A 57671-nucleotide genomic window follows, 5' to 3' on the forward strand; every position below is an offset into this window, starting at 1 on the left:
ACCAAGCTCGGGCTGATCTCGTTCCTGAAGGAACATCGACGCCTACACTACGCTTCATGAACCGCCGTATACGGAACCGTACGTACGGTGGTGTGGGGGGAGGGCCTAAAATGCCCTCCTACCCGATTCGGTTCATCGTTTTACATGACAATCCCGAGGCGACCTGCCAGATCCTGGATATATTGCCATGCAACACGTCCCGAACGGTTTCCGCGTGTCGTGGACCATTCCAACGCTTCGGCGTGCATCTTGGCCGGATCGTAAGCCAGCTTAAAATAGGCCGCATAGCCGTCGACCATGGCGAGATAATCGTCCTGGCTGCATTTGTGGAAGCCAAGCCAGAGACCGAAACGGTCTGAAAGCGATACTTTTTCCTCAATGGCTTCCGAAGGATTGATTGCCGTCGAGCGCTCATTGTCGATCATGTCACGCGGCATCAGATGACGCCGGTTCGACGTCGCATAGAAGATCACATTGCCGGGGCGACCTTCCACGCCGCCTTCAAGCGCGGCCTTGAGCGATTTGTACGACGTATCGTCATGATCGAAGGAAAGGTCGTCGCAGAATAGGATGAAGCGATAGTCCGTTTCCTTGATGAGGTTCATCAATGTTGGAAGGCTATCGATATCCTCGCGATGAATTTCGATCAGCTTGAGCGGAGTGCGGTCCGGCATTTCTGCGTTCACGCTGGCCTGCGCAGCCTTGACGAGCGAGGATTTGCCCATGCCGCGCGCTCCCCAGAGCAGCACATTATTGGCTGGAAATCCCTTTGCGAAGCGGCGGGTATTGTCTACGAGCTGGTCACGTACCAAATCTACGCCACGGATCAGTGCGATATCCACTCGGTTAACATGGCTGACCGGATCCAGGGTCAGTCGTTCGGGAGCCCAGACAAAGCAGTCTGCGGCATCAAGATCGGGTGTTTTGGCTTCCGGCGGCGCAATGCGTTCCAGAGCGGCGATCAAACGGTCCAGTTTCTGGCTGAGTATGTCTTCGGTCGTCATTTCATGCCCCTGATGATAGGGGTAACGGCTTAACATGTCACAGCGGAGGCGAAAAGTGTGCGACCTTGGCGCAGGCGAGGTCATCGCCGGTTGCATTTGGCGCGCTAACCATTGTAATGCCGATAATAATTTGTCTTCGAGACTTCAGAGGAGTTCCTAATGTTCGTAACACCGGCTTTCGCTCAGGCATCCGGCGGCGCTGTTGGACCAGATATGCTCATGAGCATTCTGCCGTTCATCCTGATCTTCGTGATCATGTACTTCCTTATTATCCGCCCGCAGCGGACCCAGATGAAGAAGCGTCAGGAAATGCTGACCCAGGTTCGTCGCGGCGATACCGTCGTGACCGGCGGCGGCATTGTCGGCAAGGTACAGAAGGTTGTTGACGACAACGAACTTGAAGTCGAAATCGCTGAAGGCGTTCGCATTCGCGTCATGCGCAGCACGCTGATGGATGTTCGCGTGAAGGGCGAACCCGTCGCCGACAACAAGAACAAGTAATTCTTTTTACGACACGCAGGCCCCGGTAAGATTTCCATAACCGGGGCCTGCGCATTATTCGGTGTGCGCTAATATACGATGCGCGTGCCACGACGCCGGAGAGCGGTTCGCAACAGGTGAACTCCGGCATGCTCTATCCAAGCTGATACGGAATTGCTGCTCTATGCTCTATTTTTCACGCTGGAAATCTGCCCTGATCTGGCTCGCGGTTCTCGTGAGTTTCATCATCGCATCCCCTAACTTTTTCTCGCGTGAAACGTTGGCGAAGCTGCCCAATTTCCTGCCGAAGCAGCAGATCGCCCTCGGGCTTGATCTCTCCGGCGGCTCTCGTCTGGTTCTGCAGGTGCAAAACTCCGGACGAGGGGACCTTGAAAGCACAGCCAATATCATGCGGCAGCGCCTGGAGGAGCTTGGTTATGGCAAACCTCTTGTTGAAGCGGAAAACCGCAATCAGATTCGGGTCGAAGTTCCCGGCGTCTATGACGCGCAGCTTCTGAAAGACATTCTCAGCGTTCGCGGCGACTTCTCTTTCCGGGCTGTAGACAGCACCATGTCGCCGGATGACGCCATTCGTGGCACGCCACCGGCTGACAGTGAAATCATTTATTCCTATGACGATCCGCCGGTCGGCTATCTCGTCAAGAAGCAGCCGATTCTGACTGGCGCCAATGTGACTGACGCCAAGGCGACGCTGTCGGACGACGATACTGAGCCTCTCATCACACTGACGTTGGACGATGCAGGCCGCAAAAGCCTTGCCGAAGCAACATCGCATCTGGTTGGTGGTAGCTTTGCTATCGTCGTTGACAACCAGATCGTTTCCGCGCCCGCTGTCGATGAGAAGCTCGACACCAACGAGCTGCAGATTTCAGGTGCTTTCGATCTTCAGGCCGCCAACAACATGGCGGTTGTGCTGCGGTCCGGTGCGCTGCCACAAAACGTAACGGTTCTGGAAGAACGTACGATCGCATCGGCTTTGGGCGAAGACTATGCCAGCGCTGCCGCATTGGCGGCATTGCTTGCGGCACTGCTCGTCGGCCTGTTTATGGTCTTGTCCTACGGAATCCTTGGTGTGATCGCCATGATCGCACTGGCCGTCAACATCATCATCCTGACAGCCATACTTTCGCTGATCGGCGCTTCGATCAGTCTCGCCAGCATTGCCGGTCTGGTGCTCACGATCGGCTTGGCCGTTGACGCCCACATCCTGATTTATGAGCGCGTGCGCGAAGATCGCCGCAAAGGCTATTCTGTTGTTCAGGCGATGGAATCCGGCTTCTATCGCGCTCTTTCGACCATCATCGACGCAAACCTAACCACACTTATTGCAGCGCTTGTTCTGTTCCTGCTCGGATCGGGAACGGTTCATGGCTTCGCGCTGACGGTGGCGGTTGGTATCGGCACCACGCTTTTCACGACGCTTACCTTCACTCGCCTGCTGATCGCGCAGTGGGTGCGCACGGCCAAGCCGAAGGAAGTGCCGAAGCGTCGTCTGAAACTGGTTCCGACTGTAACGCACATTCCGTTCATGCGTCTGCAATTCGTGACGCTCGGCATCTCGGTACTGGCCTGCGCCATCGTGGTCGCATTGTTCGTCAATATCGGCTTCAACTACGGCATTGATTTCCGTGGCGGCTCGATGGTCGAGTTGCAGGCCCGTAGCGGCGACGCCAACCTTGAGGATATCACCGAGCGCCTTACCGAACTCAACATCGAAAGCGCCCGTGTCCTGCCGGCAAAGTCCCCGCGCTCTGCCCTTGTCATTATAGGCAGTCAGGAAGTTGGCGACGATGCCGAACAAACCGTCGCCGTGAAACTGCGTGGAGAGTTCGAGCAGGATTATTCGTTCCAGCGCGTCGAAGTCGTTGGCCCGACAGTTTCGGAACAGCTTTCCCGCGCCGGTATTCTGGCGGTTATTCTGTCACTGATCGGCATCTTTATCTACGTATGGGTTCGGTTCCGCTGGCAACTCGCGCTTGGCGCGGTGCTGTCGACCTTGCACGACGTTATCATCCTTGCGGGCATGTTCATCGTGTTTCGCATGGAGTTCAATCTGTGGAGCGTCGCGGCAATCCTGACGATCATTGGTTACTCGTTGAATGATACGGTCGTGATTTACGACCGCGTGCGCGAGAATCTGCGGGTCTATAAAAGCGCACCATTGCCTGCCATCATCGATGCCTCGATCAACCAGACACTGTCGCGTACCTTGCTGACGTCCTTTGTGACATTTCTGGCGCATATTCCGCTCTATGCCTTCGGTGGCGCGGATATCCGCAGCTTTGCGCTGGCGCTCAGTGTTGGTATTATTGTTGCAAGCTATTCATCGATCTTCATCGCCGCTCCATTGCTGGTTCAGTTCGGCCTCAAGCCGCGCGGGCCGGATGAATCCAGCGATCAAATGGATGATGAACTGGCGCAATCGCTGAATTTGGAAAGCTGAAAATGGCCAAAGGGATAGAGATACGCGAGGCCCATTTTCCGGGCCGTGCTCCCATTGATGCCTATGGCGACGGCGGCTTCCGTTTTGCCGAAATGTCGCATCGCGGCTCCATTCTTTGCCTGCCTTCGGGCATTCACGGCTGGGAACCTACGACACCGCCGATACTGGGCAAAGCCGATCTCAAGATGATCCTTGAGCAGGCATCCGATATTGAAATTCTGCTGGTGGGCACAGGCATGGATCTGCGCCGTATTCCAGAAGACGTGCGCGCTATCCTGCGCGAACACCGCATTTCTTCTGATCCCATGAGTACAGGTGCCGCCGTTCGCACCTATAATGTGCTTCTGGCCGAAGATCGTGCGGTCGCGGCGGCGTTGATTGCTGTAGACTGACATCATGAACGAAAATGAGGCTCATTGCCTGGCGTTGCTACGCGAAGCTGACCGGGATCGCTACCTTTCAGTGCTTTATGCACCGGAGGATCGTCGCGGCGGTTTGGCTGCGTTGTATGCGTTTAATGCGGAAGTTGCGCGTATCCGTGATCTGGTCCACGAACCGCTACCGGGTGAAGTCCGGTTGCAATGGTGGCGCGATCTCATCAACGGCGAGGCGAGGGGTAGTGCAGAAGCGCATCCCGTTGCCGCAGCGCTGATCGGCACCATTGAAAAATATGAACTGCCGCGAACTGCTTTCGACAATTATTGCGAAGTGCGCATCTTCGATCTTTATGATGACCCGATGCCCAGCCGCAATGATCTGGAAGGTTATTGCGGTGAAACCGCATCGGCTATCATTCAGTTAGCCGGCTTTATACTGGACAGAGATGCCGCGCAGGCACAGACGGAAACAACCGGCCATGCTGGCGTGGCGCAGGCAGTGACAGGCCTGCTTCGCCTTATGCCTATTCACCGGCAGCGCGGGCAACTCTATGTTCCCGCTGATATGTTGCAGGCAGTCGGCGTGACGCGCGAGGCATTTATCGCTGGCGAAGACAAGGCTGCTGTCGAGCGCGTGATCAGCATCATGCTGGCTTTCGCGCGTGAACATCTGGCAATTTTCGAGAAGAATAAATCAGAGTTGCCGAAGAGCCTCGCTCCGGCGTTTCTGCCTTTGGCGCTGGCTCCAGCCTATCTGCGAGCAATCGAGCGCCTGGGCGCGCAGGCTGCGGAAAAGGTGGCGGACATTTCTGCCATTCGAAAGCAATGGCTCATGTTTAGAGCCAATTTCTGAGCAGGCAGAGCCGATGGGCTTTAGTTCAATCGAACGAAGCCCATCGCAATATCACTCAGCCGATCCTAGCCCCGAGCCCAGCCATTGACGGCAATCAGCCAGAGCACGTACGGAAAGCGCTTGCTTCTTGGCAACAGTCTTTTCCTTGCCGCGCAGACGCTTGCCTTCCGGCTTTGGAACATCGACCGGCGGGAACAGGCCGAAATTCACATTCATTGGCTGGAACGAACGCTTGCCCGGCTCATCGTCGGCAACGATGTGTCCACCTGTAATATGACCGAGCAGGGCGCCAAATGCAGTTGTTCCCGGCGGTGGCGTCGGCGTTTGCCCCAACTTTTCTGCTGCGGTGAAACGACCTGCCAGCAAGCCGATGGCTGATGATTCGACATAGCCTTCACAGCCTGTCACCTGACCGGCAAAGCGCAATGTTTCGCGTGATTTCAGGCGAAGCGTGCCGTCGAGCAGCACGGGAGAATTCAGGTATGTGTTGCGATGAAGACCACCGAGACGTGCGAATTCCGCATTTTCCAGGCCCGGAATCATCTTGAAGATGCCGGTCTGGGAGCCGTATTTCAGCTTCGTCTGGAAGCCGACCATATTGTAGAGCGTGCCGAGCGCATTGTCCTGGCGGAGCTGCACGACGGCATAAGCCTTTACAGTCGGATTATGGGCATTGGTGAGGCCCATCGGCTTCATCGGGCCATGACGCAAGGTTTCCGGCCCGCGTTCGGCCATCACTTCGATCGGCAGGCAACCATCGAAATAGGGTGTGCCTTCCCATTCCTTGAAGTCGGTCTTGTCGCCTTCGACCAATGCGGCCACGAACGCCTCATACTGTTCCTTGTCCATGGGGCAGTTGATATAGTCCTTTCCGGTGCCGCCGGGGCCAACCTTGTCATAGCGCGACTGGAACCAGCAGACATCCATATTGATCGAATCAAAATGGATGATCGGAGCAATGGCATCAAAGAAGGCCAGAGCATCAGCACCGGTCTGCGCCTGGATGGCTTCAGCCAGTGAAGGCGCGGTCAGAGGTCCGGTGGCAACGATGGTCGTTCCCCATTCCTCTGGCGGAAGACCGGTCACTTCTTCCCGAACAATTGTAATCAGTGGATGGGCTTCAAGCTTGGCAGTGACGGCCTGTGAAAAGCCTTCGCGGTCGACAGCCAATGCGCCACCGGCCGGGACCTGATGGGCATCGGCGCACGCCATGATGAGCGATCCGGCAAGGCGCATTTCGGCGTGAAGAACGCCGACGGCATTGGTTTCGGCATCATCCGAGCGGAAAGAGTTGGAACAGACGAGCTCGGCAAGCTGCTCGGTCTTGTGGGCATCGGTGCCGCGCACGGGACGCATTTCGTGCAATATGACGGGCACGCCCGCCTGCGCGAGCTGCCATGCAGCTTCAGAACCGGCAAGGCCGCCGCCGACGACGTGAACGGGAGAAAGATCGGATGTGTTTAACATGGGCCATTCCCTTATCGCCTTTGCTGAACGCCTTCAATGGAGAAGGCTCGCCAAGGATGGGAATCATGCCGCAAAAAGAAATGGCATCCGTCGCGGGAGGAGGAGCGACGGATGCCATTATGGTAAGACCGGCATTGGGAGGACGAGAACCGGCCTTGTTATCGCAAAACCTGGGAGGAGGATGGCTCTGCGATGAACCAGGTCTGGTGGGAGGAGGATCCAGACTTGGAGAAACTTTAAAGCTCGTTGAATTAGCGAGCCCTGGTCTTTAACGGGCTTTGGTCTGGCGAGCCACGAACGGGATGTCCGCGCGGGAGATGCCAAGATCGTTCAGCTCACGGGTGGAGAGCTGGCTGAGTTCATTGACGGTGTCGCGGTAACGGCGCCAGTTGTTGTAAGAGCGGAGGAGGTTCATCGTGCTATTCCTTCATCGTTGAGGAACTGGAGTTCTGTTCAATTCATCTCGTTTGTTGCCCATGATATAAGCTATTGTTTTCGCAGGTTGCAGACCCGAGTTTGCATAGCTGCTCTGCGGGTTCTGCACGACAGGTTAAATCGATTAGACTGGTTGGGCACAAAATTGCCGCAAAGCGATTTGATGCACTCTTTGCCGGCATCACAGTTTCCTATATGTTCTCAACCGCTTACGGTTGCGACAGCAACAACTGACAGAATGACCAGGAGCTAATTTGTCATTTTCCATTTCTGTTGAACGCCTGATCGAGAGATGGCAGCGGGACGGTCTGATCGATGCGGAAACAGCATCGAAACTGAATGCCGACCTTGAAAAACGCGCTTCGGTCTTCAGCCTCGGTTCTGTTCTAGCCGCGCTTGGCGGGCTGCTTCTCGGCGCAGCCGTTATCATGCTGGTTGCCGCGAACTGGCAGGAAATGCCACGCCTTATGCGCATCGGCCTTATATTCGTTCTGATATGGGTGAGCTATCTCGGTGGGGCCTGGCGGCAGTCTCGTGGTGACAAGTTGTTCCCGGCGACACTCTATATTGTAGGAGCTGCGTCATTTGGAGCAGGGCTGGCGCTTGTAGGGCAAATGTATCATTTGTCCGGCGATATCCACTCTGCCGCAATCTATTGGTCTGGCGGCGTTCTGGTTTCGGCTTTTCTTCTACGTGCGCCGGTACTGGCGGCGTTCGGCGCGGGTGTTGCCTGCTTTTATCTTTCGACCTATGTGTTTGATACCTCGTCCTACGACGATGTGACCTATCGCTGGATTGGCCCGTTGCTTTTGCTGTTCGGCGCTGCGGCGGCCTTGTTCACACGCTCGCGACATGCAGCACATCTGTGGGCCATGTTCTCCATCGGCTGGGCTCTGCTCGTCTATGCGGAACATGAGAGCAATACGGTGCTGGTGCTTATGCTGATCGTGGGAATCGGCCTGATTCTGGCTGACGGTTTTGCCCATGCCACGGTGGAGAGACTGACCCGCTTCGCTCATCCGCTTGCGGCATACGGCTTGGCTCTCGCATTGCTGGCGCTTGTCACGCTTCAGATCAACCAGATGGTCTCCTATTCCAACGTTAGTGCAAGTCTGGACCGCGACATATTATATAGTATCTTCATATTGGCGCTAGCGATCGGGGCGATTGCTGTGGCTGGTCGAAATAATGGCGGCCTGCGCTCCATCGCCTATGCCGCATTTTCGATCCAGGTACTCTATCTGGCTTTTGAGACGGTCGGCACCATGATCGGAACATCCGGGTTTTTCCTGACTGCGGGTATTCTCGTGCTGCTGCTGGCTGCTTTTGTGCGACGCATGGAGAACCGCTTTGGAAAGACGAGCAGCGTGGAGGCCCGACCATGACTATTCGATTCAAATGGCTCTATGTCGGGGCGACCATCACTGCATTGCTGCAAACCGGCATTCTTTATGCAGGCATAGAAAAACGCGCCTCTGTCCTGCGCTCAGGCTCGGAAGTGACGCTGCAGACGGAACCTTTCGACCCGCGCGACCTGATGCGCGGCGATTACGTTGTTCTGGGTTACGAAATTTCCAGTCTGTCCCGAAAGAACATACAAGGTGAGCGTCCTGCCGGTTCGCAAATCGTCTATGTGGCAGTGAAACCCGATGCAGACGGGATAGCACGGTTCTCACGCGCCTCATTCGTTCCGCTTTCAGAACTTGCTGCGGGCGAAGTGCAGATTCGGGGCGAGGCGGCCTATTCCATATTCGATGATCCGGAATCGAATATCCGTCTCAATTTCGGCATTGAACGATATTATGTACCCGAGGGGCAGGGACGCGCGATTGAAGACAGCCAGCGGGAGCGGCGGATTACCGCCATTGTGGCGGTTGATCCGAAGGGAATGCCGGTCATTAAGGCCCTGCAGGAAGACGGAAGGCAGCTCTATCAGGAGCCTCTTTATTGATCCTGTCATCACGCACTGTTTCAAAAGGGTTGGCTGACGCGACAGGATCGCTATATAGAGACGGAAAGGGCAGGAAGAGCTCAGCCTGATCGAACCTTGTAAATCTATGCAGGGCAGGCGGCTTTTTTCCTTTGAACCGGGAAAATTGGATGATATAGAGACGCGCGCTTTCGAGGGGCGGTTCAATATCTGAGACGAATTATGGTGCCTTCTGAGGAATGTACATCGGTTCAGAAGCGGATGTGGCGAAATTGGTAGACGCACCAGATTTAGGTTCTGGCGGGAGACCGTGGGGGTTCGAGTCCCTCCATCCGCACCAACTGCCATAAGGCAAAAGAATTTCTCTCCCGCGACAAGGCAAACAGGCCGGTAACGGCGGGACAATGACAAGAAGTGAAGGTTTGAACATGCAGGTTACCGAAACGCTCAATGAAGGGCTGAAGCGCGAGATCAAAGTCGTGGTTCCGGCCAAGGACCTCGAAGCCAAGCTCGCAGAGCGGCTGGAAACTGCGCGTGACCGCGCCAAGATCAACGGTTTCCGTCCGGGCAAGGTGCCTGCGGCTCACCTCCGCAAGATGTACGGCAAGTCCTTCATGGCGGAAATCGTCAACGAAATCCTCAATGACTCGTCGCGTTCGCTTCTTGCTGAACGTAACGAAAAGTCGGCTACACAGCCTGAAGTCATCATGTCGGAAGACGAAAAAGAGGCCGAACAGGTTCTCGACGGCAAGGCCGATTTCGTTTTTTCGCTTAACTACGAAGTTCTGCCGGCAATCGAAGTCAAGGACTTCTCGAAGATCGCTGTTACCCGTGAAGTCGTCGATATTTCCGATGAGGAAGTTGACGATCAGGTCAAGCGCATCGCTTCGTCGACCCGCACCTTCGAAACCAAGAAGGGCAAGGCCGAAAACGAAGATCGCGTTACGATCGACTATCTGGGCAAGCTCGACGGCGAGCCGTTCGACGGCGGCGCGGACAATGACGCACAGCTCGTTCTCGGTTCCGGCCAGTTCATTCCTGGCTTCGAAGAGCAGCTCGTTGGCGTCAAGGCTGGCGACGAGAAGGTTATCAACGTAACTTTCCCTGCTGAGTACGGCGCTGCCCATCTGGCTGGCAAGGAAGCTACCTTCGACATCAAGGTCAAGGAAGTTGCCAAGCCGAACGAACTGGTCCTCGATGACGAAACTGCAAAGAAGCTCGGCATCGAATCGCTTGAGCGTCTGCGTCAGGTCGTTCGTGAACAGATCGAAAGCCAGTACGGCCAGATCACCCGCCAGAAGGTAAAGCGTCAGATTCTCGACGCTCTGGACGGCGACTATCAGTTTGAAACGCCGCAGAAGCTTGTTGACGCCGAGTTCAACAACATCTGGCAGCAGATCAACTTCGACCTGCAGCAGGCTGGCCGCACGTTCGAAGACGAAGAAACCACTGAAGAAGCCGCTCGCGAAGAATATCGCAAGCTTGCTGAGCGTCGCGTGCGCCTCGGTCTGGTTCTGTCGGAAATCGGCGAAAAGGCTGGCGTTGAGGTTTCTGAAGAAGAACTGCAGCGCGCTGTTTACGATCAGGTTCGTCGCTATCCGGGCCAGGAAAAGGAAATCTACGAATTCCTGCGCAAGACGCCGGATGCCGTTGCCAACCTTCGCGCTCCGATCTTTGAAGAAAAGGTCGTTGACCATCTGCTCGCCAATATCAACGTGACCGACAAGAAGGTTTCGAAGGAAGAGCTGACGGCTGAAGACGAAGATGCAGCTTCGGAAGCAAAGCCTGCCAAGAAGGCTGCAGCGAAGAAGAAGGCCGCTCCTAAGAAGAAGGCTGACGAAGGCAAGTCCGAAGAGGCTTGATCTTTGCTCCCAGCATGAATTCGGAAAGGCCGCGCATAGCGCGGCCTTTTCGTTTTGCGATCATGGAAATGGTGGCTGAAAAGCTTGCATCCGGTGGGGCTTTGCTCTAGCCAATACAACAATCAGTTTCAGCCCAATCACAGTATTGTCGAGCCAGTAATGTCCCTAATCGATACGCGTATACCTGAACCCAAACGCTTTATCTCCGGCGCGACCGGCGACTGGGAAGTCGTCATCGGCATGGAAGTCCATGCGCAGGTCACGTCAGAATCGAAGCTGTTTTCCGGCGCTTCCACCTCGTTCGGCGCAGAGCCTAATTCGAATGTTTCTCTGGTTGATGCTGCCATGCCGGGCATGCTGCCGGTCATCAATCTGGAATGCGTCAAGCAGGCGGTTCGCACGGGCATTGGGCTCAACGCTCAGATTAATTTGAAGTCGGTTTTCGATCGCAAGAATTATTTCTATCCCGATCTGCCGCAGGGCTATCAGATTTCGCAGTTCAAGCAGCCAATCGTTGGCGAAGGCAAGATCATGATTTCGGTCGGCCCGGACAATAAGGGCCAGTTCGAAGACGTGGAAATCGGCATCGAACGCCTGCATCTGGAACAGGATGCAGGCAAGTCCATGCACGACCAACATCCGACCATGTCCTATGTGGACCTGAACCGTTCTGGCGTAGCCTTGATGGAAATCGTGTCGAAGCCGGACTTGCGTTCCTCCGATGAAGCACGCGCTTATCTGACCAAGTTGCGCACGATTGTCCGCTATCTCGGCACGTGCGACGGCAACATGGATGAAGGCTCGATGCGCGCCGACGTGAATGTCTCCGTGCGCCGTCCGGGCGGTGAATTCGGTACACGTTGCGAAATCAAGAACGTCAATTCGATCCGCTTCGTCGGTCAGGCAATTGAATATGAGGCTCGCCGCCAGATTGCCATTCTCGAGGACGGTGGCTCCATCGATCAGGAAACACGCCTGTTCGATCCGGTAAAGGGTGAAACCCGGTCCATGCGCTCCAAGGAAGAAGCGCATGACTATCGCTATTTCCCTGATCCGGACCTTCTGCCACTCGAGTTCGACCAGGCATTCGTGGATGCGCTGGCAGTGGACCTGCCGGAACTGCCGGACGTCAAGAAGCAGCGCCTCGTCGAGAAGCAGGGTATCTCGATCTATGATGCATCGATTCTCGTTACCGAGAAGGCTATTGCTGATTATTATGAAGCCGTTGCTGCCGGTCGTGACGGCAAGGCCGCAGCGAACTGGGTCATCAACGACCTCCTTGGCGCGCTGAACAAGGCTGGCAAGGACATTGAGGAATCACCGGTCAGCCCCGAACAGCTTGGTGCTGTCATCGACCTCATCAAGGAAGGCACGATTTCCGGCAAGATCGCCAAGGATCTTTTCGAGATCGTCTGGAATGAGGGTGGCGATCCGAAGAAACTCGTTGAAGAACGTGGCATGAAGCAGGTCACGGACACCGGTGCCATTGAGAAGGCTGTGGACGACGTCATTGCGGCCAATCCGGAAAAGGTGGAGCAGGCAAAAGCCAAGCCGACACTGGCCGGCTGGTTTGTCGGTCAGGTCATGAGGGCGACCGGCGGTAAAGCCAACCCGCAATCTGTCAATGAACTGGTCAAGGCCAAGCTCGGGATTGAAGAGTGATGTGGGTCAGAAGTGCGACGGAGGCTGATCTCAAGGCAGTGCACGAGCTGCTTGTCTCGACCTGGCACGCGACCTTTGATGACATCCTTGGGCGGGAAACGGTGGATGCCGTTACCGCCCAATGGCACAGCATTGGTGTTCTGAAGGCCAATCTGAAGAAGCCCTATTCTGAATTCATCGTTGCCGATAACGGCAATGGCGGCATTGACGGCATGGCTTTTGCCAGCCAGTCGGAAGAAGGCAAGGCTTCGCTGCATCAGCTTTATGTTCGTCCCGACACACAGGTTCAGGGTATCGGGACGATGCTTCTCGCTGAAATAGAGATGGCTTTTCCCGACGTTCGTACGATGAAGCTTGAAGTGATCGAGAGAAACGCCAAAGCTGTGAACTTCTACGAGCGCAAGGGCTATGCCAAAGTCGGCCGCAATGAAGATTGGGGTGATCCCAATTGCAAGGAGCCGGTGCTGGTGATGGAAAAGTCGCTCGAGAGCTGGAATATGTAAAGCATATCTCCCAAAGTGGAGACCGGTTTGGGGATTAAGACATGTGGGCATGTAGAAGCCTGAAGCGCGTCGCGTTTTGGGCTCATCATACTCTTGTGACAGCGGCAACTTGACCCTTGCCATGGCCGGTCGATAGGGCCATAAGCAAGAAAACCCGGTGGTTTCGGTCACCTGTGGCAATAATGGATCTGGAATAGGTCATGAAGAAATTTATTACGCAAGTTTTCACCTGGTGGAACGGCCAGACGCTCGGCACGCGGTTTCATACGTGGCGCAAGGGCGAGCGCGTCGGTGAAGACGAGTTCGGCAATATCTATTATCAGGGTGGCAAGGACTCCGAAGGTCGCACGCGTCGCTGGGTAATCTTCAATGGCTATGCGGAAGCAAGCGCTATTCCTCCCGGTTGGCATGGCTGGATGCATCATCGCGTCGACACGCCGCCTACCAAGGAAGACTACAAGCCACGTGACTGGCAGAAGCCGCACCTGCAGAACCTGACCGGTTCTCCGCTGGCTTACCGTCCGAAAGGCGCTATTGCTCGTCCGGGTACGGAACCTGCGGAGCGTCCGCGCGTGACCGGCGAATACGATGCCTGGACACCGGGCAACTGATAATCGGTTTTGATTTTTGTCCGGCGCGTTAATCCGCGCCGGATTTCTTATATGTCCGCCTTTTGACGCTATTGCAGAAAAGGTTTGAGGATAGACGGCTTGCTTCATGCCGATGGCTGTATTGCGGCTTGCGACAGGGCAACGAATCGTCACATTTCATGCTTAGGAATTGTTCCTGCTTAATTTAAACCCTTTGGATGCGGATTTCCGTTTTGACGAAGCAATCTCACGGCACGGCTGGCAACGGGAAAAACTCGATCAAAAGGGCTGTTCAAATCGCCCTGATTTCATTGATTGCGACCACCAGCAGCTTTCAGACAGCCATGGCCGAACGCATCACCAATCCGGTTGCTGAGTTCTCGGGTCTCGATAAAATCACCGGACGCATCACGACATTCGATGTCTATATCAATGAGACGGTCCAGTTTGGTGCGCTTCAGGTAACGCCGAAAGTCTGCTATTCGCGCACGGAGAATGAAGCGCCGCGCACGGATGGCTTCGTTGAAGTGGATGAAATCACGCTGGATCGAAAGATTCGCCGTATCTTTACTGGCTGGATGTTTGCCGATAGTCCGGGTCTCAATGCTGTCGAGCATCCGATCTATGACGTCTGGCTGAAGGACTGCAAGCAGAAGTCGGAAGTGCCGCCGCCGGATCAGCGCAACTAGTGTGGTGGATTTGAATCCGAAATTCGTTCGCAACCCCGCTCCAGAGTGATACGAATTTCGGATTCAAATCCACCACACTAGAGCGCATCCCGAAACGTGTGAAACGGTTTTCGGATAAGATGCGCGTTAGAAACGCGCGATTCCGTCGAGTGCGTTTTCCAGCAGTTTTTCATATTTTTTCCGTGGAACTTCCACAGCGCCGAATCTTTCGAGATGTGGCGTGGTGAACTGCGTGTCGAGAAGTACGAAGCCTCGGCTGACCAGATGCTGGACCAGATAGGCGAGGCAGACCTTTGAAGCATCTCGCTTGCGGGTGAACATGCTCTCACCAAAGAAGGCGCGTCCGAGTGTGACGCCATAAAGCCCACCGACGAGCTGTCCGTCATGCCAGGCTTCAACCGTGTGGCAATGTCCGATCTCGAACAATTCCTTATAGGCTTCGCGGATTGGACCGTTGATCCATGTACGCGCGCGTTCGCCGGTTCCGCTGGCACAACCTTCGATCACGCCATCAAAATCGCTGTCGAGCCTTATATCAAAAATGCCCTGGCGAATGGTTTTCTGGAGGCTTTTCGGTAGGTGGAAGCCATCGAGGGGTATGACACCGCGCCTCTCGGGACGAACCCAGAAGACTTCGGGATCGTCGGCTTCTTCAGCCATGGGAAATATTCCCGTGGCATAGGCCCGCAGGAGCAACTCCGGTTCGATTGAATAGTCGTCCGGGGACACTCCTGCGGTCATTTTCGTCAGGCGCTTTCGCCCTTGGTTTTCTTGGCCAGATATTTTTCCAGCCAATGAATGTCGTAATCGCCGTTGGCAATATCCTGATTTGCAATCAGGTCCTGGAAAAGCGGGAGAGTGGTTTTCACGCCATCGACCACGAACTCGTCCAGCGCGCGGCGCAGACGCATCATGCATTCGACGCGATTGCGACCATGCACGATGAGCTTGCCGATAAGGCTGTCATAGTAAGGCGGAATGCGATAGCCGGAATAAACGCCCGAATCCACGCGGATGCCGAGGCCACCCGGCGTATGATAATGCGTGATCAGCCCCGGCGAAGGCGCAAATGTCAGCGGATCTTCAGCGTTGATACGGCATTCAATGGCATGGCCAGAGAAGCGGATATCCTTCTGCTTTACCGACAGGCCGAGACCGGCTGCAACGCGAATCTGCTCGTGAACGAGATCGATGCCCGTGATGGCTTCCGTAATCGGATGTTCCACCTGAAGGCGCGTGTTCATTTCGATGAAATAGAATTCGCCGTCTTCATACAGGAACTCGATCGTTCCCGCACCGCGATAACCCAATTCCGCACAGGCGTTGGCGCAAACCATGCCGATCTTGTCGCGTGCTTCGGCGTTGAGCGCCGGTGAATTGGCTTCTTCCCAAACCTTCTGGTGGCGGCGCTGCAACGAGCAGTCGCGTTCGCCCAGATGGATGGCATTGCCTGCGCCATCGCCCATGACCTGAACTTCGATATGGCGCGGCTTTTCGAGATATTTCTCGATATAGACCGCATCGTCACCAAAGGCTGCACCGGCTTCCGTACGAGCCGTTGCAAGTGCCACCGAAAGATCGTCCTCGGTGCGGGCAACCTTCATGCCGCGTCCGCCACCACCGGCAGAAGCCTTGATGATGACCGGATAACCGATTTCCTTCGCGATGCGTGCAGCTTCGACGTCATCCGTCACGCCGCCGTCCGAGCCCGGAACGACTGGAATGCCAAGGCGCTTTGCAGTGCGTTTGGCTTCAATCTTGTCGCCCATGATGCGGATATGCGAAGCGGTGGGGCCGATGAAGGTGATGCCGTGCGCTTCAAGAATTTCCGCGAACTTGGCGTTCTCCGACAGGAAGCCGTAACCCGGATGGATTGCGTCGGCACCAGTGATCTCGCATGCAGCAACGATCTGATGGATGTTCAGATAGCTGTCGCGCGACGGCGGCGGTCCAATGCAGACGCTTTCGTCTGCCAGACGCACATGCATCGCGTCGGCGTCTGCCGTGGAGTGAACGGCGACGGTCTTGATGCCCAGTTCCTTACAAGCCCTGAGCACGCGAAGAGCGATTTCGCCACGATTGGCTATGAGTATCTTTTGAAACATTGCGCTTTGCTGCCCGTTCATTGAATAAGCCGTAATCTGCTGTCTTATTCGATTACGACGAGCGGCTCACCGAATTCAACCGGCTGAGCGTCTTCGATGAGGATGGCCTTGACCGTACCAGCGCGCGGGGCTGGAATCTGGTTCATGGTCTTCATGGCTTCGATGATGAGAAGCGTCTGACCTTCCTTTACCTGTGCGCCAACTTCGATGAAGTTGCGGGCGCCCGGAGCCGGAGCGAGATAGGCGGTGCCAACCATCGGCGACGGAACGGCGTTCTTCGACAGATCAGCCTTGGTTGGTTCGGCGGCTGCAGCAACTGGCGCAGCTGCAGTAACAACAGGGGCTGCGGCAGGCATAACTGTCGCTGCGGCCTGAACCGTGACCTTGCGCGAAACGCGGATACGCAGATCGCCGTGTTCCACTTCGATGTCGGTAAGGTCAGTTTCGTTGAGGATGTCCGCCAGGTCGCGGATCGTTTCCTTGTCGATGACGGAATTTTTGCTGGACATATCAGGCCCCTTTAACGCTTTGCCCGTTGTTTTCTTCTTCTTTGGCAATTGCCGCAAGCGCGCGCAGACCGAGCAGATATCCTTCCGCGCCAAAGCCGCAAATAACGCCTTTGGCGACTGCGGATACATAGGAGTGATGCCGGAAAGCCTCACGCGCATGAATGTTCGAAAGATGCACTTCCACGACCGTTACCTTGGCCGAGCGGATTGCATCATGAATAGCAACCGAAGTGTGACTATAGGCGGCAGGATTGATGAGGACATAGGCGTTTTTATCGCCAGCCTCCTGAATCCAGGTCACCAGATCGCCTTCGTAATTGGACTGACGGAAATCGACATCAAGTCCGAGTTGTTCAGCCTCACGCTTGCAGTCCGCCTCGATATTATCGAGCGTTGCAACACCGTATATCCCCGGTTCTCGTTTACCGAGAAGGTTGAGATTGGGGCCGTTCAAAACAAAAACCGTTTTTGCCATATCCGTCCGCGACTGATAACGCGTTACCGCGAAATTTCGGTACACTTCGCATTTCATATAGAGGGCTTGGACGCAAGCCGAAACCCTCTAAATCATTGCAGATGTTTTGCCGTACCAGTTTTTCCCGCTATTCTTTGCAAAATAAGCAGGCAATACGGCAATTTCTCTTCTCGCAACATAAACATTGGATGCCACGGCATAAACTGTTTCACAAAAGTGACCAGTCAAGCCATGGCCGACCAGATCAATTTTTCGCTGCAGCGCGCGCTGCCGCGATTCTCTCGACCAGCCCATCAACACCGATCGCGCCGGGAACCAGTTCATCACCGATGATGTAGGATGGCGTTCCGGTAATATTGAGCTGTTGCGCCAGCTGATAGGTCTGCTGGAATGCGCCGGTGATGGCCGGATCCTTCATCTTGTCGCGTAGCTGTGCTTCATCGGCTCCCAGTTTCACTGCATCGGCGATGGCGGAATCTTCCGTTGCACGCTCCTGCGCGCCCAGAAGCACTTCATGGAATTCGGCGTATTTTTCCGGCATCAGCGCTCTGAATGCCTGTGCCACAATATGCGCCTTGGCCGAATCCGGGCCGAGAATCGGGAATTCTTTCATGACGAACCGGACGTTCTTGTCGGTTTTCAGGATCGCTTCCATGTCCGGCAGCGCCCGCTTGCAATAGCCGCAATTGTAATCGAAGAACTCATAGACCGTCACATCGCCGTCTGGATTACCGAAGACTGCATCATGCTTGGGATCATAAAGGGTGCTGCGATTGGCCGTCAGCACCTGCTTGATCTGTTCCTGCGCCGCATGCGCCTGCTTGGTTTCAAGTGCGCTTTGCACTTCCAGCATCAGTTCAGGATTCTGGATGAGATAATTGCGCACGACGTTTTCAATGGCCTGCTGGTTCATCGCCACAGGAGGGGCCACAGGGGCCAAAGCAGCAGGGCTGTCCACGGCGGCCGGAGCCTGTCGGGCTGTGCCTGCATAATAACCTAATGCAAGAGCGGCAATGCCTACAACGCCGCTGGCAACTGTTATGGAAACTGCATTCTTCATTCCAAATTCCAATCTGTCTAGAATACCGGTTTCAGGCGCAAAATGCTGCCTTACTTGCTTTTCTTGGCATTAATGATGTCCTGCGCGCGAAGCCATTCGGGTGAACGGGGCTTCATCTGCTTTTGCGCACGGATGGCGAATATCTGGGCCTGCTGAAGCTTGCCAGAATAATAGTTCATATCGGCCGTTGCGAGGTCGGCGAGCGCCATGTCACCTTGCTGGCCATAAGCCTGCGCGAGATAACCGTAGCCTCCTGGAAACTCCGGATCAGAGGCTATGCCTGCCTTGATCTCCTTGATCGCCGTCGGCATGTTCGCCTTGGCACCGGTGAGCATAAGGGCGCGCCCATAGCTCATGCGCAGCAACGGCGACTTACGCGGATCGAGCGAAACTGCCTTCTGGAAAGCCTTTGCTGCGCCTGCCGCATCATTGGCTTTCAGCAGGACTTCGCCGCGCATTTCCTGGAAATACGGGTTCTTTGGCTGTTCCTTGATAAGTGCATCAAACTTCGGCAGCGCAGCGCGGGCTGAACCATTCAGGAATGTTGTGATGGCATTGCCATAACGGGCAGGGAGCCCGCCAGGATTGCTGCGGAACATGCGCTGTAGTGCGCCCATATTGCCCGAATAGGCGGCAATTTTGGCACGCGCCATATCGTGCCGCATCTGCAATGCCGGAGAATCGGCTTTGTTGAAATACGGGCTCTTTCTCGCAAGTTCTTCCAGATTGGCAATTCGCTCACGCGGGAGAGGGTGGCTGATACGATACTGGTCGATCTGGGTGCCGGTAAGCGACAAGGCTGATGCGAAGCGCTCAAATGTATCGAGCATTCCCTTGGTCGACTGCCCGGTGGCGTTGAGATAGTTCACGGCCAGGCGATCGGCGGTCATTTCTTCGGTGCGCTGATAGTTGAGCACGCTGCGCATGGCAACTTCGCTTGAGCCCATGGCGATGCCTGCGCCTGCGCCCGCTGCATTGCCGCTGCCGCTTGCGGCACCTGCAACACCGGCACCAACACCAAGTAACATACCGATGATTGCCATGTTGCGGGCACGGCTCAACTGCTCACGCAACCGTTCCTGATGCCCACCTGCAAGGTGCCCCGATTCGTGTGCGATCACGCCAATGATTTCATTGGGCGTTTCCGCCTGCATGATCGCGCCTGTATTGATGAAAATACGCCGTCCATCGACAAAGGCGTTGAAGCTTTGCGAATTGACCAGAATAACGCGAACGCCGCGACCACCCAGACCTGCAGCCTTGAGGATCGGCGCAGCGTAGTCGGCGACGAGTGCCTCGATCTCGGCGTCGCGCACGATGGGGACACCACCGCCGCGCGACTGCGCGAATGCGGGCAGGGCACTGGTAACGGCTATGGACATCGCGGCTGCCACCGCAACCGAACGGCGAACCAAACTATGGAAAGAAAATCTTCTGGGTGGGAATGGTGTAGTCATCGTCCCCATCGTGTTGTTCTTCCTTCTTCAAACCGGCACGAATCTTATAGCCTTTGCATTCAATCATCGATAGGCAGGCGAGAGATAATCTCCATCTCGGAATTTGGTCGTATTTTCTCGAAAGGTGCTGTTGCTTTACCAATCCGGCGATTATACGGCGGATGTAGAATGCGAAACTCGCAATTTTCTGGAGGTAAAGTTGGTCACTCTTTCCAGCCGCAGCGCGGTCGAGCCCTTCCATGCCATGGATGTTCTGGCAGAGGCTAATCGTCGTCGCGCAGCCGGCCATCCAATCATTTCCATGGCGGTAGGCCAGCCTGCCGACCCGGCACCGGAAGTCGTTCGACAAGCTGCTGAACGTGCCTTGAAGGATGGTCGCATCGGTTACACCGACGCTTTGGGACTGATTGAACTGAGAGAGGCGATTGCTGCGCATTATGCCGATCATTACGGTGTTTCGGTTTCGCCGGAACGCATTGCGGTCACAACCGGCTCCTCCGCTGCCTTCAATCTGGCCTTTGTGGTCTATTTCGATCCGGGCGACCGGGTTGCTATTACACGCCCGGGCTATCCTGCCTATCGCAATATATTGACGGCACTAGGCCTCGAGGTCGTGGAAATACCGACGGGCAATGGAACGTCGGCGTCATTGACTGCCGAGGCGCTTGCAGCGGCACATGTTGAAAAGCCGTTGAAAGGCGTATTGTTTGCAAGTCCGGCCAATCCGACCGGGGCGGTCATCGACAAGCCGGAACTGAAGGCAATCATCGAAACAGCCCGAGATCTGGGCATCCGGGTCATCTCGGACGAAATCTATCACCGGCTTTCCTATGAGACGGACGACGTCACAGCGTTGGAGATTTCCAATGATGTGACGATCATCAACTCATTTTCCAAATATTACTGCATGACCGGCTGGCGTATTGGCTGGATGGTTTTGCCTGAAAGCGATATCCGCGCAATCGAACGACTGAGCCAGAGCCTTTATATCTCTGCGCCGGAGCTTTCGCAGCGCGCTGCCATCGAAGCCTTCCATGCAACGACAGAACTTGAGCGGGTAAAGGATCGCTATCGCAAGAACAGGCGCATCCTGCTGGACCATCTTCCACGTATAGGTCTCAGCCTGGCCGCACCAATGGACGGTGCATTCTATGCCTATTGTGACGTTTCGCGCTTTACCAACGACAGCATGGAATTTGCCCGCCGGATGATTGCTGAAATCAATATTGCTGCGACGCCGGGACGGGATTTTGACCCGCTGGACGGGCATCGAACGATGCGCTTTTCCTATGCTGGAAAGATTGAGGAAATGGAAGAAGCCGTCCGTCGCCTGGAAGGCTGGTTGCCACAGCAGAAAGCCTGAGCAGGCTCCTTCAAACCATTTACAGTATTAAAAGATAAAGAAAAACCGGCGTTTCCGCCGGTTTTTTCATTTCAATCATGAAACGGGTCTCAGAAGAAACCCTTCTTCTGCCACCAGCCAGCGCGCTTGGGCTTCTGGTCTTCGCTCTCGCTCGAAGTCACAACGGGCTCAGCGCTTTTCTGCGGCTCGGCAATTGTCGTCACTTCTGCTTCGACTGCAACTGTCTCTTCGACTTCAACCGCCGGTTTCGCAGCAGCTCTGCGAGTACGCCGCTTCGGCTTCTCGGTTTCCGCTTCAGGTTCGTCAGCGACCACTACCGGCTCGGCAGGAGCTTCTTCGGCTGCCTTCTTACGGCTACGGGTCTTGCGAGCAGGCTTGGCAGGCTTTTCCTCTGCTTCAGCAGCGACGACGTCCTCAGCCGCTTCCTCAGTCTTCGCAGACTTGCGAGCGCGAGGCTTACGGGCGGGCTTGGCGGGCTTTTCCTCGACTGCTGCTTCGGTAACCGGAACTACAGCTTCAGCGACGTCAGCCGTTTGTTCCACCGCTGCCACTGTTTCGACAACAGCTTCCTTGGCCTTGACCGGCAGAACCGGCGTATAACCGACGAATTCCGGATCAGGAACCTTGCGTGTACGCGGTTCGTCGTCACGACGGTTCTTGCGTCCACCCCGGCGACCGCGGCGACGCTTCTTACGGCGATCTTCTTCGCTCAGCGAAGCATTAGACGATGAATCCTGCGCGTCATCGGCGTCATCATCTTCGTCGGAGGCATCTTCCGAAACGGAATCGGTCTTTGCAGCCTGTTCCGGGTTCTCGCGATCACGACCACCGCGACGGCGACGACGGCGACGGCGCTTGCGATCACCTTCGTCACCACGATCTTCGCGAGCCTGAACGTCTGCCGTCGTTTCTTCTTCGGCTTCGTCCTCATCGACCGGGATTTCCGGATCTTCGATGTCGTCCTCGATATAGGCCATCGGCTGAACCGGAGGCTGGATAATCGGCCGTGTCGACGGCGCGCCCTTGTCGATGACGAAATGCTGGTGGCCGACGCTCTCGTCGGCGTCGATGCTGATCTCTACACCAAAACGCCCTTCCAGATCGGCAAGAAGCTGGCGCTTGTGATTGAGAACATAAAGCGCCGAGGCAGCCGGTGTGCGGACATGAATGTCGAAACCGGAGTGACGCAGCAGATAATCCTCGATGCCGCGAATAATATGCAGCGCCATGGAGGAATCCGAGCGGATATGGCCGGTGCCGCCGCAATGCGGGCAGACCTGCATCGTGCTTTCCAGTACGGATGCACGGATACGCTGGCGTGACATTTCCAGAAGACCGAAATGCGAGATACGGCCCACCTGGATGCGCGCGCGATCATCCTTCAGGCAGTCCTTCATCTTCTTTTCGACAGCGCGATTGTTGCGCTTTTCTTCCATGTCGATGAAGTCGACGACGATCAGACCGGCGAGGTCGCGCAGGCGAAGCTGGCGTGCGACTTCTTCTGCTGCCTCCAGATTGGTCTGCAGCGCCGTGTCCTCAATCGAATGTTCACGCGTTGACCGGCCAGAGTTGACGTCGATGGCAACAAGCGCTTCCGTCTGGTTGATGATCAGGTAGCCACCTGATTTGAGCGTGACCTGTGGCAGCAACATGCGGTCGAGCTGTGCTTCCACGCCGTTGCGCGTGAAGATCGGGACCTGTTCGCGGTAAGGCTGGACGACCTTCGCATGGCTCGGCATGAGCATGCGCATGAAGTCTTTGGCCTCACGGTAGCCGTTTTCACCGGAAACGAGGATTTCCGAGATGTCCTTGTTATAAAGATCACGGATCGACCGCTTGATCAGGCTGCCTTCTTCATAGACGAGGGCGGGCGCCGTCGATTGCAGCGTCAGTGAGCGTACATTTTCCCAAAGACGCATCAGATATTCATAGTCGCGCTTGACTTCCGCCTTGGTGCGGTTTGCGCCAGCCGTACGCAGGATCACGCCCATGCCCTGCGGCACTTCGAGTTCCTTGACGATTTCCTTGAGGCGCTTGCGGTCCTGCGGATTGGTGATCTTGCGCGAAATGCCGCCGCCCCGTGCCGTGTTAGGCATCAGTACCGAATAGCGTCCGGCAAGCGAAAGATAGGTCGTGAGAGCTGCGCCCTTGTTGCCGCGCTCTTCCTTGACCACCTGCACCAGAAGAATCTGGCGACGCTTGATCACTTCCTGAATATTGTACTGGCGACGATTGGTACGGGCAGGCGTCGGAAGCTCTTCAAGTGCATCTTCCGAACCAACAGATTCAACCATGTCCTCTTCATGTTCGATGTCGTCCTCGTCGCCGTTATCGATGGCTTCGGAGATCACATCGCTTTTCTGAGAAAGGGCAATGGCCGGTGTGCCGGGCACGTAATTCTCAAAAGCCGGGCCGACAGGCTCAGCCGCTGGCAATCCCTTGTCGGCGGCATTGGCCTGCGCGTCGCCATTCTGGCCGTCACGACGACCGCGACGACGGTTGCGGCGCGAGCGATCGTTCCGGTCGCTGCGCTCGCTCTTGGCGCGTGGTTCGTCTTCATCGTCTTCCGCGCGTGCGGCTTTGGCTTCCGCTTCGAGCAGCGCAAGACGATCAGCTACCGGGATCTGGTAGTAGTCAGGATGGATTTCCGAGAACGCGAGGAAGCCATGGCGATTGCCGCCATATTCCACGAACGCAGCCTGAAGCGAGGGTTCGACGCGGGTGACACGTGCGAGATAGATATTGCCTTTCAGCTGCTTCTTGTGTTCCGACTCAAAGTCGAATTCTTCAATCTTGTTGCCCCGAGTGACGATAACCCGGGTCTCCTCCGGGTGGGAGGCATCGATAAGCATTTTGTTGGACATTATTGTCTTTCCTGCCGGCGCGAAGACGCAATACGCGTGCGCCGGACGAAACCCTGAGGGCTGTCGTGCTCACTGCGTTGCATCTGCCGAATGGTTCTGGGTTCGTCGGAATAAAAGCTGCTGCCTCCGCGCGCGATGGCCTCGTGGCGATCACGGTCTTCAGGCTTGCAGTGGTCAGTCTTGCTTGACCCATAGCTGTTCCGAACGAAACGACCTCATATATGACCCGAAAAAGCCGGGCCGACCTCATTGCTCTTTTCGAGCGTTGGCGACAGCGCGTAATGATGCGCAGTCGGCCGATAGAAACGGAGGGCGGGGGAGCCACATCTCCGCTGAATTCTGTGACGGTTATCGGGGGCGGCGAATGAATATGCCGCTGTTTTCACTATCATTCCTTGCAGTTCATTTTGAGAACCGGCAAACGATTCTGATAGTTCACCCAAAACCTTTCATTGCTTTTATGGCGTCGTTTGAACGATGACAAGTGCGAATATCATTTGACATTCGCATCGCAATTTTGCCGAAAGCTGAGTATAGGCCCTGTTCAAGGTCGAAATACGGCTGGAAATCCTTCATTAATTATAGTTCTATACGAGTGTTTTAATGGGTATTCGAGCGAGATGGTGCAGGGGCGAGCGTGCCGGTATCGCGGTTTTTGATACCGGTCATTCAATGAGATTTTTGATTGTGGCAGCCGATGCATTTTCGAAGCGCTGAAAACGCTATGACACGATTGTCGAGTTTGCGATGCCTTCTAGCATTGTTTGCTCTCTTGTCGGTTTTGCTGTTACAGGTTGTATCCGTTTCCGCAGCCGATCGCGTGACATCTCCATTATCAGCGCTGACATTCCGGATGGCCGGCGACGATCTGCGAACGCGCATCGTTGTGATGTTTGATCGCGAGCCAAAGCTATCGACCTTGCTTCTCGATAATCCGCATCGCCTTGTCGTCGACCTGCCTGAAACACGGTTTGGTTTTGATGAGAAGAGTCTGGAAGCGCGTGGACTGGTATCGCGGGTTCGTTACGGACTGGTGGGTAAAGGGCGTTCACGCCTCATCCTGACACTAAGCGGCCCGTTCAAGGTCGAGGATCTGCGTGTTCTGAAAAATGAAAGCGCCTCGGGCTATCGCCTTGTGGCTGATATTGTTGCGACTTCGGACCGTGAGTTTGCAGACCAACTGAAGGGCCACGCGGAAATAACAAGTTCCACGGATCGCAGTGAAAAACCCGTTCAGGCATCTACACAGAATGAGGCGGCCCGTTCGTTCACGGTCATGATCGATCCCGGTCACGGCGGCATCGACAGCGGTGCGGAAAGCCTGAGCGGTATCAAGGAAAAAGACCTGACACTGGCTTTCGGACAGGAGCTGCGGGATCGTCTGGCGCAGGACAAGAACATCAAAGTACTGATGACCCGCGACGACGACACTTACCTGCGTCTTTCAGAACGCGTGCGGATCGCCCGCCAGCATGAGGCGGACCTGTTCATATCCATCCATGCCGATACGATTAACCAGCATGATATTCGTGGCGCGACGGTTTATACCATCTCCGACAAGGCGTCGGACTCTGTCGCCCGTGCCATGGCCGAGCGCGAAAACAAGTCTGACACCCTGGCAGGCGCGGCACCAGAGGAGCAGCCTGAGGTCACCGACATTCTTCTCGACCTGACGAGACGCGAAACGCATACGTTCTCGCTCAGCTTCGCTGAAAAGGTGATTCATTCCCTGCAAGGGCAGGTGAATCTCATCAATAACCCGCATCGCTTTGCTGGTTTTCAGGTGCTGCGCGCGCCGGATGTACCCTCCGTTCTGATCGAAATCGGCTATCTGTCCAACGCCGAGGATGAAAAGCTGATCAGCAATCCTGAGTGGCGCAAAAAGCTTGCGGACCGTCTGGCGATTGCGATCAAGGCGTTCGAAACGTTGAAACATCCCGCAAGCATGAGCAAAGGGTAGGGGAATGAAATAAGGAGATTCTCCTTAAATTCGCTCCAGCTTATAAGATGCATGCATGCAACAGTTTTGCGGATTTTCATCGTGCAGACAAAAGTGACCGTGTTAAATTGGTAAAAACACGTAAACCATCTTGCCTTTGACTCATTTGCTGGTCACTAAGCCAGTGGTTGCCATATGGCATAATTGGGTTAAAGGGTTGGCTGTTTGTGCTTTGACCCTTATCATATGAATAATCTGAAGGCAGGATTCCGCATTTATGGTAAGGCTTATCGGATATTTCTTCGGGATCGGAACGGTGCTAATGCTCCTCGTGGCAGGTGGCGTCGCCCTTTACGTCGGAAGTCTCACGAAGGATTTGCCAGATTACGAGGTGCTCGCAAAATACGAGCCGCCCGTAATGACGCGCGTTCACGCTTCGGATGGTAGTCTTATGGCGGAATTTGCGCGAGAACGCCGCATGTATCTGCCGATACAGGCCGTACCCAATCGCGTGAAAGCGGCGTTCGTTTCTGCCGAAGACAAGACCTTCTACGAACATCATGGTCTCGATTTTGCGGGGCTCGCCCGCGCCATGTTAACGAACGTCAAGAATCTGGGCTCCGGTCGTCGTCCGGTTGGCGCATCCACGATTACGCAGCAGGTCGCTAAGAACTTCCTCCTGACGTCGAAGCAGACCTATGATCGCAAGATCAAGGAAGCTATTCTGGCGATGCGCATCGAGCAGGCCTATTCAAAGGACCGTATTCTCGAGCTTTATCTCAACGAAATCTTTTTCGGTCTGGGGTCATACGGTATCGCCAGCGCGGCACTGACCTATTTCGACAAATCGGTTGGCGAACTCTCCATCGCGGAAAGCGCTTATCTTGCGGCTCTGCCAAAAGGCCCGAACAACTATCATCCATTCCGTCAGCCAGAGCGCGCCATCGAGCGCCGCAACTGGGTGATCGACCGGATGAACGAAAACGGCTACATCACTGCGGAAGAAGCAACGGAAGCCAAGAAGCAACCGCTCGGTGTGAAGGAACGTTCAGACGCCCATTATGTGTTTGCATCTGAATATTTCACCGAGGAAGTGCGCCGCCAGATCATCCAGAAATACGGCGTCGATGCGCTTTACGAAGGCGGCCTTTCAGTCCGTACTACGCTGAATCCGACTTTGCAGGTTGAAGCTCGCAAGTCCTTGCAGGCGGCGCTGCTCCGTTATGATGAGGCGCGTGGCTGGCGTGGCCCGATGAAGAATGTCGAGCTCGGCAATGATTGGGGTACGGCATTCGGTGACATGCAGTCTTACGCGGACGTACCGGAATGGCAGCTCGCCATCGTGCTCAATGTGTCCGCCGCTGGCGCAGATATCGGTCTGCAGCCGCCGCTTGAGGCATCAGGCTCGCGCAGCAAGGAGCGCAAGCGCGCATTCATCGCTGCGGACGATATGAAGTGGGCGATGCGCGTCGTAAATATCGGCGGCAAGCGTACCAGTGCGAAATCGCCGGAAGGCGTGCTGAAAGCTGGCGATATTGTTTACGTCTCCAAGGCGGGCGAATCCCGTTTCCGTCTGCAGCAGCCGCCAAAGCTCGAAGGCGCACTGGTTGCCATGGACCCGCATACAGGCCGTGTTCTGGCCATGGTTGGCGGTTTCTCCTATGCGGAATCGGAATTCAACCGCGCAACGCAGGCCTATCGTCAGCCCGGCTCGTCGTTCAAGCCGTTCGTCTATGCTGCGGCTCTCGATAATGGCTATACGCCTGCTTCCGTGGTCCTTGATGGTCCGCTGGAAGTTAATCAGGGCGGCACGTTGGGCGTTTGGGCACCGAAGAATTATTCAGGCAAGTTCTCCGGCCCTTCTACGCTGCGCTACGGTATCGAACAATCGCGTAACGTTATGACTGTGCGTCTCGCGCAGGACATGGGCATGAAGCTGGTGGCTGAATATGCCGAACGCTTCGGTATCTACGACAAGATGCTGCCGGTTCTTTCAATGGCGCTCGGCGCTGGCGAAACCACTGTTCTGCGTATGGTGACAGCCTATTCCATCATGGCGAATGGCGGCCAGAGCATAACCCCGTCGATGATCGACCGCATTCAGGATCGCTACGGCAAGACCGTGTTCAAGCACGATGCCCGCCAGTGTGAGGGCTGCAATGCGCAGGATTGGGCAAATCAGGATGAGCCGACGCTGATCGACAATCGCGATCAGGTGCTCGATCCTATGACCGCCTACCAGATCACTTCGATGATGGAAGGCGTCGTTCAGCGCGGTACAGCGCAGATTTTGAAGAGCCTCGACCGTCCGATGGCCGGCAAGACCGGTACGACCAACGATGAGAAGGACGCCTGGTTCGTCGGCTTTACCCCCGATCTCGTGGTTGGTGTCTTCATGGGCTACGATACGCCGACGCCGCTCGGTCGCGGCAATACCGGTGGTGGTCTGGCAGCGCCTGTGTTCAAGTCCTTCATGGAACAGGCTCTGGTTGGCACGCCGAAAGTGGATTTCCGCGTTCCGGAAGGCATGACGGTCATCGCGATCAACCGCAAGACCGGCATGCGTGCAAATCCCGGCGATCCGAACGTCATCATGGAAGCTTTCAAGCCGGGTACGGGTCCATCGGACAGCTATTCGGTTATCGGCATGGATTCCTTCCGCGAGGGTTCTCCGGTTGCGCCGCAGTCGCCGCAGGCAACACGTGCGATCAACTCGGGTTCCGGCGGACTTTACTGACCGGGAAAGCAGGGCTTTGCCCTTTACACCGCGCCGCGTGCTCACTATGGTCCGCGGCGCTTGGACTGTCTGTCCATGCCTGAAAGTCTGAGCTTCTCAACGACAGGCTCAGCTTCTCAAATAAACAGAATGATATTGAAGGAACGATTTGCCCATGCGCGCGGAAATCGAGACGCTGGTTGACGAAATCCAGCAGGCCATAAGCCTGCTGAGGAGGCATCTTTGACTGGGATCAGGCGATAAAACGTCTCGGCTATCTCAACCAGAGAGCCGAAGATCCTACGCTTTGGAATGATGCCCAGGAAGCCCAGAAGCTGATGCGCGAGCGCCAGCAGCTGGAAGACAGTATCAATGGCATCAACCATCTGACACAGACGCTGAACGACAGCATCGAACTTATCGCCATGGGCGAAGAAGAGGACGACAAGTCGATCATTCAGGACGCGGAAAAAACTATCCGCGAACTGAAGGAAGAGATCGACCGTCGCCAGATCGATATGCTTCTGTCGGGCGAAGCCGACGCGAACGACACCTATGTCGAAGTGCACGCTGGTGCTGGTGGTACGGAAAGCCAGGACTGGGCGTCGATGCTCCTGCGCATGTATACGCGCTGGGCCGAGCGCAACGGCCGCAAGGTCGAAGTGATGGAAGTGCATGAAGGCGAAGAAGCGGGCATCAAGTCTGCAACCATTCTCGTCAAGGGGCACAACTCATACGGCATGATGAAGACCGAATCGGGCGTCCATCGTCTCGTGCGAATATCGCCCTATGATTCCAACGCTCGTCGCCACACGTCCTTTGCCAGCATTTGGGTCTATCCTGTTATCGATGACAATATCGATGTGCAGGTTACGGAAGCGGATGTTCGTATCGATACCTACCGCGCTTCAGGTGCCGGTGGCCAGCACGTCAATACCACCGACTCGGCAGTGCGTATCACGCATATTGCGACCGGGATCGTGGTGCAGTGCCAGGCGGAGCGCTCGCAGCACAAGAACCGCGAAAAGGCATGGTCTATGCTGCGCGCTCGCCTCTATGAAGACGAACTGAAAAAGCGCGAAGCAGCGACGGACGCGGCGAACGCCACCAAGACCGAGATTGGTTGGGGGCACCAGATTCGCTCCTACGTCCTGCAGCCTTATCAGCTCGTCAAGGATCTGCGCACTGGCGTTGAAAGCACCAACCCGCAGGAAGTGCTGGATGGCTCCGTTACGCCATTCATGGAAGCCGCGCTGGCCCACCGTATTCAGGGTGGCGGTGAAATGATCGACGATATCGACTGATCATTCGCAAACATGCGTACAAGAAAGCGAAACCCGGCCAGAGGCCGGGTTTTTTCGTTTCAGGATATCAGAGCAATGGCTCTATCTGTTTGCCTGCCTTGAGGAAATTGACGGGGTTGATCGCCCGACCGTTTTCTCGGACTTCATAGTGGAGATGACTGCCGGTCGAGCGTCCCGAACTTCCAGCCTCGCCGACAATGGTTCCGGCGGCAACCTGTTGACCGTCGCGTACCAGAACGCTGCTCAGATGGGCGAAACGGGTCGAAAATCCATTACCATGATCGATTTCGACCATGTTGCCATAACCGCCGAAACGACCAGCCTTCACGACCTTACCCGCTGCGGTGGACTTCACCGTCTGGCCGTAGGCGGCGCGAAAGTCGATACCGGAGTGAAAGGCAGCCGTACCTAGAAATGGATCGCGGCGCACGCCGAACAGGCTCGTTACGGGCTTGCCCGGGGCCGGGTTGGCCAGGGGCAGTGCGCTCACCCGTTTGCGCACCTGATCAAGCCGATCAAGCGCGCTGTCGAGGTTGCGCAATTGCATGTCGAAATCATTGATGACCATACCGGGTGACGAAACCGGGATAAGCGGCCCACCCATGGCCACAGCCGCATTGGCAGGCGTTTCGATACGCAGCCCGGCGGCGTTCAAAGTGTCGAGAATGCTGTCGGCCTTTTCATAAGCAGCGTCAGCCAGAACGCGCACCTTGCCATTCTGCTCGCTTTCGATGCGATGAAGGTTCTGTGTGATAGTGGCCAATATCTTGTCGGAAGTCTCAAGTGTTGATTCACCCGAAAGTCCGCCCGAAAGACGCAATCCGATGGAACCAGCATCGGCGCGGCGGTCAGGCTTTCCAGCAGGAGATTTTCCAGGAACAGGCCCAGTAATGATTGGATCGACACCCGGAAATTCGCGTCCAGCCAGCGCTTCATCGGGGATAAGCTGGCTATGCTGCTCAAGATCGGGTGCCTTTTCCGTCGGCATTTCCGGCATCGGCTGCAGTTGCGAAGCTCGTTCCAGCAGGGGGGCAAGTTTCCCGTCGCGTGCACTCAGCGTTTGCTGGCGTTGCATCAGTTCGGCAACCTTGTTCTCCATCACCTGCTGATCGAGCATCTGCCGGCTGGTAATGCGGTCAACCTCGGTGCGAAGGGCTGAAATGCGATCTTCGTAAAGCTGCTGGTTGCGGGCATGACGTGCGATACCGGCGCTCATGAGGTCGTCGCGAAGCACCAGATAGGCTGTTGCTCCGAGATACCCCACCGAAAGCGCCAGAAATGCAGCGCCTCCAAGAGCGGCCATCCATGGACGAAATGTGAAATGGCTGATCTTTTCGCCACGCGCAATAATCAGGACGGGCGGTTCCTTGCGCTCCCCGAACACCTTTTTCGTCGATGTTTTCGCCTGATTCCCAGTCATGCCAGCCGCATGCCCCTTCTCGATTCCCTTACTTGATTACAACTTATTAGGGTTAACAGACCTTTACATTCGAGGCTTGCGCGGGCCATGCGATGAGGTTTGTTTTTACCGAAGGGTTTCGAAACGGCTAGATGGAGACCGGCGACAAAGAGCGGTAGAAGGATGGTGTCAGTCCGGCCTCGGCGCGCGCCAGCTCATTGAAGGGTGGTTTGAGCTCGCCACGGAAGTTGGCGCGAACCAGTTCGCGAAATCTCGCTGCCGGATCGATTTTGTTTCGGGCGCAGAAGAAACGGAACCATTTAGCGCCAACAGCGACATGGGTTTTCTCGTCATTGTAGATGACGTCAAGAATTGCTGCGGTCTCACGGTCGCCGGTCTCGATCATCTTCTCGATCAGCGACGGCGTGACATCCAGCCCACGGGCCTCGAGTATAAGCGGCACGACAGCGAGACGAGCTTCCAGATTGTTGCGGGTCTGGTGCGCCGATTGCCAAAGCCCGTCATGAGCAGGCATGTCGCCATAGTCTGCGCCAAGCGACTTGAGACGATCACGCAACAGCGTGAAATGCCGCGCTTCGTCGTCGGCAACTTTCATCCAACCATCGAAGAAACTGCGCGGAATCTGTTTGGCTGCAAAACGGGCAACGATGTCGAGCGCAAGATCGATGGCGTTCAGTTCGATATGGGCGAGCGCGTGCATCAGCGCGATGCGCCCGTGTTCCGTGTGGAGCGACCGCTTTTTCAACATACGAGGAGGTAAGAGCTCCGGCTTTTCGGGGCGTCCGGGACGCTCGGGCAAAGGCGGATCGAGGGGGCTGCGAACCGACAGCGTGCGACCGAACCAGCGAGTAGCGGTTTCTCGCGTCAGCCTGACCTTTTCGTCGAGATCACCGGCGGATATGGCGCGGATGGCATTGCCGCGCAGCGTTTGCTCGTATGAAGGCTTGTTTGACATCGTTCAAAGGGCGCGGGCAGCTTCCAGAACTGCCTCAGCATGGCCGTCGACTTTGACCTTGTTCCAGACACGAGCGATGCGTCCTTCTGCATCGATCAGGAATGTCGTGCGTTCCACGCCCATATATTTGCGGCCATACATGCTCTTCTCGACCCACACGCCATAGGCTTCGAGCGCCACGCGATCTTCGTCGGCTGCGAGATCGACGGTCAGGTCATGTTTCTTACGGAATTTCGCATGCTTCGTCGCACTATCGGGGGAAAGACCGATAACGCGAGTGCCGATCTTGTCGAACTCCGGTTTCAATTGCGAGAAAGCAATCGCTTCCTTGGTGCAGCCGGAAGTATCGTCTTTCGGATAGAAGTAGATAACGACCGGCTTGCCTTTGAGGGACGAAAGGGAGATTTCGCCGCCATCCGACGGCAGAGTGAAATCTGGTGCCGGATCGCCAACTTGGGGATGAGCCATATCTGCGCCTTTCTTTTATGGATTAGGATGGAAACCACCTGTTACAGTCTGAGCTATCGCATTCAGGCAGGGCTTGTGCAACCATTGATGCTGGCGTGATTGTGATGCTGGTTGAGAGGCGCAAGGCTGCCGCTTCAAGCGCGCGGTACAGGTAGAAAGTAATTATAAAACAGGTAATTACGATCACTTAATGAAGTAAGTTCTAAAGGGTCGTGTGGAATGACACTCTTTTTCTGGCTGGGTTGTTGACAGAGAAACCTCAGAAGATCCGCTTCAGCAAGCGGGAGATGAAAAGAATCGAGCGTCTCGCCGCCGATGGCGAGGACGGCTTTTTGCCCGGCCCGGCGCGTTCGAGCCGTTCTATTCTATCGCGCTGTTCCCACGCGATTTTGTCGATCTGCATTCTTCTGGTTCTTGTCGTTGGTGCCGGTTTCGTCATTCTTCGCAGCGGTGTCGACAGCAATCTTCTGCGTGATGAAGCACAGAAAAGCCTGACGCATATTCTCGGCGAAGGTGCTTCCGCTTCCATCGGAAGTGCGGCGCTGTCGCTGGATCAGGATAGCCATGTGGCGCTGGAAGCTCGTGATGTATCTATCTCCGACCCGAAGCAGGGCGTCGAAATCAGCGGAATCAAATCCGTGCGCCTGGGGCTGGCGCCACTGCCCCTTTTGACGGGCAAGGTGCGCGTAGCCCAGCTAGAAGTGGATGGCGTTTCCTTTGAAATGCCGGAAACGAAAGGGCCGGGATTCTGGAAATCTCTGCCCTACGACGAACATGGCATTCTCGATTTTGATGCGGTTTCAGGTGAACTTTTCGCTGCCATGCGTCGCAGTCTGGAGCTTTTGCGCGCCCAGGACACGCATGTCATAGGCATTTTCAACAGTACCGTTGCTTTCAAGGTCGGCGATGAACAGCAGGTTCTGGACATCGAACAAGCCCGCCTCGTCGAAAATGGCGGGAAGATCGGAATTATCGGTAGCGTCGTCTGGAAAGGCAAGAAAATTGCACTGGATGGCAAGATCGACCGTCATTCAGGTGACAACAGTCTTGCCGGCTTTGAACTGAATATCCGCGATATTCCTGTTGCATTGGGGTCTCCGCCAGAAGTTGCGCCGGTCATAAACGGCAATCGTGTCAATCCGGCCCATTTTGAGCTGGAAGCATCAGCCCGCTTGTCGCTGATGGGATCGGCGGCCGATGGTGATAAGCCCGAACGTCTCGCGACAGAACTGGCCGTTGACGGCATAGATATGCAACTCGGCAAAGTGGAGGATGTGCGCGGTGGCATTCGTCTCAATCTCGAACACACGGTGGGAAGCCGTAAAATCGAGATCAAGTCGTCGCGACTGCAACTTGGCGGAATGCAGGCACAGTTCAACGGTGCGTTTGGTCCGGAACCGGACACCGAAAACAACACTGGCGGACCGACATATCGATTCGAGGTTCTGACGACATCGGCGACAAGTATGCCTGCGGAATCGACCGATCCGCCACTGTCCTTCGCAACGCGGATAGCCGGGCGTTACCTGGCGGATCAGCAACGCATCCAGTTTGCCAATCTTGATGTGCAGACGGAAACCGGGGAGCTGTTCGGTCAAGGAAGCATGGGATTCGGCGCCGGTTCGCCGGAAATGATCTTCATGCTGCGCATTCCCAAAATGCCGGTTGCCGATGCCAAGCATCTATGGCCGATCGATGTTGCCGATGGTGCACGCGAATGGGTGTTGAAGAACCTTTTCGGCGGAACCCTGAAGGACAGCCGCATCGATATTTCGCTCGCGGGCGGTCGCTTCAACGGGCCGGGCCTTCCTCCACCGTTAACGGGTGATGAAATCAAGGCCGATTTCAAGGTTTTCGATACGCGCTTCGATGTCGTTGGTGAACTGCCGCCTGTGCGGGATGCCGATGGCGAAATATCGGTCCGTGGAGCCTATACGACCATCAAGCTTCTGGATGGCGTAGCTTACACACCAAACAATCGTAAGGTCGACGTTTCCGACGGTACGCTGATAATCCCCTGGGGGCCGCAACGTCCCGTGATTGCAGAACTGGATCTGGGTGTCTCCGGTGAGGCATCGGCTATTGCTGAAATTGCCGGAAACAAGCCCATCGATGTTCTGAAAAATGTGCCGTTTTTGCCCGGCGATGTGACGGGCGATGTGAAATCGCGCGTAAAGGTGAGTTTTGCCGTTTCCAAAGACCCGCCGCCCGGCACGCTTCGCTGGAACGCTGATATCGGCTTCACCGGTCTGGACATTTCAAAGCCAATAGCGGGATCGTCCGTCAGCGATGCGACAGGCAGTATAAAGGTGGATCAGTCGGCGGCCATTATTACTGCCGATGCGAAGCTGGATGGCGTTCCTGCGAAGGTCAGTATGGTCGAACCGGTAGACCGTTCCGGACCGGTCAAACGCGAGCAGAAGGTCAAGCTGGATATCGACGACAAAACCCGCAACGCGGTCTTTCCGGGTCTTAATTCCATCTTCTCCGGTCCTATGTCGGTTGATCTCGGCATGGAGAATGGCGGCAAGCGCCACGTGTCAGCCGATCTTGGCAAAACACAGATCGATCTCCCCTGGCTCGGCTGGCGCAAGGGCGCAGGCATTCCGGCAAAAGCGACGTTTGACCTGGCCCAGAGCGCGGACGACAAGAGCAAGATGGACATCAGCAATCTTGTCTTTTCAGGCGACGCCTTTGGCGCGAAGGGTGATCTTTCCATTGCAAAGGGTGATTTCCAATCGGCGAATTTCAGCGAGATACGTCTGAACCGAAACGATAATCTTGCAGTCAAGGCGACCAAAAGCGGAGGCGGCTATCGGGTCAATGTGCGTGGCTCGCAGTTCGACGCACGGGCGCTCATCAAGCAGGTCTCCGATCTTGGCGAGAAGGGCGCCGCCGGGGGTAAATCCAACAATCCCCGCGTGGTGGTGAGCGCCCAGCTTGATGAAGTCAGCGGCTTTAACAGTGAAACGCTGCGCAATGTCGCTGTTTCCTATGAAAGCGCGGGCAGCAAAGTTTCGGGCGTTTCGGTCAATGCCGTTACGTCGTCAGGTGAATCCTTTGTTGCCACGAACAACGATCAGGGCGATGCACGCTCCATTTCGTTGCAGTCCAATGATGCGGGGGCGGTTCTTCGTTTCTTCGATTTCTATGACAAGATGCGCGGCGGCAAGATCACGGTTGGTCTCGCGGCACAGGGCAACGGCCCATTGCGTGGCCAGATCGATGCGCGCAACTTTGCGATCATCAACGAACCGCGTCTTGCGAAAATCGTTTCCAGTTCGCCATCGAACGGCGGGACAAGTCTCAGTCAGGCTGTAAAGCGCGATATCGACGTTTCGCGCGTTGATATCGAGCGCGGCTTTTCGCTGATTGAAAAGGGCAATGGCTATCTGAACCTGTCCAAGGGCGTGGTGCGCGGGCCGACTGTCGGCACGACCTTCCAGGGAACGCTTTATGACAAGCAGGGCAACATGTCGATCACCGGAACATTCATGCCCGCCTACGGCGTCAACCGGTTGTTTGGTGAACTGCCCATCGTCGGTGCGTTGCTCGGCAACGGCCGTGATCGCGGCCTGATCGGAATTACCTACAAGCTTGCGGGAAGTGCCAAGCAGCCGCAGGTGATCGTCAATCCAATCTCCGTCATCGCACCGGGCATATTCCGCTCAATCTTCGAATTTTGATACAAAAAAGCCGGGCGCAAGACCCGGCTTTGTTTGTTCAATCGTCGTCCAGCTTATGCAGGACGGATCAGCACGTGACGCTTCTTGCCCAGCGACAGCTTGATGACGCCCTGATCATTCAACGCAGTCGCATCGATGGTCATACGAGGATCGCTGACAGGTTCGTCATTGATGCGCACGGCGCCACCTTCGACATGACGGCGGGCTTCGCCATTGGTGCTGCAAAGTTCGGCCAGAACCATCAATGCCAGCACACCGATGCCGCTGTTCAGCGTCGCCTTGTGAACGCCGACTGTCGGGAGATTTTCCGACAATTCGCCATCCTCAAAGGTCTTGCGAGCCGTTTCTGCGGCTTCCTCGGCTGCGTCACGACCATGAAGCATAGCCGTTACTTCCGTTGCGAGGATTTTCTTCGCTTCATTGATTTCGACGCCTTCAAGTGCGGCCAGCTTGGCGACTTCGTCCAGCGGAAGCGTCGTGTAAAGCTTCAGGAACCGCTCGACATCGGCATCTTCCGTGTTGCGCCAGTACTGCCAGAAGTCATAGGCGCTCAGCATATCCGCGTTCAGCCAGATAGCACCGCCAAGCGACTTGCCCATCTTCTGGCCGGATGCTGTCGTCAGCAGCGGCGAGGTGAGGGCATAAAGCTGGGGGGTTCCCATACGGTGACCGAGATCGATACCGTTGATGATGTTGCCCCACTGATCCGAGCCGCCCATCTGAAGACGCAGATCGTAGCGCTTGCTCAGTTCTACGAAATCGTAGGCCTGCAGGATCATGTAGTTGAATTCGAGGAATGACAGCGACTGCTCACGATCAAGGCGCGTCTTCACCGAATCGAACGAAAGCATGCGGTTGACCGAGAAATGACGGCCTACATCGCGCAGGAATTCCAGATAGTTGATGTTGCGCAGCCAGTCGGCATTATTGACCATAAGGGCATCGGTCGCACCGTCACCGAAGGTAAGGTAGTTGGCGAAGACACGCTTGATACCGGCAATGTTTTCGGCAATCGTATCTTCGGTCATCAGCTTGCGGGCTTCGTCCTTGAAGGACGGATCGCCGACCATGCCGGTGCCGCCGCCCATCAGTGCGACTGGCTTGTGCCCGGTCTGCTGGAGCCAGTGCAGCATCATGATCTGGATCAGGCCGCCTGCATGAAGGCTAGGAGCCGTAGGATCGAAGCCGATATAGGCCGTCACGGTTTCCTTGGCCAACAATTCGTCGAGGCCACTTTCATCGGAAATCTGATGAATGAAGCCACGCTCGGAAAGCGTGCGAAGAAAATCGGATTTGAAACCGGACATTCCTTTTCCCTGACTGATAAGGCGAAGTTGAAACTGGTCGCAAGCGGCTGCTTACATCCCTTTGATAAGTCCGCCTTTAGCACCAATCAACCGCCAATAACAAGGAAACTCCCGAATTGAAGGGTTGCGAACCAGTAATTTGGCTTCAATGATTGGAAGCAGCCGGCGTTGGTTAGTCTCAGTGTTGTGCGGTGTTTGAAAACAGATTGAGCACAATGACACCAGCAATAATCAATCCCATGCCGAACACTGCCGCGAGGTCAAGCTTCTGGCCGAACACCAGCCAGCCGATCAGGGCCACGAGCGTGACACCGATCCCCGACCAGACCGCATAGGCAATACCGACGGGGATGCTCTTCAAGGTCATGGAGAGAAAGTAAAAGGCCAGACCGTAAGCGACGACAACGATCAGGGACGGCCCCAATCGTGTGAAACCATCTGATGCCTTGAGGCTGAGCGTTCCGATGACCTCGGACACGATGGCAATAGCGAGGATAGCATAAACCGGCATGTCACGCTCATGAGATAGATTGGAGAAAACGAATCACTGGATTGCGATGGTAGCATCGCATGAAAAATCCGGCGGGAGACCCGCCGGATGAGACGCTGCAAATCTGGAAAACGACTTGCGAAATTCTTGTAAAGCTTAGGGTCAGGACCTATTAACTTGGTGAAAATGGTGTGAGGCCATCCATTCGGATACGAGGAGAAAAGGCGAAGGAAATGTGGTTCATTTCCGAGCTTTTTCGACAAAGTAGCCGGGTGGATGGACCAAATCCTCTGGACACCGAAATGACTGGCGATCTGCTGCGTCAAGCCGCTTGACCGGGGAAACCACCCCGTTCTTCGCGTCTCTCCTAGCAGCCCTTGTCATTTCAGGTGCCATTTCCATCAAATTAATAAGTCCTGACCCTAACGCAGGCGCTTCGGACGCGCTTCAACCAGTTCGCCAGCCAGACGGCGATCAAGATATTCGGCACAATCCTCAATGAGTTCGTCGCCCTGTCCGGCGAAGAAGTGGTTCGCACCGGGGATCGTGGTCTGGGTGATTGTGATACCCTTCTGGGTCTTCAGCTTGTCCACCAGAGCCTGCACGTCCTTCGGCGGTGCAACCTTGTCCTGATCGCCATGGATGATGAGACCGGACGAAGGGCAGGGTGCCAGGAAGGAGAAATCGTAGGTGTTCGGCTGCGGCGCAACGGAAATAAAGCCTTCGATTTCCGGGCGACGCATCAGCAACTGCATCCCGATCCATGAACCGAACGAATAGCCGGCGACCCAGCATGTCTTGGAGTCAGGGTGAAGCGCCTGCACCCAGTCGAGTGCACTTGCAGCATCCGACAATTCACCTGCGCCATGGTCGAATTCACCCTGGCTGCGGCCTATGCCGCGGAAATTGAAGCGCAGCGTGGTGAAGCCGCGCTGCTGGAACATGTAGAAAAGATCGTAAACGATCTTGTTGTTCATCGTTCCGCCGAACTGCGGATGCGGATGAAGGATAAGCGCGATCGGAGCATTCTTTTCTTTGGAAGGCTGATAGCGACCTTCGAGGCGTCCGGCAGGACCGTTGAAAATAACTTCTGGCATGTGTACTCCGCTCGTAACGGGAAGACCGGACTGGGGCGACGAAACTTGACGTTGTTGGACGCCGCTTCTAGAACCGGTTTGAAATTTCGACAGACTGAAAGCGAGTTTCAGTTCCTATGGGGGCTTAATAGGCTTTTCTTGATTGAAAATTCAAGAAAATTGCGCTTCCAAAGTTTTGTTTAGGAGATAGGTACGGTGAACGGGAGCGGCAAGAGGCTCTATCTGGATTATAATGCCAGTGCTCCGTTGCTTGATGAGGCGCGGGATGCAGTCATCAATGCTCTCGGGATTACTGGCAATCCGTCCTCCGTGCATCGTGAAGGCCGCGCTGCACGTGCTCTCGTTGAAGCGGCACGCCGCAGCGTTGCAGCGCTCGTCAATGCCAGGCCAGACCATGTTTTCTTTACATCTGGAGCAACGGAAGCCGCATCGACGCTGCTGACACCCAATTACATGATGGGGCGTTCACCGGTCCGCTTGTCGCATCTCTATGTGAGTGACACGGAACACCCTTGCATGCTGTCCGGGGGGCAGTTTGCGGCGCAAGATATCAGCGTTCTACCGGTTGATGGAAATGGCATTATACAACTCGATGCCCTGAAAACAGCTCTCGCCAGTCACGACAAAAATCAGGGTTTGCCGCTTGTCGCGATCCAGGCTGCCAACAATGAAACCGGCATCATTCAGCCGATTGCGGAAATTGCCGCTATCGTGAAGGCCGCTGGCGGCATTTATATTGTTGATGCGGTCCAGGCGGCGGGACGCATTAAATTAGATATTTCAGATAATTGTGGCGACTACCTCATCATCTCCTCACACAAGATTGGTGGTCCGAAAGGCGTCGGTGCAATTATCGCCATTTCCGATCTCATGATGCCGCGCGCGCTTGTTCGCGGGGGAGGTCAGGAAAAGGGGCATAGAGCAGGAACGGAAGCTCTGCCGCTTATCGCGGGTTTCGGTGCTGCGGCTGATATTGCAAAGGCGCGACTGGACGATGATGGCTGGTCCCCGGCGATGCGGGACAAGTTGGAAGCCGGACTTGAAGCCATAGCCCCGGATGCGGTGATATACGGAAAGTCGGTTGGCAGATTGCCCAATACGACGTTCTTTTCCCTTGAGGAGCAGAAGGCGGAAACCGTGCAGATCGCCTTTGATCTCGGCGGAATTGCGCTTTCGGCAGGGTCGGCTTGCTCATCTGGAAAAGTCGGCCCCAGCCATGTGCTGTCGGCCATGGGACATGGGGACAGTCTCGGAGCGATCCGCGTGTCGCTTGAGCCAACAGCAACGCCCGATCAAGTCGATGCGTTTCTCGACGTGTTCCGCAAGATTATCGAGCGCCGCGTCAGGAAGGCATGATTGCAACTTAAAAATCGAGGCCGAGTTTCTTCTTCGCAGCGGCGATATAGCCTTCGTAGCGGGTTTTGAACTCTTCCCGCTTGGCAATATCATCTGCGATGTCGTCGGAAGCACTGGCGTTTGAAATATTGAACTTGTCGTGGGCGTCCTGAAAAAATTTCAGTTGCTCGATGGTGCGGCCCTCGTCATTCACCTGCTGTTCGAGAAATTTCACATAGTCCTGCAGATTTTGAGTGCTCATCATGGTCTCCCTTTCCTTTCGCTATCTATGTTCCTACATGCGCAGGGCAAGGGCAGGCATGATTCTGATCGACTGTTCGGTAATTCCAATTCTTTGAAGGAAATCAAGGCATCAAAGCCGGGACGTATCGACTGCAATCGCTGTTTCATAGGACTGTTTCATTAAGTTGATCGTTTTAATCGGCATTTTTAGGGGCAAATTTGAACCCGGTGCTTGAAATTCAGTTTAGAGAGGTTTTAAAGAAGGGCCACGCACACTATATTGAGGCGGTATTGTTCAAGACATATCACCTTGACGTTTGCAACTGTCGGGCCTTGACCCCGACGAGGATGGAGAACGCCAATGCCTGCAGTGCAGGAGACCATTGATCAGGTCCGCGGCCTTGACGTGGACCAGTACAAGTACGGCTTCGAGACGACGATCGAAGCCGAGAAGGCTCCCAAGGGCCTGAACGAAGATATCATTCGCTTCATTTCCGCCAAGAAGAACGAGCCGGAATGGATGCTGGAATGGCGTCTGAAAGCCTATGAACGCTGGCTCACCATGGAAGAGCCGACATGGGCGCGCGTCGACTACCCCAAGATCGATTTCCAGGACGCATATTATTATGCGGCGCCGAAAAACCAGTCCGGCCCGAAATCGCTTGATGAAGTCGATCCGGAGCTGCTGAAGACCTACGAAAAGCTTGGTATTCCGTTGCGCGAGCAGGAAATCCTTGCTGGCGTCCGCAAGCAGGGTGAGCCGAGCGAAATCGATGGCAATCCTTCCGACAATGTCTATGCGTCCGGCCGCGTTGCCGTTGATGCCGTGTTCGACAGTGTGTCGGTGGTTACGACCTTCAAGGACGAACTTGCCAAAGCTGGCGTGATCTTCTGTTCGATTTCGGAAGCGATCCGCGAACATCCTGAACTGGTGCAGAAGTATCTGGCTTCTGTGGTCCCCGTGTCGGACAACTATTACGCGACGTTGAATTCGGCTGTGTTCACGGACGGTTCGTTTGTCTACGTTCCGAAGGGCGTTCGTTGCCCGATGGAGCTTTCGACCTATTTCCGCATCAACGAAAAGAACACCGGCCAGTTCGAACGTACGCTCATCATCGCTGATGAAGGTGCGTATGTTTCCTATCTGGAAGGTTGCACCGCACCACAGCGCGATGAAAATCAGCTGCACGCGGCTGTCGTTGAGCTGATTGCGCTCGAAAACGCCGAAATCAAATATTCGACGGTCCAGAACTGGTTCCCCGGTGACAAGGACGGCAAGGGCGGCATCTACAACTTCGTTACGAAGCGTGGCGATTGCCGTGGCGATAATTCCAAGATTTCGTGGACGCAGGTTGAAACTGGCTCTGCGATCACCTGGAAATATCCGTCCTGCATTCTGCGTGGCGACAATTCGCGCGGCGAGTTCTATTCGATCGCTGTTTCGAACGGTCATCAGCAGATCGACTCGGGCACCAAGATGCTGCACCTCGGCAAGAACACGTCGAGCCGCATCATTTCCAAGGGTATCTCGGCCGGCAAGTCGAACAACACCTATCGCGGACAGGTTTCTGCCCATCGCAAGGCCGAAAATGCCCGTAACTTTACCCAGTGCGATTCGCTTCTGATCGGCAACGATTGCGGCGCGCATACGGTGCCGTATATCGAGGCAAAGAACGCTACGGCGCAGTTCGAGCACGAGGCAACCACCTCCAAGATTTCCGAAGACCAGCTGTTCTACGTGATGCAGCGCGGCATTCCGGAAGAGGAGGCAATCGCTCTCATCGTCAATGGCTTCGTGAAGGAAGTCATTCAGGAACTGCCGATGGAGTTCGCCGTCGAAGCTCAGAAGCTTATCGGCATCTCGCTTGAGGGCAGCGTCGGTTAACCGATCGCCTCTTTCCCAGTGATTTTTCTGGCCAGCCTTTTCCTGGCATTAGAACAAGGTTTACATTCATGCTTGAGATCAAGAACCTCCATGCAAAAATCGCCGACACGGATACCGAGATCATCCGCGGCCTGAACCTCACCGTGAACAAGGGTGAAGTTGCTGCGATCATGGGTCCGAACGGTTCGGGCAAGTCCACGCTTTCCTACATCCTCGCCGGTCGCGAAGATTATGAAGTGACGGAAGGCGACATTCTTTATAATGGTGAGTCGATCCTCGAGCTCGACCCGGCTGAACGCGCCGCCAAGGGCATCTTCCTCGCATTCCAGTATCCGATGGAAATTCCGGGCGTTGCCACGATGGAATTCCTGAAGGTTGCGATGAACAGCCAGCGCAAGGCGCGCGGCGAGCCGGAACTAAAAATCCCGGAATTCATCAAGCGCGTAAAGGACGCTGCCGGCAAGCTTAGCATCGACATGGATATGCTGAAGCGTCCGCTCAATGTCGGTTTTTCGGGCGGCGAGAAGAAGCGTGCTGAAATTCTTCAGATGCAGCTTCTGGAGCCGAGCCTCTGCGTTCTCGACGAAACCGACTCCGGCCTCGACATCGACGCGCTGAAGATCGTTTCGGAAGGCGTAAACGCGCTGCGTTCTCCGGACCGTGCCGTGATCGTCATCACGCACTATCAGCGTCTGCTGGAATACATCGTTCCCGATAGCGTGCACGTGCTTTACAAAGGCCAGGTCATCAAGTCTGGCGACAAGAGCCTCGCACTGCATCTGGAAGAAAACGGTTATGCCGAAGTAATCGGCGAAGCAGCCTGAGGAGGGATGGATCATGAATATCCAGACCGCCCCGGCTGCCAAGCCGCGAACGCCGGCTGAAAGCGCGCTGATCGACAGTTTTGCCGACCGCATGGGCGACCTGCCGGGCAATGGCGATGTTGTCGTTGCACGTGATGCGGCGCTCGAAACACTCAAGGAGAACGGCATTCCGTCCCGCCGCGTCGAAAGCTGGCATTACACGGATTTCCGCACGCTTCTGAAGGGTGTGGCTCCATTCGACACTGCAGCCGGAACGCAGGCGTTGCCTGCGCTCATCGCCGGTTCGTTTGTCGCTGCCGTAAGCAATGGCGTGGCTCTCGCCGCGAAAACGCCTGAAGGCGTGTCGCTGACGCCTGTTCGCGAGGCATTGGCTGACGGTTCACTCGTCACTCAGCTTCGGTCGCGCGGCTTCGACGATACGATCGGCCAGATCAACGCTGCCTATGTCAGCGATGGCTGGATGGTTTCAATAGCCGATGGCACCGAACTGGAAGCGCCATTGGAGCTTCAGAATATCCAGAAGGCCGGACAGGGACACACGCGTTTTCCTGTTCGCATCGGTGCGAACGTCAAGGGCACCATCGTGGAGCGCCAGAACGGTGGCGAGGGCGATGCCTTTTCCACCTCTGTCAACCACGTGACCGTTGGCGACGGTGCTGAAATCCTCTGGATTATCCTGCGTGATTTCGGTCAGGCAACGCAGCTTTCGCAGTTCAATGCGACGATTGGCAAGGGCTCCAAGCTTACGCTCTATATCGTCAATGCGGGCGGCAAGCTGGTTCGTCAGGAAGTGCACGTCAATGTGACGGGTGAGGACTCTGACTTCGAGCTTCGTGGTCTCAATCTTCTGGCCGACGACACGCACACCGATATCACCATGACGGTTGGCCATCTGGTGGAAAATACGCGTTCCACCCAGATCATTCGCAACGTGGTCAAGGACCGTGCGCGTGGCGTTTTCCAGGGCATGATCCGCGTTGCACAGATCGCCCAGAAGACCGACGCCCGCATGGCCTGCAACACGCTGCTGCTTTCGGATGATGGTGAGTTCGATGCCAAGCCCGAACTCGAAATCTTTGCCGATGACGTGGCCTGCGGTCACGGTGCAACGGTTGCCGAATTGTCGAGGGACTATCTGTTTTATCTGATGGCCCGCGGCATTCCGGAAAACGAGGCACGTGGCCTGCTGATCAAGGCATTCATCGCCGAGATTATCGAAGAGCTGGAAGACGAAACGCTGGTTGAGGCACTGGAAGAAGTGCTGTCCAACTGGCTCGCTATACATGCCTGACTGAGTCGGGCCTGATTGACTAAGGTGGAGTGTGCAGGTGCACGCTCTGCCTTTTCCTGCCGAAACGGCAAGAGGAACGATCATGGACCAGAAGAATCCGCTTGTAGCGCGCTATGACGTCGAGGCGATCCGCCGGGACTTTCCGATCCTTTCGAGAGAAGTACACGGCAAGCCGCTCGTCTACCTCGACAATGGTGCATCGGCGCAAAAGCCTCAGAGTGTCATCGACGCTGTGACGCACGCTTATTCCAACGAATATGCCAATGTTCATCGTGGCCTGCATTTTTTGTCGAATGCAGCAACGGATGCCTATGAAAAGTCGCGCGAAACGGTTCGGCGCTTTCTGAATGCCGGTTCGGTGGACGAAATTGTCTTCACGAAGAACGCGACCGAAGCCATCAACACGGTCGCCTATGGTTATGGCATGCCGAATATCGGTGAGGGTGATGAAATCCTCTTGTCGATCATGGAGCATCACTCCAATATCGTGCCATGGCATTTCATTCGTGAACGACAGGGCGCGAAGCTGGTTTTCGCTCCGGTGGACGATGAAGGTATCTTCCACATCGAGGAATTCGAGAAGCGTCTGACGGACCGCACCAAGCTGGTCGCCATCACGCATATGTCGAATGCGCTGGGGACCGTTACGCCGATCAAGAAGATCGTGGAACTTGCCCATGCGCGCGGCATTCCGGTTTTGGTCGATGGCAGTCAGGGTGCTGTGCACCTGCCTGTCGACGTACAGGATCTTGGCTGCGACTGGTATGTCTTTACCGGCCACAAGGTTTACGGACCATCCGGCATCGGCGTCCTCTATGGCCGTTCCGAAATGCTTGAGAAGATGCGTCCTTTCCAGGGCGGCGGCGAGATGATTGAGGAGGTGACGGAAGAAAACGTCACCTACAACCATCCGCCCCATCGCTTCGAAGCGGGCACGCCGCCCATCGTTCAGGCCATTGGTCTTGGCGCTGCGCTTGAATATATGGAAAAGATCGGTCGTCATGCGATCCTCGCTCATGAGGAGGATTTACGTGATTATGCTCATGAGCAGCTTGGCCGGATCAACTCATTGCGTATTTTTGGCAATGCGCCGGACAAGGGAGCAATCATCTCGTTTGCGCTTGAGGGAATTCATGCGCATGACGTATCGATGGTAATCGATCGGGCAGGGGTTGCGGTACGCGCCGGAACACATTGCGCGCAGCCGCTCTTGAAACGCTTCGGCGTCACCTCTACATGCCGTGCATCCTTCGCCCTGTATAATACCCGTGCTGAAGTGGATGCATTGGCGGAAGCCTTGGAAAAGGCAAGGAAGTTTTTCGGATGACCGATATGGAACAGAAAGTTCAGGACAAAGCCGATACCACGCCTGTCGAGGGCGGAGAAAAGGCCGAAGGCAATTCGGTATTTTCCGCTTCTGCCATCCCGCAGGAAGACCTCCTGCGCATGACGGACGACATTATCGCGGCCCTGAAGACGGTTTATGACCCGGAAATTCCGGCCGATATCTACGAGCTTGGCCTCGTCTACAAGATCGACATCGAAGATGATCGCACCGTGAAAATCGAAATGACTCTAACCGCTCCCGGCTGCCCGGTTGCAGGCGAGATGCCGGGCTGGGTTGAGAACGCAGTCAGCGCCGTTGAGGGTGTTTCCATGGTGGAAGTCACGATGACATTCGATCCGCCATGGACGCCGGACCGTATGTCCGAGGAGGCCCAGGTGGCCGTCGGCTGGTATTGAAATCTGACCGAAATAAAAAAATGCGGCTCTTTGGGCCGCATTTTTGATTCCGTAACGGGAAGTGCACTAAAAGCCGGTCGTCTTCGCATAATGCAGGGGCCGCTTCCCGCAACAGGCTTGAAGCAGTCCGACAATGCCTCCCAGCGCCATTGCGGATGAAATAAGGGCTTGTCCGGCGTTGAACGGGAGTGTGCAAATCGCGATCAGCAGCTTCCATAAACGACTGAGAAACTTGAAAGGAACTTGCTTCATCGCCTGTTGCGGGTTTTCGTCGTATCGCAGCGCAAATTCAGTTGCATTATGATCCCGGTTCCTGCGGAAGTGGTAGGAGAGGCTTATCCTGCAACGAGGCACTGTCTCATAGACTATTGCATCCGGAGCCCAGCCTGTTTTCGCACCCAATCTCTTGGCTTTTAGCCAGAGATTCCAGTCTTCCCCCCCAGTCAGCCTCAGTTGCGAATCGAATCGCAAGCCGGTCTTTCGGAAGAAATCGAGCTTGCCCAACCAGCTTCCGGTTGCCACTTTGATGGTATCGCCTCTGTTCTCTTGCCACTTCTTTCGGGCTCTTAGTTCGGCTTTGGTGCTGTTTCTTTCAACACCCGACCAGATCAATCTCTGCCAAAGATTCAATCGCCCTTCTAACGCCTGTGGTCTTACTGGTGATCCGACAATATCGAAATCCAAACGTTGTTGCTCTGCGAACAGTTGTTGCAACCAATCCGGTTTTGCCTGTTCATCATCATCGACAAAAACAAGAAAGTCAGCTCCGATCAGCTTGGCATAATCAAGTGCGCGATTGCGAGCACATGAAATACCGATGTTTGTTTCAAGTGAATAGGTTATGGGGCGCGAGCCGAGCTGAGTTGCGATTTCTTGAAGCCAGATGTCTGAGGTGCTGACCTGATTATTCTCCACAACCAGAAATTCAACATCTACGTTACCTGGGAGGTACAGTTCTGAAAGTGATCGATAAAGATTTATCAGCATTTTTGGGCGATTGCGCGTAACAGTCGCAATAACAATCTTAAATTTTTTCATTTTAAAATCTTCAAATATATAATTTGTTAAAAAAGAAAATTGGAAAATACAGATAAATTAAAAACATATACTAATATAATATTTATTCTTGATGTGATGATGTCAAGAAAAATTAAACTGCCTGTGGGGCAGGGCAGCGATCTCATCAGATACATAAGAAATACGTTAAATGATGCCAGCATATCATGTGTCTGCTGGAAAAGTGGTGCCCCCAGAGAGACTCGAACTCCCGACCCCCTGATTACAAATCAGGTGCTCTACCAACTGAGCTATAAGGGCACTTGCGCCCGATTAGCACAAATGCAGCGCGTGTAAAACGAAAATTCATCGCATGCAGGTCATGGCAACCGGGTTTTTCATGTGATAGCCAATAGCGGGTTGGGGAAACAGTGGCAAACTTGTCAGAGTTGGGCCAGATTCGGGACTGTAAATATGGAAGATAAATCGCTCGCGCTTCATTTTCTGTCATCGGGAACCGAAGAATCACTTGTCGCCCAGAAAGAGCTCGTCGCTCGATATGGCCATGTAGCTGCCGAAGATGCTGATATCATCGTCGCGCTTGGCGGCGATGGAACCATGCTTCAGGCGCTTCGCGATTTTATGAACAGCGGCACGCCGATCTATGGCATGAACCGCGGCTCTGTCGGGTTCCTGATGAATGAGTTCAGCGTGGACGATCTGCCGGAACGTATTCTGGCTGCGCAAATGGAAACCATTCGCCCGCTTGTGATGGTCGCAGAAACGGAATCGGGACAATCTTTCGAGGCTTTGGCCATCAACGAAGTTTCCCTTTTCCGTCAGTCCTATCAGGCCGCCAAGATCAAGATAACGATTGACGGCAAGGTGCGGTTGAACGAACTCGTTTGCGATGGTGTTATGGTCGCGACGCCCGCAGGTTCCACTGCCTATAATCTCTCGGCGCAAGGCCCCATTCTGCCGCTTGAAGCGCCGCTACTGGCGCTGACTCCGGTAAGCCCCTTCCGTCCGCGTCGCTGGGGCGGTGCGCTTCTACCCAAGCACGTGACCGTCCGCATGGATTTGCTGGAAACCGAAAAACGCCCGGTCAATGCGGTCGCTGACAATAACGAAGTCAAGTCGGTGAAGTCTGTAACCGTGCGGGAGGCGCCGAACAGCCAGGTAGCCATTCTCTTTGACCGAAATCATTCCTGGGACGAGCGCATCCTGACAGAGCAGTTCAGGCATTAGTTTTGGCAGATAAGTGGTGCACCGGTTCAGCTAGGCAAATGCTCTTTAGCTTTTGATAATTTGAATAAATTTGTTCAAGTTCCGCATTGATTTCGATTGTTGCAGCACAATCGAAGCAATTTGATACCTTTCGATGGTATTTTAGTTGACTTTTGCACGCTGTGGACGTACGCGATGCTGCAAGAAAACGCATTTTGCGTTGCAGACGCCTTATTCTGCCTTGGTTCCTGCGCCCGATGACGCGGCTGCAATGACAGGATGGGTGGAAATCATTTCCAAACCAGAGAGCTGCGCCTCCATTGACGACATTTGCCGAACTCGGTCTTTCCCCGAAAGTGCTCGCTGCTGTAGAAGCGGCGGGATATTCTGCGCCCACACCTATTCAGGCAGGAGCCATTCCTCCAGCCCTTGAACGCAAAGACGTTCTCGGTATCGCGCAGACGGGAACCGGAAAGACCGCGTCTTTCGTGCTTCCGATGCTCACGCTTCTGGAAAAGGGCCGGGCGCGGGCGCGCATGCCGCGTACGCTCATTCTGGAGCCAACCCGTGAACTCGCAGCGCAGGTCGAGGAAAATTTCGTCAAATACGGTGTGAACCATCGGCTGAACGTGGCCCTTCTGATTGGCGGCGTGTCGTTCGATGAGCAGGAACGCAAGCTGGAACGTGGTGCCGATGTTCTCATCGCAACGCCAGGTCGCCTGCTCGATCATTTCGAACGCGGCAAGCTGCTCCTGACTGGTGTTGAAATTCTCGTCATCGACGAGGCCGACCGTATGCTTGACATGGGTTTCATCCCCGACATCGAGCGCATCTGCAAGCTCATTCCGTTTACGCGTCAGACGCTTTTCTTCTCGGCCACCATGCCGCCGGAAATCACCAAGCTGACCGAACAGTTCCTGCATTCGCCGACGCGCATTGAAGTTGCAAAAGCTTCGTCCACGGCCAAAACCGTGACCCAGCGTCTGGTGAAGTCCAGCAAGAAGGATTGGGACAAGCGCGCGGTTCTGCGCGATCTCATCCGTGCGGAAGGCGACACGCTCAAGAACGCGATCATCTTCTGTAATCGCAAGAAAGATGTATCCGAACTATTCCGCTCGCTGACGCGACACGAGTTCAATGCCGGTGCCTTGCATGGCGATATGGATCAGCGCGCACGCATGACCATGCTGGCGAACTTTAAGGAAGGCAAGCTGCAGTTGCTGGTGGCGTCCGATGTTGCTGCACGCGGTCTCGACATTCCCGATGTGAGCCACGTTTTCAATTTCGACATTCCGATTCATTCGGAAGATTATGTTCATCGCATTGGCCGTACCGGTCGCGCTGGACGTTCCGGCAAGGCATTCACGATCGTGACGCCCTCCGATACGAAGTATCTTGCAGCTATCGAGAATATGATCGGCGAAAAGATCGAATGGCTCGACGGTGATCTGTCGACGCTGCCTGCCGTTGACGAGGCAGACGATCAGCGCAAGGGCAAGAATGCTCGTGGCAAAGGCAAGGATGCCAAGGGCAAGGACAAGCCGAAAGACAAGCCGAAGGCAAAGCCTGCCGAAGTTCTCGATCCTGCCGAACAGCCGCAGCCAGTCATCGAATCCAGCGAGCGCCGCGATGCGATCCGCGCTTCCAATGATGAGCGCCGCGGCAAGCCGCAGCATGAGCAGAAGCGTCGTCGTGATCGTGACGATGACGGCCCGACGCCTGTAGGTTTCGGCAACGATATTCCTGCCTTCATGTTGATTCCAACGGGAATCTGACGGAAGCGGTAGGGAAACGGATCCATCGGCTGCAGGCTAGCGCTTCGCAGCCGATTTCTTTTTTGGCTTGGTTTTCTCGCTCCGCAGGGCTGCATCATAGGCAAGGCGTGCCCAGTGCGTCATCACTTCCGGATCGTCGAACGCTTCGCTTGGCACACTCCAGTAAGGCATGGCAATTGGATCGCCACCCTTACGACCTTCATAGGTCCATTGGGTAGCGCCTGCGTCAATGAAATCGGGGATGGTTACTTCGTCGGCTTTTAAGAGTAACTCGTCGCGGACGACGAGTGCAAAGATCAGGCCTTGGTGATAGATGCCCTTGCCGCCAAACATGCGGCGTATGCTGATGGGGCCGAAGTCCTGCAACAAATCGCGAAGAGCTTCGTCATCCATCGGCGAACACCTTGTCCTGGATCAGGCCGCGCCTTGCATCTGACGAAGGCTCTCCGGCGAGGCGGCTTTGATTTCTACGGATTCGCCGCAACCACAAGCCGATGTCTGGTTTGGATTGTTGAAGACAAAACCCGTGCGCAGCGTCGTCACTTCGAAATCCATCTGGGTGCCGAGCAGGAACAGAACGGCTTCAGGCGCGATGAAAACCTTTGCGTCATCTTTCTCGATCACATCGTCGCCTGCTTTGGCTTCGGTGACGAGATCGATGGTATATTCCATCCCGGCGCAACCGCCTTTTTTTACACCCACCCGGATACCAAGAGCGCCGTCCCGTGATGCGATGATCTCGCGAACGCGATCAGCTGCCTTGTCAGTTAGCGTCATGACTGCGAAACGGCCCATTTTCTCTCTTCCGGTATCGTGCTGGCATATGGACGAAGAATCGTCCAATCATGTCGCAACAGGCTGAGTTTCCTCTGCGTCTGCCACGTTTTCACTATAGTTAGTGTTGTAACATCATTACTGCAATACACCAAATCAGGAGCGTCACTGAAGCGTTCCACAATAAGTTTGCTAGGAAGAGGAGAAGCGAATGTCGAATGACCGGATGAAACCTCTGATGCTGGCTGCTGTGATCGGCATTCTGGGCACGGGGCTGGCAGGCTTTTCGGCTGGAATTGCCCTGGCGCAAAATCCGCCGAAGGCCGCGCCCGAAGAAACACCCAGAAACGTTGAGGAAAAACACGATAAAGCTGCCAAGCCGGTTGAGGAAACGAAACCTTCCGAGCAGACCCAGGATGCAGCCGGAGGCGTAACGGTCCCGGACTATCGTGATGATCGCTCCACACCGCAGGCGCTGATCGAATCCTATTACAATGCAATCAATCGCAAGGAATATACCCGAGCCTATGGCTATTATTCCGAGGAGGGGCGGGAGCCCGACTTCAAGACCTTCGTAAAGGGCTATGAGAACACCAAGAGCGTAAAGGTGGCGCTGCGCAAGACTGATCCGGACCCCGGCGCTGGCCAGATCTACTGGAGCCAGCCGCTGGCCATCGAAGCTGAAACGACAGATGGCAAAAAGGAAGTCTTTACAGGCTGCTACACGATTCATCTCACAAATCCCGGCATGCAGGAGGAACCACCTTTCAAGCCGATGCAGATTATGACGGGGTCGTTGACCAAGTCGCCGCTGGAGCTGGAAAAGAGCGTTCCGGAGACTTGCGAAGCGCCATAAAAAGAATTGGCAGATTGGCTCTTGACCTTACCACGATGGGAAGCCCCATCTTATGGTCAGTCCTATAAGGAGTGACTGAGTTGATGAAGTTTTCCATTCCCAAGATGAAGTGCGGCGGTTGCGCCGATAACATTACCGTCGCGCTGCGCAAGCTTGATGCAACGGCACCAATCGAAATCGATCTCGACAGGAAAGAGGTCGAATTCGGCGGCAATGTTTCGCAGGACGCCGTTCTTTCCGCACTGGCTGCTGCCGGTTATCCGGCATCGAACGCTCAATAATGTGATTTCAGGGGCGCTTGTTTCAAAGTGCTGCGAACGATAGAGCCCATCCCGAAAAGCGTAAACGGTTTCGGGCAGGCCGTGTGTCAAAACAGACACCGAGATGCCGGGAAGCGGAAGCTTTCCGGCGTTTCCATATCCAGATGCTGGTAACAAGAAGCGGGTATCAGTGAGCATAAATGCCGCAAATGCTGTGTTTCATTGACTGGACCCGCGATTTTTGCCACATCAACGGCAAATCTCGTTTATGGTGCTCCAAGTGCGTCCAGAAAAGACGCGCGGGGCTCCAATGGCATGAAACATCGCATTCCGCGACAAGGAAGGGTTTAGGGCTATGGCAGCCGATTTCCAGGATCTTCGCACAAAGATGGTCGACAACCAGATCCGCACGACGGACGTAACCGATCTGGCGGTTATCGATGCTTTCCTGACCGTTCCGCGCGAGGCTTTCGTTCCCGCCGCCCGTCAGGTTCTGGCCTATATCGACGAAGACCAGCTTGTTGAAAGCGAAGGCAAGCAGCCGCGCTACATCATGGAACCTTCGCCTTTCGCCAAACTCGTGCAGCTCGCACGCATCAAGAATACCGACGTGGTTCTCGATGTCGGCTGCGGTACCGGATATTCGGCAGCCATCCTTTCCAAGCTCGCTGGTTCGGTGATCGGTCTGGAAAGTGATTCCGTATTGTCGGCTGCTGCGACGGCCCGTCTCGCTGAATTGGGCTATGACAATGTTGTGATCGTTTCAGGTGAACTGCAGGCAGGCTATCCGTCCGAAGCACCCTATGACGTGATCGTCATTGAGGGCGCCGTCGATTTCATTCCGGACGCACTTCTCGGCCAGTTGAAGGATGGCGGACGCTTGGTCGCCGTCGAGGGCCGCGGGAATGCTGGCGTTGCGCGGATTTACGTTAAAGAAAATGGTGTTGCATCGGGACGCGGTGTGTTCAACACTGCAGTTCGTCCGCTGCCGGGATTCGAGCGCGTTGCGCAGTTCGAATTTTAATTTTAGCGGATGATACAATTCTGCAACGCTGCGGAATTTGTTTGTGCAAGCTCTGGCGGGGGCAATGGAAATAACCGAATTTAGAGGTTATTAGGATTTGCCCGAACCGATCGGTTCGATAGTTGGATTCGTTTGTTCTTAATATGAGGTACCCGGTGTTCAAAACGTGCAAAGGACTGGTAGCGGCCGCAGCATTGTTGTCTGGCACCATTTTAACGGGGCAGGCGGCGTTCTCGGAGACGTTAACCGGCGCTCTCGTGAAGGCCTACAAGAACAATGCTAACCTGAACTACTCCCGCGCTGGCGTCCGCGTTACGGATGAAGGCGTGGCCATTGCCAAATCCGGTTATCGTCCGCAGATTACCGGTTCTTATAACGTAGGGCATGGCAAGACACCTTCAAGTCAGGGATATCGTACGACGGGTACGTTTGGCATCGAGCTGAACCAGATGCTGTTCGATGGGTTTCAAACCAAGAACAATGTCGCCGCCGCAGAAACGCAGGTCTTCGCCCAGCGTGAAAACCTCCGCAACGAAGAGCAAAACCGACTCTACGAGGCGGTAACCGCTTATATGGATGTCTACCAGTCTCGCCAGATCGCGGTTCTGCGAGAGCGCAACCTTGCAGCCCTGAACGAACAGGTTCGCGCTGCTCGCGCTCGCCTCGATGTGGGCGAGGGTACGCGTACGGACGTTGCACAAGCAGACGCCAGCCGTTCGACCGCAGTTGCTGCGCTGAATTCTGCTCGCGCTGACGTCAAATCGGCAGAAGCAACCTATGTGCAGGTGATCGGCGTTCAGCCGGACAAGCTTGCAACTGCAGCGGCGGCAAAGAACCTGCCAAGCTCGCCTAATCAGGCCTTCTCTATTGCGACGGCCGGGCATCCAGGCATTCTCGCCACGCAGTACGCCGTCAATGCCGCTGGATATAATGTGAAGGCCAAGGAAGGCGCTTTGCTTCCGTCCGTCGGTCTCACAGCAAGCGCCAGCCGCCTCGATACTTATTCCGGTGAAGGCGGTTCGCAGACAGACGGCAACTCGGCTTCCATCGGCGTTGGCGTCAGTATTCCGATCTATACTGGTGGTCGCACGTCGGCTCAGGTTCGTCAGTCCAAGGAACAGCTCGGTCAGGCCCGCATCGAAGTCGACGTCGTCCGCGATCAGGTTCGTCAGGCAATCGGATCGGCTTGGTCGCAGCTCGAAGCTGCCCGCGCGTCGGTCAAGGCAAATCGCGATGGTATTTCCGCTGCACAGCTTGCTCTCGATGGCGTCATCGAAGAGCGCAAGGTTGGACAGCGCACGACACTCGACGTCTTGAATGCACAGAATGATCTCATCACGGCGCAGATCGCTCTGGTCGAATCCGAACGCAACGTCGTTGTTGCCAGCTACGCTCTTCTGAATGCCACCGGTCGCATGACCGCCAGCCAGATGGGCTTGCAGGTTGCCGAGTACAAGCCGGAAGAACATTACAAGGCCGTCAAGGACAAGTGGTTCGGCCTCCGCACGCCGGACGGTCGTTGATTATTCGCCGTTGTATGAAACTTGAAAAGGCACCTTCGGGTGCCTTTTGTTTTGCCGTCGTTTCGATATTTGCTGGCACTATCAATTCTTAACAAATCCATAAAGCTGTGAGTTTGAACCGTTGCGCCTTGGCCGGGGATTCTCAAACGGGGGGTCGTCCGCTACCCTTAATCCATTGATTCTCTGTCTTTTGCAGACAATGTCGCAATACAGGAAAGCGGATAGTAGCCATGGCACAGACATCCAGCGCAGCACGTGAACCGTCGATGGAAGAGATTCTCGCTTCCATCCGCAGGATCATTGAAGATAGCGATGTCACCCGGCAGCCAGCACCGGTCGCGGCGGCATCTCCAGTTCGTGGAGAGGTTGCGGAATTCCGTCGCCCAGTCACCGGGCAGCCCGTTGCCCAGCCTGAAAAGCCAGCAATGATGCGCAATGTGTTCCAGGAAGAGCCGATATTGCGCGGCCCCATCAGCGAGCCGTCACAGGTAGCGCCTGAACCGGAAATCGAAGCCGATGACGAGGACGAAGTCATCCTGGATGCCGGGAACGATGATCATTCCCACGCCAAGGCTACTTCACTCCTGGAGCAGTCAGATGAGGCGGATATATCGCTGGATGAAATCGACCTTTCGGTCGAAGCCGGGATTGCCGAAGCAGTTGACGAACTGCTCGAACCTGAACTTGATGCAGAAATGGAACTGGAACCCGCTGCCGCCGAGCCGGAGGCTTCGGTTCAGCCCGAGACCATAGCGCCGATTGCGGAGCCCGTTGCAAAGATGCAGCCTGCTGCCCATATGTTGTCCCAGATCGCCGAACGTCAGGTCGCAGCAGCATTTCAGGACTTGAATCACGCAGTTCGGGCCGAACCGCGCCGTTCGTTTGACGATATAGCAGCGGAACTTCTGCGCCCGATGTTGCAGGACTGGCTCGACAATAATCTGCCGACGCTTGTTGAGCGACTTGTTCGGGAAGAAATCGAGCGCGTGGTTCGCGGCGAACGATAAGCGGCATAAGCCGATCTGTTGAAGTGTTACCCGTCTGTGCAACAGGCGGGTTTTCACTTTTAAAGTGGCCGCAGGGGGCACAATCACTTTTAAAGTGATTTGTCTGCTGTTAGTTGCTATTGAGCCTTCAATCCATTCATCGCGCATAAAGACCGGATAATTCCATGCTTGAGAAGACCTATGACGCCGCGGCGATAGAGCCGAAAATTGCTGAACGCTGGGAAGAAGCGGGTGCATTCAAGGCGGGTGCGGGCGCGAAGCCGGGAGCTGATCCGTTCGCTGTGGTCATTCCGCCGCCGAACGTTACCGGATCGCTGCATATGGGCCACGCGCTCAACAACACGATCCAGGACATCATGGTTCGCTTCGAGCGCATGCGCGGCAAGAACGTGCTGTGGCAGCCGGGCATGGACCATGCGGGCATTGCAACGCAGATGGTTGTCGAGCGCCAGCTGGCTGAACGGCAGGAACCAAACCGTCATGCCATGGGCCGTGAGAAGTTCATCGAACGGATCTGGCAGTGGAAGGCTGAATCCGGCGGCATGATTTCCAACCAGCTCCGCCGTCTTGGTGCCTCGTGCGACTGGTCGCGCGAGCGCTTCACCATGGACGAAGGGCTGTCGCGCGCGGTTCTGGAAGTTTTCGTTTCGCTCTACAAGCAGAATCTCATCTATCGCGACAAGCGCCTGGTTAACTGGGACCCGAAGCTGCTGACGGCGATTTCCGACATTGAGGTGGAGTCGCGTGAAACGAAAGGCCATCTCTGGCATTTCCGTTATCCGCTTGAAAATGTCCCGTTCGATCCGGAAAACCCGCATACCTATATCGTCGTTGCGACGACCCGTCCGGAAACCATGCTGGGCGATACAGGTGTTGCGGTCAATCCGAAGGATGAACGCTACCACGCTCTGGTTGGAAATGACGTCGTGCTGCCGCTTGTCGGTCGTCATATTCCGATTGTTGCCGACGATTATGCTGATCCGGAAGCCGGTTCCGGCGCCGTCAAGATCACGCCTGCGCATGACTTCAACGATTTCGAGGTCGGCAAGCGCAATGATCTGCGCGCCATCAATATTCTGACGCCTGCGGCGGCAGTTACCCTCAAGGACAATAATGATTTCCTCGAAGGTCTCCAGCTGACGCCGGAGCTCAAGGCGCTTATCGCCGAGCTGGACGGTCAGGATCGCTTTGCTGTTCGCAAGCGCATCGTCGAATTGATGGACGAACGCGGCTACTTGGAAAAGATCGAGGATCATACGCATGCCGTTCCGCATGGTGATCGCGGCGGCGTTCCGATCGAACCTTATCTAACCGACCAGTGGTATGTAAACGCTGCCGAACTTGCCAAGCCTGCAATGGCGGCTGTTCGCAACGGCA

General features: G+C 55.4%; 51 protein-coding genes and 2 tRNA genes (1 of these 53 running past the window's edge). 32 read left to right on the forward strand and 21 right to left on the reverse strand.

The annotated features are described in order from the left end of the window. Positions 1 to 140: 140 nt before the first annotated feature. Entirely contained in the window at positions 141 to 1004 is an 864-nt protein-coding gene (locus F9K91_RS06910; RefSeq protein ID WP_151557996.1) for an ATP-binding protein, read from the reverse strand. 159 nt (positions 1005 to 1163) lie between these two features. Between F9K91_RS06910 and yajC the strand changes: the two genes are divergently transcribed. From yajC to F9K91_RS06930, 4 genes are all read left to right on the forward strand, one after another. Continuing rightward, entirely contained in the window at positions 1164 to 1505 is a 342-nt protein-coding gene (yajC, locus tag F9K91_RS06915; protein WP_010661250.1) for a preprotein translocase subunit YajC, read from the forward strand. A gap of 163 nt (positions 1506 to 1668) precedes the next feature. Then, positions 1669 to 3948 (forward strand): protein translocase subunit SecDF, encoded by a 2280-nt coding sequence (gene secDF / locus F9K91_RS06920; protein WP_235912806.1) that lies wholly within the window; start codon positions 1669 to 1671, stop codon positions 3946 to 3948. 2 nt (positions 3949 to 3950) lie between these two features. Next, positions 3951 to 4340 carry an Mth938-like domain-containing protein gene (locus F9K91_RS06925; protein WP_151557994.1) on the forward strand — a complete coding sequence of 130 codons (390 nt, stop codon included), beginning with the start codon at positions 3951 to 3953 and terminating at the stop codon, positions 4338 to 4340. Between the two features lie 4 nt (positions 4341 to 4344). Then, positions 4345 to 5178 (forward strand): phytoene/squalene synthase family protein, encoded by an 834-nt coding sequence (locus F9K91_RS06930; RefSeq protein ID WP_151557992.1) that lies wholly within the window; start codon positions 4345 to 4347, stop codon positions 5176 to 5178. 51 nt (positions 5179 to 5229) lie between these two features. Here the strand turns inward: F9K91_RS06930 and trmFO are convergent, their stop codons facing one another. Both trmFO and F9K91_RS06945 read right to left on the reverse strand, forming a co-directional pair. Further along, positions 5230 to 6645, reverse strand: coding sequence for a methylenetetrahydrofolate--tRNA-(uracil(54)-C(5))-methyltransferase (FADH(2)-oxidizing) TrmFO (trmFO, locus tag F9K91_RS06935; protein WP_151557990.1), 1416 nt, complete (start codon positions 6643 to 6645; stop codon positions 5230 to 5232). Positions 6646 to 6913: 268 nt separating this feature from the next. Further along, entirely contained in the window at positions 6914 to 7060 is a 147-nt protein-coding gene (locus F9K91_RS06945; RefSeq protein WP_006466676.1) for a DUF1127 domain-containing protein, read from the reverse strand. A 274-nt stretch (positions 7061 to 7334) separates the two neighbouring features. On the opposite strand from F9K91_RS06945, the gene F9K91_RS06950 reads away from it, so the two are divergent. The 8 genes from F9K91_RS06950 to F9K91_RS06985 all read left to right on the forward strand — a co-directional run bounded on the left by F9K91_RS06950 (position 7335) and on the right by F9K91_RS06985 (position 14316). Beyond that, positions 7335 to 8465 (forward strand): DUF2157 domain-containing protein, encoded by a 1131-nt coding sequence (locus F9K91_RS06950; protein WP_151557987.1) that lies wholly within the window; start codon positions 7335 to 7337, stop codon positions 8463 to 8465. Further along, entirely contained in the window at positions 8462 to 9031 is a 570-nt protein-coding gene (locus F9K91_RS06955; protein WP_151557985.1) for a GDYXXLXY domain-containing protein, read from the forward strand. The genes F9K91_RS06950 and F9K91_RS06955 overlap by 4 nt, the downstream gene beginning before the upstream one ends. A gap of 236 nt (positions 9032 to 9267) precedes the next feature. Continuing rightward, a tRNA-Leu gene (locus F9K91_RS06960) sits at positions 9268 to 9350 on the forward strand. Positions 9351 to 9438: 88 nt separating this feature from the next. Further along, positions 9439 to 10872 carry a trigger factor gene (gene tig, locus F9K91_RS06965; protein ID WP_268878386.1) on the forward strand — a complete coding sequence of 478 codons (1434 nt, stop codon included), beginning with the start codon at positions 9439 to 9441 and terminating at the stop codon, positions 10870 to 10872. A gap of 159 nt (positions 10873 to 11031) precedes the next feature. Further along, positions 11032 to 12534, forward strand: coding sequence for an Asp-tRNA(Asn)/Glu-tRNA(Gln) amidotransferase subunit GatB (gatB, locus tag F9K91_RS06970; protein WP_109987683.1), 1503 nt, complete (start codon positions 11032 to 11034; stop codon positions 12532 to 12534). After that, the gene (locus F9K91_RS06975; RefSeq protein ID WP_151557981.1) at positions 12534 to 13037 is read left to right on the forward strand and encodes a GNAT family N-acetyltransferase; all 504 of its coding nucleotides are present in this window, start codon (positions 12534 to 12536) and stop codon (positions 13035 to 13037) included. The genes gatB and F9K91_RS06975 overlap by 1 nt, the downstream gene beginning before the upstream one ends. Positions 13038 to 13237: 200 nt before the next feature. Further along, complete coding sequence (locus F9K91_RS06980) at positions 13238 to 13648, forward strand: NADH:ubiquinone oxidoreductase subunit NDUFA12 (protein ID WP_010661260.1); 411 nt, start codon at positions 13238 to 13240, stop codon at positions 13646 to 13648. Between the two features lie 197 nt (positions 13649 to 13845). Further along, positions 13846 to 14316 (forward strand): DUF2155 domain-containing protein, encoded by a 471-nt coding sequence (locus F9K91_RS06985; RefSeq protein WP_151557979.1) that lies wholly within the window; start codon positions 13846 to 13848, stop codon positions 14314 to 14316. A 126-nt stretch (positions 14317 to 14442) separates the two neighbouring features. Here the strand turns inward: F9K91_RS06985 and aat are convergent, their stop codons facing one another. The 6 genes from aat to F9K91_RS07020 all read right to left on the reverse strand — a co-directional run bounded on the left by aat (position 14443) and on the right by F9K91_RS07020 (position 19931). Further along, positions 14443 to 15057, reverse strand: a complete 615-nt coding sequence (gene aat / locus F9K91_RS06990) for a leucyl/phenylalanyl-tRNA--protein transferase (protein ID WP_176038505.1) — start codon at positions 15055 to 15057, stop codon at positions 14443 to 14445. 5 nt (positions 15058 to 15062) lie between these two features. Beyond that, a complete protein-coding gene (accC, locus tag F9K91_RS06995; protein WP_081104473.1) occupies positions 15063 to 16421 on the reverse strand; it encodes an acetyl-CoA carboxylase biotin carboxylase subunit in 1359 nt (452 codons plus the stop codon). A gap of 44 nt (positions 16422 to 16465) precedes the next feature. Continuing rightward, positions 16466 to 16930 carry an acetyl-CoA carboxylase biotin carboxyl carrier protein gene (gene accB, locus F9K91_RS07000; protein ID WP_061346402.1) on the reverse strand — a complete coding sequence of 155 codons (465 nt, stop codon included), beginning with the start codon at positions 16928 to 16930 and terminating at the stop codon, positions 16466 to 16468. A 1-nt stretch (position 16931) separates the two neighbouring features. Continuing rightward, a complete protein-coding gene (gene aroQ / locus F9K91_RS07005) occupies positions 16932 to 17405 on the reverse strand; it encodes a type II 3-dehydroquinate dehydratase (RefSeq protein ID WP_151557977.1) in 474 nt (157 codons plus the stop codon). 244 nt (positions 17406 to 17649) lie between these two features. Beyond that, positions 17650 to 18465, reverse strand: coding sequence for a DsbA family protein (locus F9K91_RS07015; RefSeq protein WP_151677510.1), 816 nt, complete (start codon positions 18463 to 18465; stop codon positions 17650 to 17652). Positions 18466 to 18515: 50 nt separating this feature from the next. Then, complete coding sequence (locus tag F9K91_RS07020; protein ID WP_151557971.1) at positions 18516 to 19931, reverse strand: M48 family metalloprotease; 1416 nt, start codon at positions 19929 to 19931, stop codon at positions 18516 to 18518. A gap of 190 nt (positions 19932 to 20121) precedes the next feature. Between F9K91_RS07020 and F9K91_RS07030 the strand changes: the two genes are divergently transcribed. Next, positions 20122 to 21285: a pyridoxal phosphate-dependent aminotransferase gene (locus F9K91_RS07030; RefSeq protein ID WP_151651199.1), complete on the forward strand. Its 1164-nt coding sequence runs from the start codon at positions 20122 to 20124 to the stop codon at positions 21283 to 21285. A gap of 89 nt (positions 21286 to 21374) precedes the next feature. On the opposite strand, the gene F9K91_RS07035 is transcribed toward F9K91_RS07030, so the two are convergent. Next, positions 21375 to 24149, reverse strand: a complete 2775-nt coding sequence (locus F9K91_RS07035; RefSeq protein WP_151677511.1) for an Rne/Rng family ribonuclease — start codon at positions 24147 to 24149, stop codon at positions 21375 to 21377. Between the two features lie 2 nt (positions 24150 to 24151). Here F9K91_RS07035 and F9K91_RS07040 point away from each other — a divergent pair, with 2 nt between their 5' ends. From F9K91_RS07040 to prfB, 4 genes are all read left to right on the forward strand, one after another. Next, positions 24152 to 24337 (forward strand): hypothetical protein, encoded by a 186-nt coding sequence (locus F9K91_RS07040; RefSeq protein ID WP_151557963.1) that lies wholly within the window; start codon positions 24152 to 24154, stop codon positions 24335 to 24337. Positions 24338 to 24846: 509 nt separating this feature from the next. Further along, the gene (locus F9K91_RS07045; RefSeq protein WP_412842149.1) at positions 24847 to 26109 is read left to right on the forward strand and encodes an N-acetylmuramoyl-L-alanine amidase; all 1263 of its coding nucleotides are present in this window, start codon (positions 24847 to 24849) and stop codon (positions 26107 to 26109) included. 256 nt (positions 26110 to 26365) lie between these two features. After that, complete coding sequence (locus tag F9K91_RS07050) at positions 26366 to 28825, forward strand: penicillin-binding protein 1A (RefSeq protein WP_061346396.1); 2460 nt, start codon at positions 26366 to 26368, stop codon at positions 28823 to 28825. A gap of 154 nt (positions 28826 to 28979) precedes the next feature. Further along, positions 28980 to 30108, forward strand: a protein-coding gene (gene prfB / locus F9K91_RS07055; RefSeq protein ID WP_151557958.1) for a peptide chain release factor 2 whose coding sequence is annotated in 2 segments (ribosomal slippage) — positions 28980 to 29048 and positions 29050 to 30108 — 1128 coding nt in all. Because the reading frame shifts where the segments join, the coding sequence is not laid out codon by codon here. Between the two features lie 67 nt (positions 30109 to 30175). On the opposite strand, the gene F9K91_RS07060 is transcribed toward prfB, so the two are convergent. From F9K91_RS07060 to F9K91_RS07070, 3 genes are all read right to left on the reverse strand, one after another. Further along, complete coding sequence (locus F9K91_RS07060; protein WP_151557957.1) at positions 30176 to 31528, reverse strand: M23 family metallopeptidase; 1353 nt, start codon at positions 31526 to 31528, stop codon at positions 30176 to 30178. A 127-nt stretch (positions 31529 to 31655) separates the two neighbouring features. After that, a complete protein-coding gene (locus F9K91_RS07065; protein WP_151557955.1) occupies positions 31656 to 32483 on the reverse strand; it encodes a ferritin-like domain-containing protein in 828 nt (275 codons plus the stop codon). 3 nt (positions 32484 to 32486) lie between these two features. Next, a complete protein-coding gene (locus F9K91_RS07070) occupies positions 32487 to 32951 on the reverse strand; it encodes a peroxiredoxin (protein WP_151557953.1) in 465 nt (154 codons plus the stop codon). Positions 32952 to 33238: 287 nt separating this feature from the next. On the opposite strand from F9K91_RS07070, the gene F9K91_RS07075 reads away from it, so the two are divergent. Beyond that, a complete protein-coding gene (locus F9K91_RS07075) occupies positions 33239 to 36637 on the forward strand; it encodes an AsmA family protein (protein ID WP_151677512.1) in 3399 nt (1132 codons plus the stop codon). Positions 36638 to 36690: 53 nt separating this feature from the next. On the opposite strand, the gene tyrS is transcribed toward F9K91_RS07075, so the two are convergent. The 3 genes from tyrS to F9K91_RS07090 form a co-directional block, all read right to left on the reverse strand. Next, on the reverse strand, positions 36691 to 37944 hold the full coding sequence (tyrS, locus tag F9K91_RS07080) for a tyrosine--tRNA ligase (RefSeq protein WP_151557949.1): 1254 nt from the start codon (positions 37942 to 37944) through the stop codon (positions 36691 to 36693). Between the two features lie 178 nt (positions 37945 to 38122). Then, positions 38123 to 38455: a DMT family transporter gene (locus tag F9K91_RS07085; RefSeq protein WP_061346389.1), complete on the reverse strand. Its 333-nt coding sequence runs from the start codon at positions 38453 to 38455 to the stop codon at positions 38123 to 38125. Positions 38456 to 38856: 401 nt separating this feature from the next. After that, positions 38857 to 39531: an alpha/beta hydrolase gene (locus tag F9K91_RS07090; RefSeq protein WP_061346388.1), complete on the reverse strand. Its 675-nt coding sequence runs from the start codon at positions 39529 to 39531 to the stop codon at positions 38857 to 38859. Positions 39532 to 39726: 195 nt separating this feature from the next. On the opposite strand from F9K91_RS07090, the gene F9K91_RS07095 reads away from it, so the two are divergent. After that, positions 39727 to 40887, forward strand: a complete 1161-nt coding sequence (locus F9K91_RS07095) for a cysteine desulfurase family protein (protein ID WP_151557947.1) — start codon at positions 39727 to 39729, stop codon at positions 40885 to 40887. Positions 40888 to 40894: 7 nt separating this feature from the next. Here F9K91_RS07095 and F9K91_RS07100 read toward each other — a convergent pair whose 3' ends face one another. Then, positions 40895 to 41131, reverse strand: a complete 237-nt coding sequence (locus F9K91_RS07100; RefSeq protein WP_235912808.1) for a hypothetical protein — start codon at positions 41129 to 41131, stop codon at positions 40895 to 40897. 339 nt (positions 41132 to 41470) lie between these two features. On the opposite strand from F9K91_RS07100, the gene sufB reads away from it, so the two are divergent. The 5 genes from sufB (at position 41471) to F9K91_RS07125 (ending at position 46852) form a co-directional block, all read left to right on the forward strand. Next, positions 41471 to 42994 carry a Fe-S cluster assembly protein SufB gene (sufB, locus tag F9K91_RS07105; protein WP_061346386.1) on the forward strand — a complete coding sequence of 508 codons (1524 nt, stop codon included), beginning with the start codon at positions 41471 to 41473 and terminating at the stop codon, positions 42992 to 42994. Positions 42995 to 43062: 68 nt separating this feature from the next. Next, positions 43063 to 43818 carry a Fe-S cluster assembly ATPase SufC gene (gene sufC / locus F9K91_RS07110; RefSeq protein WP_151555016.1) on the forward strand — a complete coding sequence of 252 codons (756 nt, stop codon included), beginning with the start codon at positions 43063 to 43065 and terminating at the stop codon, positions 43816 to 43818. A gap of 13 nt (positions 43819 to 43831) precedes the next feature. Beyond that, a complete protein-coding gene (sufD, locus tag F9K91_RS07115; protein WP_151555015.1) occupies positions 43832 to 45109 on the forward strand; it encodes a Fe-S cluster assembly protein SufD in 1278 nt (425 codons plus the stop codon). 82 nt (positions 45110 to 45191) lie between these two features. Continuing rightward, positions 45192 to 46436, forward strand: coding sequence for a cysteine desulfurase (locus F9K91_RS07120; RefSeq protein WP_151555014.1), 1245 nt, complete (start codon positions 45192 to 45194; stop codon positions 46434 to 46436). Then, positions 46433 to 46852 (forward strand): SUF system Fe-S cluster assembly protein, encoded by a 420-nt coding sequence (locus F9K91_RS07125; RefSeq protein WP_151555013.1) that lies wholly within the window; start codon positions 46433 to 46435, stop codon positions 46850 to 46852. The genes F9K91_RS07120 and F9K91_RS07125 overlap by 4 nt, the downstream gene beginning before the upstream one ends. Positions 46853 to 46918: 66 nt before the next feature. Here the strand turns inward: F9K91_RS07125 and F9K91_RS07130 are convergent, their stop codons facing one another. Together F9K91_RS07130 and F9K91_RS07135 are read right to left on the reverse strand one after the other, a co-directional pair. Continuing rightward, positions 46919 to 47890 carry a glycosyltransferase family 2 protein gene (locus tag F9K91_RS07130; protein ID WP_151555012.1) on the reverse strand — a complete coding sequence of 324 codons (972 nt, stop codon included), beginning with the start codon at positions 47888 to 47890 and terminating at the stop codon, positions 46919 to 46921. A 203-nt stretch (positions 47891 to 48093) separates the two neighbouring features. Next, positions 48094 to 48169 (reverse strand) — tRNA-Thr (locus F9K91_RS07135). A 153-nt stretch (positions 48170 to 48322) separates the two neighbouring features. On the opposite strand from F9K91_RS07135, the gene F9K91_RS07140 reads away from it, so the two are divergent. Together F9K91_RS07140 and F9K91_RS07145 are read left to right on the forward strand one after the other, a co-directional pair. Next, positions 48323 to 49096, forward strand: a complete 774-nt coding sequence (locus F9K91_RS07140) for an NAD kinase (RefSeq protein WP_061346383.1) — start codon at positions 48323 to 48325, stop codon at positions 49094 to 49096. A 299-nt stretch (positions 49097 to 49395) separates the two neighbouring features. Further along, complete coding sequence (locus F9K91_RS07145; RefSeq protein ID WP_151677513.1) at positions 49396 to 50850, forward strand: DEAD/DEAH box helicase; 1455 nt, start codon at positions 49396 to 49398, stop codon at positions 50848 to 50850. Positions 50851 to 50886: 36 nt separating this feature from the next. Here F9K91_RS07145 and F9K91_RS07150 read toward each other — a convergent pair whose 3' ends face one another. Both F9K91_RS07150 and sufA read right to left on the reverse strand, forming a co-directional pair. Further along, positions 50887 to 51243 carry a TfoX/Sxy family protein gene (locus tag F9K91_RS07150; protein WP_061346381.1) on the reverse strand — a complete coding sequence of 119 codons (357 nt, stop codon included), beginning with the start codon at positions 51241 to 51243 and terminating at the stop codon, positions 50887 to 50889. A gap of 21 nt (positions 51244 to 51264) precedes the next feature. After that, a complete protein-coding gene (gene sufA / locus F9K91_RS07155; RefSeq protein ID WP_109988210.1) occupies positions 51265 to 51645 on the reverse strand; it encodes a Fe-S cluster assembly scaffold SufA in 381 nt (126 codons plus the stop codon). Between the two features lie 190 nt (positions 51646 to 51835). Here sufA and F9K91_RS07160 point away from each other — a divergent pair, with 190 nt between their 5' ends. The 6 genes from F9K91_RS07160 to F9K91_RS07185 form a co-directional block, all read left to right on the forward strand. Next, positions 51836 to 52480: a hypothetical protein gene (locus tag F9K91_RS07160; protein WP_151555010.1), complete on the forward strand. Its 645-nt coding sequence runs from the start codon at positions 51836 to 51838 to the stop codon at positions 52478 to 52480. A gap of 80 nt (positions 52481 to 52560) precedes the next feature. Further along, positions 52561 to 52761 carry a heavy-metal-associated domain-containing protein gene (locus tag F9K91_RS07165; RefSeq protein ID WP_109988208.1) on the forward strand — a complete coding sequence of 67 codons (201 nt, stop codon included), beginning with the start codon at positions 52561 to 52563 and terminating at the stop codon, positions 52759 to 52761. A 334-nt stretch (positions 52762 to 53095) separates the two neighbouring features. Further along, positions 53096 to 53764, forward strand: a complete 669-nt coding sequence (locus F9K91_RS07170; protein ID WP_151677514.1) for a protein-L-isoaspartate O-methyltransferase family protein — start codon at positions 53096 to 53098, stop codon at positions 53762 to 53764. 143 nt (positions 53765 to 53907) lie between these two features. Continuing rightward, entirely contained in the window at positions 53908 to 55287 is a 1380-nt protein-coding gene (locus tag F9K91_RS07175) for a TolC family outer membrane protein (protein WP_151555008.1), read from the forward strand. 230 nt (positions 55288 to 55517) lie between these two features. Further along, positions 55518 to 56294 (forward strand): PopZ family protein, encoded by a 777-nt coding sequence (locus F9K91_RS07180; RefSeq protein ID WP_151555007.1) that lies wholly within the window; start codon positions 55518 to 55520, stop codon positions 56292 to 56294. Between the two features lie 164 nt (positions 56295 to 56458). Further along, on the forward strand, positions 56459 to 57671 hold the 5' end (the start) of the coding sequence (locus tag F9K91_RS07185; RefSeq protein ID WP_151555006.1) for a valine--tRNA ligase. It continues 1520 nt past the right edge of the window; 1213 of the gene's 2733 nt are visible here — the first part of the coding sequence; the start codon lies at positions 56459 to 56461; its stop codon lies off the right edge, out of view.

The sequence above is a fragment of the Brucella tritici genome (assembly GCF_008932295.1).
Taxonomy (GTDB): domain Bacteria; phylum Pseudomonadota; class Alphaproteobacteria; order Rhizobiales; family Rhizobiaceae; genus Brucella; species Brucella tritici.

What these genes read in the sequence shown, in the direction of transcription:
- tyrS (WP_151557949.1), bottom strand. Translation starts at nt 37,944, where the DNA reads ATGTCCGGTTTCAAATCCGATTTTCTTCGCACGCTTTCCGAGCGTGGC.
- F9K91_RS07020 (WP_151557971.1), bottom strand. Translation starts at nt 19,931, where the DNA reads ATGGGGACGATGACTACACCATTCCCACCCAGAAGATTTTCTTTCCAT.
- sufD (WP_151555015.1), top strand. Translation starts at nt 43,832, where the DNA reads ATGAATATCCAGACCGCCCCGGCTGCCAAGCCGCGAACGCCGGCTGAA.
- F9K91_RS06945 (WP_006466676.1), bottom strand. Translation starts at nt 7,060, where the DNA reads ATGAACCTCCTCCGCTCTTACAACAACTGGCGCCGTTACCGCGACACC.
- F9K91_RS06985 (WP_151557979.1), top strand. Translation starts at nt 13,846, where the DNA reads ATGCGGATTTCCGTTTTGACGAAGCAATCTCACGGCACGGCTGGCAAC.
- gatB (WP_109987683.1), top strand. Translation starts at nt 11,032, where the DNA reads ATGTCCCTAATCGATACGCGTATACCTGAACCCAAACGCTTTATCTCC.
- F9K91_RS07180 (WP_151555007.1), top strand. Translation starts at nt 55,518, where the DNA reads ATGGCACAGACATCCAGCGCAGCACGTGAACCGTCGATGGAAGAGATT.
- F9K91_RS06975 (WP_151557981.1), top strand. Translation starts at nt 12,534, where the DNA reads ATGTGGGTCAGAAGTGCGACGGAGGCTGATCTCAAGGCAGTGCACGAG.
- F9K91_RS07175 (WP_151555008.1), top strand. Translation starts at nt 53,908, where the DNA reads ATGAGGTACCCGGTGTTCAAAACGTGCAAAGGACTGGTAGCGGCCGCA.
- F9K91_RS06925 (WP_151557994.1), top strand. Translation starts at nt 3,951, where the DNA reads ATGGCCAAAGGGATAGAGATACGCGAGGCCCATTTTCCGGGCCGTGCT.
- F9K91_RS07060 (WP_151557957.1), bottom strand. Translation starts at nt 31,528, where the DNA reads ATGACTGGGAATCAGGCGAAAACATCGACGAAAAAGGTGTTCGGGGAG.
- yajC (WP_010661250.1), top strand. Translation starts at nt 1,164, where the DNA reads ATGTTCGTAACACCGGCTTTCGCTCAGGCATCCGGCGGCGCTGTTGGA.
- aat (WP_176038505.1), bottom strand. Translation starts at nt 15,057, where the DNA reads ATGACCGCAGGAGTGTCCCCGGACGACTATTCAATCGAACCGGAGTTG.
- F9K91_RS07140 (WP_061346383.1), top strand. Translation starts at nt 48,323, where the DNA reads ATGGAAGATAAATCGCTCGCGCTTCATTTTCTGTCATCGGGAACCGAA.
- F9K91_RS07170 (WP_151677514.1), top strand. Translation starts at nt 53,096, where the DNA reads ATGGCAGCCGATTTCCAGGATCTTCGCACAAAGATGGTCGACAACCAG.
- F9K91_RS07125 (WP_151555013.1), top strand. Translation starts at nt 46,433, where the DNA reads ATGACCGATATGGAACAGAAAGTTCAGGACAAAGCCGATACCACGCCT.
- F9K91_RS07090 (WP_061346388.1), bottom strand. Translation starts at nt 39,531, where the DNA reads ATGCCAGAAGTTATTTTCAACGGTCCTGCCGGACGCCTCGAAGGTCGC.
- F9K91_RS07045 (WP_412842149.1), top strand. Translation starts at nt 24,847, where the DNA reads ATGCATTTTCGAAGCGCTGAAAACGCTATGACACGATTGTCGAGTTTG.
- F9K91_RS07075 (WP_151677512.1), top strand. Translation starts at nt 33,239, where the DNA reads ATGAAAAGAATCGAGCGTCTCGCCGCCGATGGCGAGGACGGCTTTTTG.
- sufB (WP_061346386.1), top strand. Translation starts at nt 41,471, where the DNA reads ATGCCTGCAGTGCAGGAGACCATTGATCAGGTCCGCGGCCTTGACGTG.
- tig (WP_268878386.1), top strand. Translation starts at nt 9,439, where the DNA reads ATGCAGGTTACCGAAACGCTCAATGAAGGGCTGAAGCGCGAGATCAAA.
- F9K91_RS07085 (WP_061346389.1), bottom strand. Translation starts at nt 38,455, where the DNA reads ATGCCGGTTTATGCTATCCTCGCTATTGCCATCGTGTCCGAGGTCATC.
- F9K91_RS07100 (WP_235912808.1), bottom strand. Translation starts at nt 41,131, where the DNA reads ATGATGAGCACTCAAAATCTGCAGGACTATGTGAAATTTCTCGAACAG.
- secDF (WP_235912806.1), top strand. Translation starts at nt 1,669, where the DNA reads ATGCTCTATTTTTCACGCTGGAAATCTGCCCTGATCTGGCTCGCGGTT.
- sufC (WP_151555016.1), top strand. Translation starts at nt 43,063, where the DNA reads ATGCTTGAGATCAAGAACCTCCATGCAAAAATCGCCGACACGGATACC.
- F9K91_RS07160 (WP_151555010.1), top strand. Translation starts at nt 51,836, where the DNA reads ATGTCGAATGACCGGATGAAACCTCTGATGCTGGCTGCTGTGATCGGC.
- F9K91_RS07070 (WP_151557953.1), bottom strand. Translation starts at nt 32,951, where the DNA reads ATGGCTCATCCCCAAGTTGGCGATCCGGCACCAGATTTCACTCTGCCG.
- F9K91_RS07120 (WP_151555014.1), top strand. Translation starts at nt 45,192, where the DNA reads ATGGACCAGAAGAATCCGCTTGTAGCGCGCTATGACGTCGAGGCGATC.
- accC (WP_081104473.1), bottom strand. Translation starts at nt 16,421, where the DNA reads ATGTTTCAAAAGATACTCATAGCCAATCGTGGCGAAATCGCTCTTCGC.
- F9K91_RS06910 (WP_151557996.1), bottom strand. Translation starts at nt 1,004, where the DNA reads ATGACGACCGAAGACATACTCAGCCAGAAACTGGACCGTTTGATCGCC.
- F9K91_RS06955 (WP_151557985.1), top strand. Translation starts at nt 8,462, where the DNA reads ATGACTATTCGATTCAAATGGCTCTATGTCGGGGCGACCATCACTGCA.
- aroQ (WP_151557977.1), bottom strand. Translation starts at nt 17,405, where the DNA reads ATGGCAAAAACGGTTTTTGTTTTGAACGGCCCCAATCTCAACCTTCTC.
- F9K91_RS07130 (WP_151555012.1), bottom strand. Translation starts at nt 47,890, where the DNA reads ATGAAAAAATTTAAGATTGTTATTGCGACTGTTACGCGCAATCGCCCA.
- trmFO (WP_151557990.1), bottom strand. Translation starts at nt 6,645, where the DNA reads ATGTTAAACACATCCGATCTTTCTCCCGTTCACGTCGTCGGCGGCGGC.
- F9K91_RS06930 (WP_151557992.1), top strand. Translation starts at nt 4,345, where the DNA reads ATGAACGAAAATGAGGCTCATTGCCTGGCGTTGCTACGCGAAGCTGAC.
- accB (WP_061346402.1), bottom strand. Translation starts at nt 16,930, where the DNA reads ATGTCCAGCAAAAATTCCGTCATCGACAAGGAAACGATCCGCGACCTG.
- sufA (WP_109988210.1), bottom strand. Translation starts at nt 51,645, where the DNA reads ATGGGCCGTTTCGCAGTCATGACGCTAACTGACAAGGCAGCTGATCGC.
- F9K91_RS07065 (WP_151557955.1), bottom strand. Translation starts at nt 32,483, where the DNA reads ATGTCAAACAAGCCTTCATACGAGCAAACGCTGCGCGGCAATGCCATC.
- F9K91_RS06980 (WP_010661260.1), top strand. Translation starts at nt 13,238, where the DNA reads ATGAAGAAATTTATTACGCAAGTTTTCACCTGGTGGAACGGCCAGACG.
- F9K91_RS07050 (WP_061346396.1), top strand. Translation starts at nt 26,366, where the DNA reads ATGGTAAGGCTTATCGGATATTTCTTCGGGATCGGAACGGTGCTAATG.
- F9K91_RS07035 (WP_151677511.1), bottom strand. Translation starts at nt 24,149, where the DNA reads ATGTCCAACAAAATGCTTATCGATGCCTCCCACCCGGAGGAGACCCGG.
- F9K91_RS07150 (WP_061346381.1), bottom strand. Translation starts at nt 51,243, where the DNA reads ATGGATGACGAAGCTCTTCGCGATTTGTTGCAGGACTTCGGCCCCATC.
- F9K91_RS07015 (WP_151677510.1), bottom strand. Translation starts at nt 18,465, where the DNA reads ATGAAGAATGCAGTTTCCATAACAGTTGCCAGCGGCGTTGTAGGCATT.